This is a genomic window from Bacillus sp. MMSF_3353, from assembly GCF_030733445.1.
GTDB classification, from domain to species: Bacteria; Bacillota; Bacilli; order Bacillales; family Bacillaceae_G; genus Bacillus_A; species Bacillus_A wiedmannii.
On the sequence record NZ_JASHJA010000024.1, the window covers coordinates 1 to 56,091 of the forward strand.

Here is a 56,091-nt window from a genome sequence, read left to right on the forward strand (position 1 = left end):
GGTAAACGTTGATGTAGCAAGAACAGCGCCTGCTATAATAATTTGTTTGAATTTCATTAGTGAGCTCCTTTTAATTAATTTTTTACAAATTAATTACTTATTTCATTAATAAATATAAATATAGCAATTAATATTATATTTATATTTGCAAATTAAATCAATATTTAGTGATAATTGGATATTTAGATAGATTACAAATAAATTTCGATTACTATCCATAACTACTAGGAAAGGCATACTATGTAAGTTTGATTAAATGCAGAAACTTGAATGAAGTCGGTGTCCGAATTGCGAAATAAAGGTCCAGATGTTAACGTTTGATAGCGAGGTTCACAAAGACAATCACAGTCGCATTTTTTACGCTTCTTCCGGTAGCACTTATGTGAACGGTCGTAATAATAGCATGTACTAAAAAGCACGAACCTCCTTTTAATTTATATTTACTAATTTGTTGAATCTAAATTCTGTATTTAAATCAAAGGCACCTGTATAATACACTGTTTCTATGATGAAAGATTGGAATTCACAATTGATGCAAAAATAAATGGCTGGACACAATATAAAGTACATAATAGCAAAGATCAAATATTTTATATTATAGCAAACTCAGAGTTAGTTACTGTCAAGAAAAGAGAAATTCACTTTTATAAGGAAGAACGTTATTGTTTTCAATTCTATTATCTAATTTAATAAATAAAAAGTTATCGTAATCTTTGGTATGTTAAGTATCGAGGTTTTCACAGATAATGCCCCTGAATATATTATTTGAATTTTCTGAAAATATAGGGAGACGTTTGAATTTATATTATTAGTGAGCAAGTCTAAGCAAATTGCAAGAATAAACATAATCTATCTTATAAAGTAGTGAGGCAGTACTAAAAAGATGAGATTTACTTTACTAGTTTTTTTATAGTAAGTAGGTTGGATTCCAAAAGACTTCTTCACTACTTTATAAATTTTAAAGGAAAGGATGATATAAATGGCAGAACATCGTGAAGATGAAATCCGTACTTTGTTACGCGCATTTCAATTAGTAGGAGCGAGGGTTGTATTATTTTTGCCTTCATTTCACGTAGAAGGTCTTATTACTCGAATCGGAGAAACCTTTGTTACACTTCGTCGTGGTAATGGAGAGGGCGTAGAAGTTGAAAGTAATGATAATGGAAATGCACTTGAAAATCCTAACCAAATTAGTGTCAAAATTAGTGATATTTTATCAGTTAGTGATGATCGAGGAGAGTAATTAGCAAGGTGAAAAAATGCACTAGGTATTGTATTCCTAGTGCATTTTTTAATGTTATATAAAATTCAAATAAACAAAAAATGTATCAAGTATGGAATTTGAAATTAATTACATACAAGCCTCTTGATAGGACTCTTATCGTAATTTATAAAAAAAGTTTGAAAAATATAAGTTATATCTATATTTTAGGTAATTGTACTATCACTTTTATACAAGTCATGTTTACAATATAATACAAACCTTTATAGGAGGGGATTATGTGTGTAAGTTCTGTTCAAATCAAGACAATACCAAATCTAAATTCAGATTATTCGATATAAAACCTATTCCGTTTTTTATTCCATCAAAATCTTTTGCATATTCATCAGGACCTCAAGAAACACCTGATATCTCAACACAAACGATTAGACCTCAAGAAACACTTGATACCTCAACACAAACAACTAGACCTCAAGAAACACCTGATACCTCAACACAAACAATCAAATCTCAAGAAACACTTGATACCTCAACACAAACAATCAGATCTCAAGAAACACCTGATACCTCAACACAAACAATCAGACCTCAAGAAACACTTGATACCTCAACACAAACAATCAGATTTCAAGAAACACCTGATATCTCAACACAAACAATTAGACCTCAAGAAACACCTGATACCTCAACACAAACAATCAGATCCAAAAAAAACACTGGTATTTCTGCAAAATCATCAAAAAACCAAAAATCTTCTCGGGTTTTATTAAAATTAAGTGATACTTTTAATACTTCACTAACCTCCAAAAAATTTATACTATCGCAAGATAATTCACAATTATTATTCAATCAAAAAGAATCTTATTACCAAATAGATACATCTAATAATATTGAAAAAATAAAAATTCAAATTAAAAAATTACTATATGATTATCAATTAATTAATTTATACATTGTATTATTTTTAGAAGGTATTCATATCAAAGGCTTTATACTGCATATTAGCGAAGAGCTAGTTACTATTATTGGACCCAACTTAAAAGTAGAAAGTAATTCAGCTGATAACATTATAGAATCACCAAACAGAATTACCATAAAGATTGAAATGATTCAAGCGATTGGTGATGCGGAAACTCCTCTCAAGCTAAGATAAATTTGTATATCAATATGGATAGTAGTTATGTATCCATATTGATATACAGCTATCGTGGTAATATGAAATTAATACTTCTTCTTGAGTTTGCATTGAATGTATAAGTTTTCATTTAAGTTGTTTTTGTATATCTTCTGTAACTGTTGGCTTCGGATTTTTATTTAAATCGTTTAGTATTTCACAAATTCCTGCGAACTATTCCGACATACGTTGTGTACGGTAAGTATACATAAGTTCTGTTTAAAGCGTGAGTTAGTAACGAAAAACCACCGTTCAAAAGTATGGGACTTTATATTTTTATGAATTTAGCATGTCGATAAGTGAGTTGCCATCAATTAATTCAATGTTCTTATTTGCTGCATATTGTCTTGCGTTCTTATTGAAATGACTTAGTGTTACGAAATATCCTCCAACAGCATCAGCATCCACAATTGCGCTATGAAGCTTCTGAATAAAGGGTCTTCCAATGGAGTTTTTCGTATAGCGTTTTACCTCGACGAATTTCATTTTATTCTCTTAATAAAGAATGATGTCTTTGCCGCCATCGTTAGAGCCAGAAGTTACTTGAACTTTATAACCAAGAGAACGAAAGACATCAGCTACAAAATATTCAAATTCCCTCGGATCCATTACTTCTAAATTGCTACGAGTTGCACTTCTTTTGATTCGCTCGGTTCTAATTTCTTCAGGTGTTACGTGCGGACTTTTTGTTATTGCACCAATTAGAAAAACAATTACAAGCAATGCTATTGCCCAAATCATGCAATTCACCTCAGTATGAGTATGTCCAAATGATGATTATTCTATTTCTTCATCTTCAATCCAAATTTCTTCTAATTTCATTTCCAATACACGTGCAATGCGATAGGCGACAGGTAAGGTTGGAAGTCCACCTTTTATTAAATTAGTCATTGTGGATGTTGCAATCCCAACTTTTTTAGCAATAAAACTGTATTTAATTCCACGTGCATCCAAAATTTCTTTCAAACGACTTTCCATATCATCACCCTTTTTTAGTTGTCCTACGAATTTTTTCTCGAAGGACAGGCAAAATCCTCCTTTCTAGGTCATATACCTTTATCAAGACCATGAGGAATACCAAGTGGAATCAAGGACATCAAGAAGGGAGAGGACGCATATGCGTTGGCAATTCTCACATTTAAACGAAACGCCTTACCTATATCCATCGAAAGAGTTGAGAAATATGTATTGGGGTTCTAATGGCAAGAAAGAAACAAACGCAATTGTGGATCACATGGAAAGACATGAGGTTTTTAACAATCGTGAATATAAAGGCTATTACCGTTTATCGAACGATATTATGGATGATTTATATGAAGATAAGGATGAAGTGCTTGATTGGGGAGACGTCATTAATGAGTATCAACCGGTTATGATAGCGAAGGGATTACAACTCATTCGAAAAGAGGGATTCAAATGACAATCGTTGGTGAAGCGGTAGTAGTATGGACTGCAACAGGCTTGTCAGTGATTACGATGAAGGTTGCAGAAAAAATGGGGCAGAGTGTTCCACGTTGGCTTCCACGAATGACCATGTACACAACGCTCACAGGCTCGTTCTTGTATCTTCTACGTTATGTTCTTTTCGCGTTTCTATAGGGGAATACCAACGTGGAATTTCAGGACATTTACTGGTCGTTGGCATAAAGCGTGTACGGGAGTATTCCGAAAATAAGGGATATATACCCTAATAAAGGGTATATGGGGAGTGGAGAAAATGATTGAATTATTACTCGTTCCAGCTGCAGGTATAACAGTGGCATTATTCGGTGAAAAGTTCAAAAGTAAAAATGATGATAAGCGAAAAATACAGGTGTTTTTTGAAGTAGCTGGTATTGCGATTAAAAGAAATAATGAAGAAAAATTGCAATATCCAAAGTTCCAAAAACAAATTGATGATGATCGTAGTACGACTTATGTTTACACTTTACCGCTTGGCATGCCCAGTAAAATTATTCAGAAGGTAGAGGATGTGGTAAGCGAGGGACTAAATAAACCAGTACGGATCCAGTACGATAATTATAAATTGAATATTCGTGTATTCCACAGAGAAATACCGAAGAACTGGTCATGGTCAATGGATTTAGTAACGAAAGGAAAATGGCGTATTCCAGTTGGCCAGAGTTTAGAAACAATTGTTTATCACGATTTTGATGAGAGGCCGCATATGGCTATAGGTGGATTAATTCGCATGGGGAAAACTGTCTTTCTTAAAAACATGTTTGCTTCCTTATCGTTAGCGAATCCAAATCATGCTCATTTTTATTTAATTGATTTAAAAGAAGAAGGACTCGAATTTAGCGAATATAAAAAGCTAAAACAAGTTGAAAAAATCGCAGAAACATCAGAGTAAGCACATGGTATGCTGCTAAAAGTAATGGAGAAAATGCATGAGCGTGGGAAGTACATGAAAGAACGTGGCATCAAGAATATTGTTCATACGATAGAAAAAGACCGGTATTTCATTGTAGTAGATGAAGGGGCGGTACTCGCGCCTGCAAAAGGATTACCGAGGGCTCATAATAAAATGCTGGAAGAGTGTCAATACATGCTTAGTCACATTGCGCGTGTTGGAGGAGCACTAGGGTTTCGTATTGTCTTCTGTACGCAATATCCGACAGGAGATACATTGCCAAGGGTAGTAAAACAAATGGCGAATGCGAAACTTGGTTTCCGTTTACCGACTCGTACTGCATCAGAATTTGTTATTGATCAGCCCGGATTAGAACAACTACCATCTATTCCAGGAAGAGCTATATATATGAAGGAAAACTTCACCGTATTGCAAGTGCCGTATATCGATGACAAGGTCATGTGGGAACATCTAAAAGAATATGAGGTGGAAAAACATGAATATCCAGAGTCACATGAAAATCAACCGTCAGATTTGCAATACTTGCGACGATTAGAAAGCTTCAGTTTGCAACAAGGAGACATTTGATGAGTGTGCATGATATGGGCGGTATTCGAAATGCAAACCGTATTATGTGAGATTTAAAACCATACGTAAGTAAAACAATACAAAGGAAGGAATACGTATATTATTTGAACAAAGAAGGGCATGCCATGTTCGGTGATGATGGGAAAGTTGTGTCGAGAGGAAAACTAGCTCATGCACTATTATGGAATGCAGCATGGTTGCATTTATTTTGTCCGGACGATTGGCAGATTGAAACGGATATACGTTATATAAAGAACAAAAAGAAAAAGAAAATAGTTCCTGATGTGAAGTTTCGTGATGAAGAAAGTATACTTCATGCAGTTGAGCTAGATCGTTCGCATGATGATGGTGTAACATGTCTACAATTAATGTTAAATATGAATTATGAGAAAATAAAACAATATGGATCAAGTACAAGTAGGTCATTTGTTCCATTATCGCAGTCTTCCATTTGTCTTGCTGATTGTATTTGCATAACTGGATTTGTATTTGGATTACTAGGTGCAATTACATTAGGGGGATTAGTTTTATCTGTATGTTCAATTACATAAAGGTTGTTATTTGCAAGAAGGGCACTGACATAAGGTGTTCTTTTTTAGTTTTATTGTAAAAGTTAAATACATTACATCATTCTTATCGAAACAAAGGAGTTCAGTCCCTAACGGTGCGCGTCAAGGGGCTGAAATTTGAGAATCCTTCTTTAATAGATAAATATGATTATCAATCTCTCGCATTATAACACTAGGTTAATTAAATTTGAAACTTTTTATCTATCTTCAACGCTATTCTATTTCATTTGAATTAAAGTAGCAGCAGGTATACCAATTCCTTCTAAATGATGATTTTTAGATACAAGCCAATTGTTTTCATCCAATAGGATTGGATTTACATCGTCTGAAGGTGGATTGTTTTATAATTTAGATTTTTGTTATTCCCCACATACTGAATTCATAATGATATTCCGTTCTTTCGATACATACGCCGTATTCTAAATCATCACCAACTAATATAAAATCAGCATACCCAGTTAGAAATCTTGATATGGTTGATAATTCTTCTAAATTATCAAATACTTCAGCAATGTTTAGCTTAACTGCTTCAAATTTACCACCCTTAGAGAAAAAGAGTCTCCCTTGATTAACTGGAAATTGAATAGTTTTAGCTGTTTCTTTTAACAGCGCTATTGATAGTCTTCTGTTTTCTTCATAATCAGTGCTACCAAAATTTTTTATGTTTGAATTTTGTTCTAGCGTATTAAATAATTCTTTACAAAATAAATCATTAGATTCTGCATCCATAAATGAGTCCATAGAAATCGTAACAATATTAGTAAGTTCGTCTATCAGTTCTTTTCTACTAGCTTTTCTTTTTGCTTTCATTTTTAGAATTTCGATTCGGCTTTTATTCATATTATTCAAAATTTTTCACACCTTTAGTTTCTTAATGTTTTCCTTTTTTCCAGTGGTCTTCCTTTTTCATCATCTGCAGTATGGAAATGGGAACCCCTTCCCATTTTATCTTCTCTATACTCAATTATATATACTTTTTCATTCTTAATATTAGAGCCCACCTATGTTCACTAGTTCCATCAAAGATTTGTGTAGGTTTGTGGTATGAAGTAGAGTTTGGGATTCCAGCGTTTCGTCTAGCTTTACGATAGCCATTACTAGTTAATAATTTTTCCTGTCTCTCAAGATGAGCTTTATAATTTTCAGTAGCTCTAGCTGTGAAGTGAAAAATAAAGCCATTCTATGGATGGATTTTCTAATGTATACTTACTAATTTGATAAATGTTTAAAAAAGTGTCAGCCAGAAGAGCCAATTTAAAATGATTGGCTTTCTATTTACGGATCTGATTGATTCCGTACATTAGTTGAAGAGCAAATTACATGGTTAGATATTATCGCTGAAAAAGTGACAGAGTCTGACCGCAAGCGAATGAAACAGCATTTTATTATTAGTAGTCAATATGAATATTCATTTTGGGAGATGGTTTATGCCTTAGAAAAATGACTAGTGGATACAGAAGTAAAAGATATAATAGGTTAAAGAAAAGAGGTATTGCTATACTTATGTATGGTCAATACCTCTTTTTATACTCTTTTGTAAAATTATTGTAAATCATAAATACAATACTTAATATATATTGTATAATTCTAACGTAATGCATTTATGATTTATAAGGGGGCTATGTATGATAATTTCTTTTAACTTTTATAAGAGTCATTTCATTAATACGTTAATCGAATAAGTAGTATTTGTTGTTCTTTTAAATAAATAGATTATGTGATAATACTTTAGTTTTTTGTGATCAAGAAAAATGAAGAAAGGAAGTAATCATTTTATGGAAAAATTAAAGTTGTTAACATTTGAAAATATAGTAGAACCTCTTTTAAGCGAAAGCGTATCATTTATATATTTTCCTATTGAATGGCTCGATATTGTAGAGATACATTATAAGACATTTTTATTAACGAGTAAGTTGAAACGATTGAATGAAAGATTATATGATATGTTTTCTGATATATTGTTTATTCAGCATAATCCATATGTATTAAATGAAAATACACCATGGATTGTATCCAAAGAACCTATTAGAAAAGAACAACTTGATTATATTTTCCAAAGTTGGTATGAGGTGATTCATGATTGGAAACCTAATAAATTAATAGAATTGCCAAAATATGAATGGCATTACGATTTAATTTCTAATTTAACAGTACTACATGATAATGAAATATATTCTAAGTGGGTGCCCGCTTTAATTTCACATATTTTTTGTGAACAACCTGTACGATTAGAGAATATCAACGAAGAAGATATATATTTTTCTCCTCTTAGATCACAAAATATTTGTGAGGCAATGTCAGAGCCTATTAAAGATGAAAAAACTCAAGATTATTTCGCCTATGTATATCGGTTTGAATGTATCACGCGCGGAGGCGAAAATATTCCGTTATTAAATGTTTCAATAGGAATTCGGAGGTTTTATCAAGAATATAAGATGTTAGGTCAAACAAACCTTGATATAATAGCGTTTGTTTGACTTATTTTTATAAAATGCAAACATTTTGCAAACATAAGTTATCCAAAGATGCTTTTACCGAAGTTTTTAACAGCTTCTTCTTGCATATTCGGTAAAATATGCGAATACACACTTAATGTCATTGAAATGTCTGTATGACCTAATCGCTCACTGATAATTTTAGGGTTAACTCCTTGTTTCAATAGTATAGTAGCGTGTGTATGTCTTAAATCATGGAATTTAATTTCTTTTATACCCGCTTTGTGTGTATCTCTAATGAAACTTTTTCTGAAATGCGCTTTTTTTATAATTCTTCCAAACTCATTACAATTAATTAAATCTTGATCTTGATAAGCGGAGCCAAACCTTAATTTCTCTTTATTAATTAAGATCTTATGTCTTTTTAAAGATTCTATAGTTTCTTTAGGTACAGGAATGGTACGCTTTGATGAATTTGTTTTTGCTGTTTTTTTGATTTTATTGTCATGGCCAGATGTTTGGTTAATTGTAACGGTGTGTTTTTCAAAATCAACGTCCTGCCATCGTAAGCCTAGAACTTCTCCCATACGCATACCTGTAGTTATTGCAAGTAGATACCCAATGTGATATCGTGATTCTTGTGAATGCAAAAGAAATTTCTTTACTTCTTCCTCTGTCCAAGTCTGGATAGAGGTTCTTTCTTTTTTCGGTATCTCAGCAAAAGCAGCTGGATTTCGAGGAATAATATTTTGTTTTACAGCTAGATTTAAAGCGCTCTTTAATATTCTATGCATAAGCAGAATAGAATTATTTGCAATACCTTTATCTATCGCAGTTTTATAGCATTTTTGAATGTGCATAACATTTAATTTATGGAGTGCAACCATTCCTATACTAGGTATAACATGTTGGTTTATAAATGCTCTATAGCCGACAAAGGTGCTTCTTTCTATACTCATACTTTTAATTTCTAACCAATGATTTAGATATTCCTTTAACGTAACTTTAGACGGTTCTATAAAAGTTCCTTCATTTAATTCTGTAATCTTCTTCGCAACATCAGCCTGTGCTTCTTTTTTTGTCTTATATCCAGAAAACCACTTCTGCCTTCTTTTTCCTGTCTCTGGATCAGGTCCAATGTCGACTACAATACAATACTTATTTCCTCTTTTTCGAATATGTCCTTTCACTTAAAACACTCCTTCATTTTGTTTTGAATCATGTTGTATAAGTCTAGTTGTAATTTTGCTGCTATGAAAATTACAAAGTTGGACATATCAGCGATGGATACATTTTACCATATATGAACAAACTCGATTATTTAAAATGTTGGTTGTCTTTTGCAAAAGTTAATTTTATAAAAGAAATTTGTATACTTAAAGCGATATTTTTATTTCAAAAATTTTATTTGGAATAGTACATCTTATATATATCATATTTTGTACAATTGATGTTTTCTTCATTTACAAATGATTTTTATTTGGAGTGACAAATATGGAGAAGAAAAAGAAATGGGAAGGATTAAAAGCTAACAATCTATCTAGTAGTTCACTGGATTCGAGTTTAATAGGACCCACATTACCACCGATTCCATCATTTACTCTACCAACGGGGGGAACAGGTTCGACAGGCCCAACGGGAGCAAGTGGAATAACAGGTCCGACAGGCCCAATGGGAGCAAGTGGAATAACAGGTCCGACAGGCCCAACGGGAGCAAGTGGAGCAACAGGTCCGACAGGCCCAACGGGAGTAACCGGAGTAACGGGTCCTTCAGGAGGCCCGGCAGGCCCAACAGGTCCAACAGGTCCTTCAGGAGGTCCAATAGGTCCAACGGGAGCAACCGGAATAACAGGCCTAACAGGTCCAACGGGAGCAACCGGAATAACAGGCCCGACAGGTCCAACAGGAGTAACCGGAATAACAGGTTCGACAGGTCCAACAGGAGTAACCGGAATAACAGGCCCAACAGGTCCAACAGGATTTGAATCTGCATTCAGAGCTTTCAAATCTACTGATCAGTCCGTTACAGCTAATACACTGTCTTTAGTAACATTTGAAACTACACAATTCGATTTAAACGGTGAATATGATGGTGTATCAACATTTATACCGCAACAAGATGGAATCTATTTAATTATTACTACTATAATTTTTAGTCCTACTGATGATACTCTAAATTATGTGACGGAAGTATTTATAACAGTTAACAGTACTTTAATAGCAGGAGATGATAGCTTTTTTGGTGGAAATACTGGGCTTTTAAATGCGGTAACAGTTTCTACGATTGTACAATTGAATGCAGGGGATATGGTGCAAGTTCAAGCCGGTAGTACCATAGATGGCGCTATTGCATCTCCGCTTCTTACAAATTTTCAAGCTGCGAGGTTTCCATCACCAGTTCCAAATGCACTTTTCTTATTAAATAATTTATCTGCAGATTTGAGTAAAAGGCCATTTAGTAGAAAATCATAATTATGTTCATTTTTAAAATACCCTAAAGAAAATGGTGAATTTAGATTGAGTTTGTCTATTAAGAATAAGAAAAGCCACTTAGATGAGTGGCTTTTCTTATTCTTAAATTATGGCATATACAGTTAAAACTAAATGATTACATAATTGGAGATAGTTAAACTTATACAATTGTGGTTCAGGATAGTAGTTTTAATATAAAATCTCAATAGATATTTGTTAACTTTACATCTCTAAAAGAATAATTGAATTTTTGCGATCACTATAGTTACATATAAACTGATTATCAAATGCAATATTGCATATTTTTAACTGTCAAAAAACTAGGCGTATATTAATTGCATAAACTTTCTCAAGTATTTTCAGAATATGAGAGAATGGATGTTTGGGTTAATTGTGATAGAATATTCTTAATAATATAATTTAACGGAACGAAAAAGACCCATAGCGTGTGTAAATGTGCTGGGAACACGTTTACACCGTTTAACCCTAATTGAAGTAGGGAAAACATTTGCCATGAGCCTTTCGGTTACGAGTTTTCGTAACGTATACGGCTAGTATAACACAGCTTTTGGATGTAATTCAGCATTAAGGTGTGTGTTCATGATAGGGAAGTGTGTCTTGTTCCAATAAGGGGGACAAAGCATGTGGAAAGCTCTAGGTCAAATTGAAAAAGAATTATGTGTAGCTGGTATAAGAAAAAATAAACTAGCAGATCATTGGGGTGTTAAGCCAAGTACTGTTACAAAAGTATTTAAAGGTAACACAGATATTAGTTTTGGTTTTCTTTCTAAAACAATTATTCTATTAAATAAAGGCATACAGGTACAAGGGAATATATTAAAGAATTATATTGATGTCACAAATCCGAAATCAGAGAATTTACGTGAAGCGATGGAGGACTTAGCTTTAAGAGGTAAGTTCAATCTTTTGATTGAAGTAATAAATAGTGAGTTACAGTCTAAGGTGTCTGAAAATAAAGAATTTGCTAGTGTGTATCTGATTATTTATAAACGATATACCGGTGAGTTGAATGCCAAACTATATTATAAAGCGTTGCATGTAGCAAGTAAATCAGTGAAAACAATTGAGATGGAATTGTTAACTGAAATTTTATTATGTCAAGCGCAATATCAAACAGGAAATTATACGGCTTTAAATGAGCGTCTGAAATCAATAGAAACTAAAATTGATAAAATTAGTAATAAATATCTTCGTGAGTGCTTCAAATTACGTTACAGAGAAGCTATTGCTGTTACTTCATTGCAAGGAGGAGAAGTAGATGAAGCAAGAAACGTTTGTATTAAATTAATAGATGATCTTGAGTGGGATAACTATTTTTCTTTTCCAAAAGTAAATGCGTACTTAAAGCTAGGTGAATCGTATGTTTTCTCAGTAGGTGAATATGAGAACTCAAAATATTACCTAGAGAAAACATTACAAGTGATTGGTGATAGAAAGGTTGAAGCTGTAGAGAAGAAGAAAGAAATGGTGCAACATACATTATCATTTTTAAAGATTCACCATGGCAAAGAAATTAGTGATACAGATGTTATACATCCAAGTGAGCTGGCATATTTAATGATTAAACAAGGTAATACAACAGGAGCGAGGGAGATGTTAAATCAAATAAAAAGTTCTACAGGTGAATTAACAGACATACAGACCGCTTATTTAGCTTTAACATATGAGGGAGCTAAAAGAGAAGAGTTAATGAAACAATCTCTTCTAATGTGTCAAAAATCAGGAAATATATTTTATTCGAATTTACCGAAAATTCACTTGGGTTTAATTTGAATATTTGGTATAATTAGCATCGGAAAGAGGGGATTAGATGAAAAAAATAATTACAATTATTCCTGTACTATTATTAGCAACTACACTAGTTGTTAACACTGATTCTGAGAAAGAAAAGCCTAGTGCAAATGATTCAAAACCAGTAGTTCAGCAAATGATGGTTGACCCTGGTGGCGGTTGGTAAGATCCAAAATATAGGTTTACATATATAAATTTAAAATGACATCGTCTTAATTGACGGTGTCATTTGTAGTTTTAAGGGAGATTTCCTTTTTAGGCTTATGAACAAAAAAGAAATTTATGTAAAAAAATAACAAAAATAATAAAGGGGATAAGAGAAGATGAAGAGTAAAGATGGGGAAGTTAATTTGATAAAAAAAGCGCTTTTACTTCTGCAAGAAGAAGATAATCCAAAAGAAACATTATTATCTATTTGTTTAAGTGAACATGAAAGTGAAAAAGCAATGTAAAAAAGACTATCTAATTTTTTTCGGATAGTCTTTTTTTATTAAATATTCCCTTTAGCTTTTTCGTAATTCACAAACATTTCTAGTTGTTCTAATGCTTTTTTTCGTTGTTCTTCAGGTAGATCATTTATGATTTGAAGAATTTCTTGAGCCTCTTCTGTAAGTTGTAGATCTTGATCTGCTGTTAAATCTGGTGAATCAGATAATCCTAACAGGTAATCAGTAGTAACTTTTAAAAAATTTGCTATCTTTTGTAGTGTACGTATACCTGGTTTCTTTTTTCCCTCAACATAGTTATAAACAGAAACATGACTAACACCAATCGCATCAGCTAATTGTTGTTGGGAAATCCCTCTTTTATCAATTAGTGATTTTAGCCTCTCATGATTAAACATAATAAAAACACCCCAAGTTTATTTTCTCTATTTTATATGAAATTATTTCTTCTTTATTACTGTGATAGTGTCACAGTGCTACACTGTCATTATATATTAACTATCAGTTAAGTGGAAAGATAAAATTTTTTAAAAGAAATTTAATAAAACACTTGAACTTAACCTTTGGTTAAGTTATTATGAGTGTAACAACAAAAACGGAAGAGAGGAGTTGCATATGAAAACTCTAAAACAGCTACGTGTAGAACAAGGATATACATGTAAGGAAGTAGCTGAAGCCATTGGTATTACCGAGGTATATTATTGGTACATTGAAAATGGCAAACGCCGTCCTTATTATGACCTAATTGTTAAAATTGCTGAGTTTCTAAAAGTAAAACTAGATGCAATTAAAATTTTTTGTTCGTAACTTAACTAATAGTTAAGTTGGAGTTGGTTAAGTTAAATAGAAGGGAGCAAAACAAAATGGGATTAGATCAAATTATTAAAGAATCAATTCGTGAAGTGATTCGTGAAGAAATCAGATCAGCATTAGTTGATTTACATCAACAATCACAACCAAACAAGGTGTTGCGAGTGAAAGAAGCAGCTGCTTATCTCAACATCGCAGTTTGCAGAGTGTATGAACTTGCAAACCATCCGCAGTTTCCGGTTATTCGAGAAGGGCGCAAATTACTCTTCTTACAAAAAGATTTGGAAGCATGGCTAGAAGCCCAAAAGGGGGAACCAAACGTTGATTGAAAGTACATTCAGCCTTTTAATCACAGGGGTGGTTATCGTGTCAGTCGTGGGTGGCGTAGCGCTATTTGATACATTTGCAAAACTTATCAACGAGAATGATCAGCTGAAGCAAGAAAATAAGCAATTAAGGAAGGTGAAAAAAATATGAGCATTACAGCACCGGTTTTACAAAAGGACATGCAAAAGAAACAGGTGTTAGATGAGTTCTTAAATTATTGTAATCAAATGCAAATCCAAGCATTAAGAACACGTGATGAAAAGTTATTGCGTGAGTGGGTAAAGGAAGCGCGTCTGGCAAGAAGAGAACTTGCAGCACTGTATCGAGCGAAAGAAAAACATGATGCAGAACGTGAAAGAGATTGTAAAAACATCTTAGGGATTATTAGGCGGTTAAGAAGCCAGGGAGTAAACGCGGACGTGGTGGAAAGAGCTCATTACATTACTCTTTCAGAGGAGGTGAGTTGAATGTTAGAAAATCCAATTGTATTAGGCAATCAACAAGATTCATGCAAAAAAAACTTCGAACACTATTGTAGCGATTGTGAAGGTGAATTGTATTTTGGAATGACCTATTACGAATTTGAAGGAAGTTTAATTTGTGAAGAATGTGCCGAAAAGTTTTTAGAGCGGCACGCAACGAGGTTTGTTGCAGGGGAATAAACAAGAACCCACGGCAATGGGTTCCCTTTGAAAAATAAATCAGAGCTAGTATATCACAGGAAGCGAGTGAATAGAACATGCAAGCAAAAGTATTGGTTAATACACTCAATATGGACCATGATCAATGGTTGCAAGCACGTACACAAGGTATTGGTGGCTCAGATGTTTCTGCAATTGCAGGTTTAAATAAATGGAAATCAGCGGTTCAAGTGTTCCTTGAAAAAACACAAGCGATTGAAAAAGAAGATATACAAAGTGAAGCGGCATACTTCGGTAATGTTCTGGAAGAAGTAGTCGCAAAAGAATTTTCCAAGCGTACTGATTTAAAAGTTCAACGTAGAAATGCAATCCTTCAACACCCTGAATATCCGTGGATGTTAGCAAATGTTGACCGATTAATTGTCGGTGAAAAGATTGGTTTGGAATGTAAAACAGCGTCGGAATATTTAAAAAAAGAGTGGGAAGATGAAGAAGTTCCAGCGGCTTATCTCTTACAGTGTCAACATTATATGGCCGTAACTGGCTATGAAGCATGGTGGATTGCTGTATTGATTGGTGGTAACAAATTTGTTCATAAAAAAATCGAACGCGATGAGGAATTGATTCAGTACCTTATCGATATTGAAAAAGACTTCTGGCTCAACAATGTTGAGAAGAACGAGCCGCCAATGTTTGATGGTTCGGATGCATCAACTGAATTATTAAAACATCTATATCCAGAATCCATTACAGATAGCTTTGTAAGTTTAGGTAAACAAGAAGAACTTCTCATTGAAGCTCGTGACCAAGTAGACCGAGAAATTAAAGTTCTGCAAGAACAAAAGGCAGAGTACGAAAACAAAATCAAAGCAAAACTCGGTACCAATGAAGTTGGTGGAACGGAGAACTACAAAATTTATTGGAAGTCATATACAACAAATCGTTTTGAAAGCAAGCGATTTAAAGCGGAACACCCTGATTTATTTGAACAGTATGTTAAGGAATCTAAATCAAGAAAATTTACGGTTAAATAAGGGAGGAAATAAATAATGGCAACTAACGATCAAATTAAAAATCAATTAGCAAATCGTAAGGCAAGCGCACCTGCAACACCGGATAAATTGGTTGAAGGTTATATGAAGAAAATGGCTCCACGTTTTGCGGAAGTTTTACCAAAGCACATGAGTATGGAGCGTATGAGTCGTATTGCACTCACGACAATCCGTACGAATCCAAAGTTATTAGAATGTGAAGTTCCTTCTCTTATGGGGGCTGTAATGCAAGCGGTGCAATTAGGATTAGAGCCAGGTTTACTCGGGCATTGCTACCTTTTACCGTTCAAAAATAAAAAGCAAAACAAAATGGAAGTCCAATTCATTATCGGCTACAAAGGGATGATTGATTTAGCTAGACGTTCTGGTCATATTCAAAGCATTTACGCACATGCAGTATATGAAAATGATGAGTTCGAGTATGAGCTTGGTTTACATCCTCAGTTAAAGCATAAGCCATCATTTGGTGAACGTGGCGAATTTATCGGAGCGTATGCAGTTGCGCATTTCAAAGATGGTGGCCATCAAATGGAATTTATGCCGAAGAGTGAAATTGAAAAGCGCCGTCAACGTTCTGCAGCGGCGAATTCAAGTTGTAGCCCATGGGCAAGTGACTATGATGAAATGGCGAAGAAAACAGTGGTCCGTTACATGTTTAAATACTTACCAATCAGCATCGAAGTTCAGTCACAAGCGCAGCAGGACGAAGTGGTTCGTAAAGATATCACGGAAGAACCAGAATTTATTGAAGCTGATCCAATTGAAGTGGAACAGTCAGCTGAAGGAGACGGACAAGGTGATTTCGTGATTGAAGGTGAGTAACATGTCCAAAGTGCTACTCTCTCGCAAATTGTGGGAGAGAGCACAGTCAAAAGATGATTTGAAGCAGTCGATTGCACGTTATATACAAACTGGTTATCCAGGTTATCGAATAGAGAAAGTCATTAAGGAAAATGAGTCTTACATCGCGATTTGCACAAGGGGGTAGACGGCATGAGCAATGCTGTATCTGAAATTGGAGGTTTGAACCTAAAAGGAAATGTGGTAGATCATGAATGGTTTACTCGTATCACTTTCAGTAATGGGAAACCACATATTGTAGCCATTATGGTTTTAAGCGAAATAGTTTACTGGTATAGACCCACAGTTATACGTGATGAAATAAACGGAAAAGTCACTTATAAGAAAAAATTCAAGGCTGATAAATTACAAAAGAATTATCAACAGTTGGCTGATACTTTTGGATTTACAAAGCTACAAGTAAAAAGAGCATGTGATTTACTAACGGATATGTTTCTTATAAAAATTGAATTTCGTACTATCCATGTAGATGGAAAGGTTTTAAATAATGTGATGTTTGTTGAACCAGTAGCATCAGAAATTAAAAAGATATCTACCATGTATCAACAAGTAAATGAAGACCCTGGTTACTTAGAAGTCACCACCCTCCTTACTTCAAAGTCACCACCCTCCTTACTTCAAAGTAATGACCCTCCTAACTTAGAAGTAAGGACAAATACAGAGATTACTACAGAGATTACTACAAATATAGATGATGATAACCAGCATCCATTAATTGATCCACAGTTTAAAAATAGCTTAGAACACTTAATGAAAAGTAACATTCCATTAAGCGTAATCGCAGAGCAGGAGTTAGGAGAGTTTTGTGATTCGTTTGGTAGTGAATTAGTAAATAGAGCGGTTGATAAAGCTATCGATGAAAATGCTCCAAGGTGGGCGTACATTCGAAAGATTTTAATGAACTGGCAAAAAAGCAACGTAAAAACAATGGCAGATGTAATCAAGCTAGATGAGGATTATAAAAACCAAAGAGGTGGTGTAGACAATGCAACACGTAGGGCACACACTGGCAGAGGTTATGGTACGAGCAGAAGCTATGAGGAAGAAAATGCAAACAGAGAGCGTAACATGCCAAGTTTCATTAAACGAGTATAGATGTTTAAAATGTCAGGATTCGGAAGTGGTTTTCTACGAAGAAGTAAATCAGTTTGGTATGAGGGTTTCAATGCAAAAGGATTGTGAATGTAAAGCGCAACGAGTACTGGAGCGTAGATTGAAAAACGCGATGATTCCAGAAGAATTTACAGATGCTCGGTTCGATTCATACAAACGAGAAACAGAGGAACAAAAGCTTCTGTATAGCACGATGGGTAAATATCTGCAGAGTTTTAAAGAGATCAAGGAATCAAAACAAAATAGCTTGGGATTCATTGCAACATTTGGTGAGCTGCGAATTAAGCAATTGGAGCCAGCAAAGCGAGCGCAAGCCAAGAGAGAACATAACAGTTTTGGACTTGGTAAAACACATCTTCAAGTAGCTGCAGCAAAGTATCTAATGAAGCGAGGGTATAGCGTACTGCTTATATCAGACGGAACTTTCATGGATGATCTTATTGCAGCCAAGATGATGAACGATGATAAGAAAGAATTTAACCGATTGTTAAACCATGCAAAACAAGTAGAGGTCCTCATCTGGGATGACTTAGGGAAGTCAAAATGGTCAGAAGCGAAAGAGAACCTCTACTATCAAATTATTGATTATCGGTATCGCCATAATTTGCCGATTTTATACAGCTCGAATGAAGATGATGAAACATTACCTGAAAAGATTGGTTATGCAGCAAAGAGCCGTTTGTTCGGCATGAGTAAACATTATTTAATCGCTGTAGAAGGCGATGATTATCGTGAGAAGGAGTGAAGAAAATGTGCATGACATGCAGTAACACTGGTGTAGTTCATAAAGAAATTTATCCTGGGATGATAACGATTGAAGGTTGTACTTGTGAGGTAGCAAAGCAGCAAGAAGCCATGCAAAAAGAAAATTGGGATGCTTGGATACAAAAATTTGAAGGATGGAAAAGGGGGTTACTGCATGAGCAACGTGTCGGTTGAGAAAAAGCTTGAGTTTATGGAATTTCTTCTAAGACACATTTTAAAAAAAGGAGAAGAAGGTTTTAAGCTGATCTACACATTTAAAAAGCATCTAAGGTTTTCAGACAGAATTCAATTTGTTGAAAACGCAAAGAAATACCCGTATGGCATTGAGATTTCAGCAGCATTTTCAGAAGGCAACACGTTTGCATTTTATAAACCGAATCTAACTGGTACGGAAGGAATAGCTGCATATAACCATTTTAATGCAAACGATGCTCCGATTTATATTCAAATCAATTTCAAAGGTAAGTACAAAGAGCCGTTATACATGGAAGTGCTTGAAGATGATGAATGCTCCATTGAAACGCATATTGACGGGGAAGATCATGATGAAATTGATCAGTTAATTAAATATAACCTCATCGACCATGCACTGGAAACAAGAAACGAAGAACTTTTCCGTAAGTTGATTGCAAATTAAGGGGGAGATGAAGGAATGGCGGTTCTTTACAAATATAAATTAAAAACCATTTTCGAACATTGGCCAAACGAAGAATTTGTAGTAGCGGAAACCGAGGGAAAGGCAAGATTCTTGTATTGGCAAAAGTTTAGAACAAGATTTCTAACAATGCCAATCGTTGAATTCATGAAGTTTGTAAAGTGCGAGAACGAAGGCGTTTTTGACATCAAGCGCATGTACAGCGCAGAGAAAGCTTTCAAGAAGATGCAGAATTACCGCAACCTACATTTCGCTTACATGGGGATGCGTGTAAACGTAGCTGGCATGTGGGGTACGATCGTTGGGAACTGGAAAACTCATTTGTTCGTTTTGTTCGATGGGGAAATTGAGAAGCACAACTGTCATCCTTTTTGGGAAATTGCTTACTACGATGATGAGGGCGAATTGGTTCGAAGCTACCAGAAGGGGGAATATGCGATATAAAAAAGGACTAGCGGTTGCACCCGCTGTCCTTTAATAGGAGAAAGAGTATTCTTGTTTAGAACTACGCATAAACAGAAAATCTGCTTGTAATTAGTTTTACCCTAAATGTACGTGTCTATACAAAAAAGGGATAAGTAAAAAATACTTATCCCCAGGAAGGGAAATCCCAAGCACCAAAATGGCTCGTATTGGTCTACAGGTTCAAAAGTAGTATATGTAGAACGAAAAAATCTCATACAAAAAGCAGATAAGTGAAGAACCTATCTGCCTCTGCTGTAACAAAAGAAAGAAGTATTAGCCGTGGATACGGCGGCTTGAAAATAGTATGTATTTTTTATTTAAAAAATATTCAAGGGGTGAAGACACATGGAATGTGCACAAAATGCTGTATATGAAATCACTCAGTTAATTAGTGAAGTGAAAGGGGAAAAACGATAATGAACATCGCAAAATTACGGGGATTACAAAAGATACTTGATAATCGGATTATTAAACAACATGGTTTGGAAGGTCAAAACTTAGTTAGTAATTTAATCTTAGCGCTACAGGTTGAAATTGCTGAATTAGCAAACGAAACACGTTGTTTTAAACATTGGAGTAATAAAGGCCCAAGTGAAAGAAAAGCCATTCTGACAGAGTTTGTGGATGGACTGCATTTTATTTTAAGTATCAGCAATCAGTTGGATGTCACAATAGAGTTTCGTTGCGAGGATGAAACAGAAAAAACAATCGTTGGAACATTCAACAAGCTATTTTATTACGTAGGAGAAATGTGGGATACAGCACATAATTATCCAGAAAGTAAACTGCAATTAGCAGATGATGTTGAAATAATTTTTAACTTGTTTATGGAATTAGGAACAAAGCACCTCGGATTTACTCATGAGGAAATTGAAGCAGCATACCTGGAAAAGAACAAAGTAAATCATCAACGTCAGGATGATGGATATTGAGTAAGTACAATAACAAGAAAATTAAAATAGACGGCCATGTTTTCGATAGTAAGACCGAATCGGATTATTACACGGGTTTAAAAGTTCGCAAAGCTGCAGGTGAAATTTTAAATTTTGAATTACAACCGAGATTCACTCTGCAGCCAGCGTTTATAAAAAGCGGCAAAAAATATCAAGCAATTACATATAAGGCAGACTTCATGGTTTATTTGCCAAATGGTGATGTGGAAGTTGTTGATATAAAGGGTATGGTAACAGAAACGTTCGCGGTAAAGCGAAAAATGTTTGAGTATAAATACCCACATTTACAACTCATCTTGCTAAAACATGTGAGGAAATACGGTGGATTTATCACACTCGATGAATACAACAAATTAAAACGAGAAGAGAAAAAACTAAAACAAGCGAAATAAGGGAGCGGATCATATGTCATATATCGAATTCAAACCAACTTTAAAGAAAGTAAATCTTAAACCTGATGGTAAGAAAGAAATCGTTTTGGAAGTAACGGATTCATCATTGCGCGGTAAGTTGGATGTACTTTCCGAAATGATCGATACAAAAGTATTTATCTCGCTGGAATCCATGCAGGTTAATTTCAACGTTACTGTTAACGCAAAAACGAACGAACCAGTAACGCAGTATGAAGTTGATGACAAAGGGTTTGTGAAAGAAGTAAAGGCATCATTTGAACAGTTAGAAGCTGATTTCGATATTCCAGAAGAGAAAATTCCAACTCGTGAAGAGAAAGAGCAAGCGGATCGTGAAATTGTAGATGCGTTTATTATCAGCGGACTTGCTCCAGGTTTAGATGATTTACCGCATGATTTTGCTTACATCGTAAAACGAAAACTCGAAGGAGAGTCATATCTAAAGTTAGCAAATGAGCTGAAAATTTCTAACGTGAAGCTGATTGAAATGATAGATGATTACCGCGCTCGTATCGCACCAATGGCAATTAAATGGAACGAATGGAAAGAGAACCAGCCTGATGTAACAGAGCAGCTAAAGACAGAAGAGAAACCGAAGGAAGAAACAGATACAGAAGAAACGATTGCAACGGAAGAAGAGCAGGTGCAAGAACAAGAATCGCAATCTTCTGAAGAAAATAAAGCTGCCGATGAGGATAAGCCATTTGATGAAAAATTAGAAGACTAATAAATACAGGTTGGTAGTATAACAAATTCGTTGTACTACCTGCTTTTCAATCTCATATGGGGTGATGGATTGAACAAAACGGAAAAACGTCAAATCCGACTTAGGATTTTAAATATACAAGATGATCAGTGTAAAGGTTGCAAGAAGGTTCCGAGGTACAGTGCTACATGTAAAAATCATAAAACTTCTTGGTGTACAGAGAATTGTGAAGTTGGCAAAAAACTAAAAAGACTAGGTGAAAGCCTACTCGAGGGGAGAACGGAACATATGGCTGAACAAAAAAATTGGGATCAAATTTGTGCCACTGCTGAAAAGTTACGTAAGGCAGATGTGAAGAAATGGACTTGGGGAAATATCGCTGAACACTTGGGGGTAAACGAAAAGACTTTATATCATCACATTTCAAAAAGACGCGAAGAAAAAGAAGTGCCTAATAAGCGCGTAGGAGCATCGAAGAAATCCCAGGATACAAAACCGTCACCACAACCTCAAAACGTTGAGAAAACGAAAATTGCATTGTCAGAATTTAAATCTGTAGCTGCTGATTATATCGAGAAAACAGAAACGTTAGATGTTTTTTGGAAAGGTCAATTAAATACAATCCTTGATGAAAAAGATGAACTTCAAAAAGAGTTAAGTGAAGTATCGAAAATGTATGAGGGGTTGAAAGAGCTAAAAGAAAAACTAGCAAATGATTTCATCGCAGAAACGCAAGCTCGACTGGAAGCGGAAGATGCATTTGAAAGCATGAAGCAACAATTACAAGCTCGTGAGGAAGATTACAGCACATTATTAAACGAATTTAATGCAGTTACTGAAAAGAATCATGAATTAGAGCATGACCTTAGAAAAATGCATATCAACGTACGTGCTGCAGAAGAAACGGCTGCGAAAGAACGTGAGTATCGTTTAGAACTTCAAGGTAGAGCGCAGGCGCTTGGTATGGCGCTCAAAGTAGTCTTGTAGGTGAGCTATATGAAACTTACTAAAGAAGAACGAAAAGAGATCACATACAAAGTTGGTGACATTATCGAACAGAAATGCAGACGTTGTTATTATAATCGCTCATCCAACGAAAGTTTTAGTGTTAATGAATGTAAAGCATGCCCGACTGGTGATGAATTACGTCGGTTGGGCAGATATTTGGATACACAGCCTAAAAAGAATGGTGGACCTAGAAGGGAAACACCGAGTGTTTTAACACCTGAGGTCGTCAGGAATTTAAACATGCAAGGTATACCGGATAAAGATATTGGTATTATGTATGATCTTAGCCCCTCGTATGTTGGGAAAAGAAAAAACATTGGCAACGAGTGGGTATTTGGAAAGGTCCGACAGATATGAGAGAAATCAAAAGGGGTGGAGCGAATGCCGGAAATAGTTGATGTGAAAACCTTGACGGATAATGAGTTTTTAAAAAAATATAAAAAGCTAGTTTATAAGTTTGTATGGGAAAAGTACGGATCGAATTTGGAGTCTATCAAAAGTAATACAGGTTTAGAAATAGAGGATCTAATTCAATGCGGCATGATCGGATTACTTAAGGCAAGAAAAGATTTTGATCCTGCATATGGGTGCAAGTTCTCCACTTTAGCGATTCCTAAAATGCATGGGGAAACTACTAGAGCGATTATAAATAATCAAAAAGTTAAAGTGACGCGAGAAATATTCTACTTAAAAGGCAGAATTATTAGAGAAAAATTAGCGGAAGAAAAACCAGAGGTCATTAGTCAGTTATTAGGCGTAACTGTTGAGGATGTAGAAGAAGTTTTGCGATATCAGCAAATTCCAAGTTCTTTACATGACGTAACATTTTTATCAGGAAGTGGAGATACTGATTTAACCCTAGAGCAAATGCTTGTCGATGAAAGCTCAACACGTAAAACAGAAGAAATCGATGAAAAGATAGTAATGCGTTCTTTTATAAATACGCTACCAGATAGAGAGTTAATGATCTGGGATATGTATTCAAATCATATGTCACAAGAAAGTATTGGTGAACGTGTAGGGGTTACTCAGACTCAAGTGAGCCGCATATTAAAACGAATCAACGAAAGAGCTGCAGCCTTCGGTAAGGAACAGGGGGTGGCGAAGTAGTACCAATTTTGAATTTTATTAGAAAATTGGACTAAAAGCATCATCACTGAAATAAAAAAGCTCTGCACACAGGGCATCTAAAAGATACCTTAGCAATAACGACGATTAGGGGGACGTATTAGCTAAGGTATCTGGATGGATGGCTGCATACTAAGTATGCAATCAAGAGCATTGTTGAATGTATTGGGATATTCAACAGGTTTAGAATAACACGAAATTTCTGTTAACTCACCCGGTAAATTTATCCTGAAAATATTCGGTAGGATTTTTAGGTCTAAAATATGTTCATAAATTATAACAAAAGCGTTATTTTGTTGAAACGTAATGCGGAGATAAATAAGGCCGTTCCTTTTATCGGAACGGCCTTACAAATAACCTGTGCTGGAGATTGCATCAAATGGCATAAGATGTTTTCTCTAAGCAGTATAGACAAGGATTTTTGCGATTATACGTAAAAACGGCAGGTAATTGACTAAGTTACCCGCCATGCACTAAACGATACGGAGTAAAGACCTCCGATCTGAAAGAGAGTAGCTGTGGGAAGCTGACCTGCAGATAGTATGTGTAATGTAAAAAAGATTATTCGTAAATGAGAATGAAAAATTATTTTATAAGGACTGGCATTCTTTTAGTTTCAAATCTTTCAAAGTCTATAGGACAATATGCAAACGTCTCGATAGGTTCTGAAGTTTCATTCATTAAAAAAGTATGGTTAATTACTTGGCCAGAAGAAGAATAAAATGTAATTTTGGTTTTTGATAAAGGAGGAAGCGTTATAACTAGCGGATTACTTGAAATATTAATCGCCTCCTAAATTATTTGATGCTATAAGAACTTAAAATGTATTTAATAAATATGTATGAACTCATGTTATAAAGTTAGTACTTTATGAATTGAGAAATTCAATAAAATAGTTAATTTATAAAAAGCAGTTAGCTTTCGCTAACTGCTCCACTCCCAACTGGAGTTCTAGTTATGTAATTTAGATGATAATACTACCTACTAGGATTAAGGCTCCTAGCAAAATTAGAGAATCAACTAAAATCAAGAACTGGTTTTTCTGTGGCTTTTTCAATTCTTTTATTAAGCTGAAAATTGCACTTAATCCGAAACAAATGTATAACAAAATCATTATCGTTCCTGGCATAATTAACACCCCTAATATATCGATACTTTAATTATATAACGAAAAATATATACATGTAAGTTTTTAATCAAATTCTTATTGTACGACCAAAAATAAAAGAACCCGTTTGTTATAAACGGATTCTTCTCTCAAGGTCTGCAAGAAATTCAAGGTAACTTGACCAGAGTAACCTGTGGAATTCCTTGTGATAATACTGTATGCAAAGGAACCAATAAGGTTAATGAATTTCAAACAAAATCGTTATTTTAAATAAAAGAAGCCCCGTTTGTCTGGGGGGCTCCTAAGGGTAATCGTCAAGTAATGACGTACTCGACTAATTAACAATATCATGAATTTTTTGGCAAAAATACTGGTAAATGTGTCCAAATGAACGGGCTTCATTTTAAACCAAAACGCTATTTTATAAAAAAAAGAACCCGCTAACTGCAACGAGTTCTAAAAAAGAGTTTAACTCTCTGTGAGTGTTTCTTTTCTATAATTGTACAGGCCAGATATTGATCCCAAAAGAAGTGAGATGGAGATTATCATGATGAGATACTGTCTGAAATAGATAGTATTTGTAGGCATCCACAGAATAAAGATGGCTAATAAGACAAGTAGTGAAGTACACATTGTATAAGATATTTGGAACTTGATTCTAAGCCTTTCTGTGTCGTTGGTACCTATTTTCTTAAATGTTATAGAGAATAAGATGACAGACGCTAGAGTAAGAAAGGTTGTTATACCTACAAATAAATTAAAATGAAGAATGTCACTAGATAACCAGGATTCTAACCATTGAAAAATAACCATTTTATCATCCTTTCTTAAATGTCTAAATGATAAATGTTGTTAATCTATGTATATATTAACATATTGTGGGTTTTGAGAGGGAGTATAACAAAAACTTCATTTTAGAAGAAAAGAGGAATGAAAAATGAACTTAAAGGAGTACGTCGTTTATAAAGGTGAAACATTCGTATGTATTGGAACTGCAAAGGAATGTGCTCAACATATGGGCGTACTTCCTGCAACAGTTCGTTATTATACAACGCCAGCTTATCAGAGGAAGTTAGGGAAGCGGAAGAGAGCAAGAAACTATTTAATTGTTACAAAACTTGAGGAGGATGAGGAATGAACAAAGTAACTATTAAATTAGGGCAAGGTGATAGTGCTTGGAAAGAAAAGAATGCAGTTGTCGAGTTCTTAGGTAAGCGAGGGTATGACATGCAGCCGTATGAAGAGATTGGAGTCATTCATTTAACAAAAGGGATTACTGAAGAACCAGTAGAATTTGCTGATAATGTTTTTGATCATCGTCCGAATTTAGAAAATCTAAAAGCCATTGGTAAAGATAATGATTTCATGTTCCAAGCACTAGCATACATGGGAAATGCATCACATTTTATGAGCTGGGCTAATACGGTGTTAGAACTTGTTGATGAAGTTCCAGAAGAGTTAAAGGAAGACATTAAGAAAGTTCATTCCGGTATCTGGGTAATGCAAGAACGATTCATGTTTATAACACAGAAGGCAATGTGATGGAATTACTTTCAACTAAAGAACGGGTTCAAGAGGCTATCGATTATTTAAAAGAATGCCAAAAAGAAATGAAGTAATGTTCTAAAGAGTAAGCAGATCGAACGGAGGGGAACCGTATCGTATGAATCAACCTTATAGACATGTAAACGAAAAGGAAATACGGCCTTTCGTGATAGAGGTGTTACGTGATTATCGTGTACTAAAAGTGAAATTCCAAAACATACAGGAACGGACGGAATTTGGAGCGGAACTATTATTTCCGGAACTTAGGAAAAGTACAGATGATGAAATTAGATATAGACAATTAAAACGTGCATTTGAAGAAGCTTTGGATGAGGACGAGCAACAGATACTAGAAATGAAGTATATGAATCACAAAGAGTTAAATGATGAATACATTTATACAGTGCTTGGAATGAAGAAAGGGAAATTCTATAGAAAAAAGAAAACGGCTGTAAGGAATGTAGCGAAAGCTTTGGGGATGATCTAGCTCTACTTTGTAGAGCTTTTTATTTTTATAATCATTATTGGGTAAAAGTGGTAAAATTATCGTAGGGTTAATACATAGAAGGAGATGGAGTTATGTTTAAATATCCGTTTAACAAGCAAACGATTGAACCATTCGTTATTTCAGATTTATCTAATGATAAAATTGAAAATTCATTAAGTGATGATTATGAACAAACTTATTCAACGGAACTATTGTTTGAGGGAGAACATTGGTGGGGTAATTTACATATTTACTTTTTAGCTAAGGGATTTGCCGATGGAAAAGATAAAGGGTATATCGATGTATTGTTTAAGCCTGGAGCATTTGGATATCGTGATAATAGCAAATCAGATGATTTAGAGTTTGTGGATGATGCTAAAGCTATGCAATTGATATTTAGTGCTTTTTCAGAAGAAGTCCAGGACAGTGTTGATGAAGGATTAGAAGCTTTATATGATTATATCGAAGAAGGGAAATTTGTAGATTATGATATTGAGTACAATAAACCTAAGAAGTTGTATCAAGAAAAAATAACAGATATTTATGTTACACAGACATTAACAGAAGATGGTGTAGTTGAACTGATTTATGATGAAAATGGTTGTACAATCAAAGCTAATACATATAAAAGTATAAGTGAATGTGAGTTTAATGATAAAGTTATGAAATTTGAGTATAATGGTCAAAAGTTTGTATTGGAGTCCTATGTAAATGCAATTTTTCATGGGAAAGAAGAATACCATTTCGAAGATGAAGAACGAAATAGAGAATCATTAAAGTTAATATAGAGACAAAAAAGGCACTAAATCGGGTACCTTTTTATATTGGAATCGGCGATATGATATTCCTACAGTTAATTGTTCTTTGAAAAGAGCATAACGTGGGGATAACGTATCTATGCGCTCATAATCAATGATCATAGCCCCTTTATCAAAACGTTACTCGGTCGGAATGGACGGAGAATGAAAAGGCGAAAAGACCAATTATATGTATATATTCAGCCGCGATGCATGAGTGTCGTGGCTTTTTGTAAATATTATAATCGGATGGTAAATTTCAATATCTTAATTAGAGGATGTCTCGTCTTTTTGTCGAAATTAGTAGACGAAAGGTGGAGAGATTTTTGCTAAAATTTATAAAGCGTAATAGTAAAGAAATTGGCATTATCTTAGCGGTTGCAGTATTTACTCCAATTATTTTAGGGTTAGTTCTCAATATCCCTACAGGGCATTTAACCATTGGCGATGAAAATTCATGGGTTGGATTTTTTGGAAGTTATACTGGAGGGATTATTGGAGGGATAGTTGCACTAATTATTGCAAGTTCTCAAGTAATAAATGATAGAAAAAAGAACAAAGAAAGCCAACGTTCTTTTTTGTCAGCAACTACTACAATATGCGATTTTTCTAAAGGGGGTACCTGGCGAAAAAAAGAAGGTCGTACTGTGATAACAAAGGGTGCTTTGGATTTAAACCTGGATTGGGAAGAACACGAAACCACTTATTATTCAGTTATAAGGTATGGTGGGCCTGATATTATAGTAAATTGTAACTTCCAAATAATTATTGGGAAAGATAAGATTTTTAGTGAGGAAGAGATTATAGAAGTATGGCTTGATTATTTTGGGAAAGATGAAGAGATTCTTATACCATTGTGTACGAAAAAATTTACTGGAGTTGCAAGGTATCAACCGGCAGTTAAAGAAATTCAAGTGGTTTATGGCACATTAGCGGGAGAAAAAATAAAATTTCAACAAACAGAGAAAGAAATGAAAAGAATTCATTGGCTAATAGGGGATAAAGAAGAGGAAATTCTTGCCCATGATATTCGATATACTGCTTTTAAACAAAAACAATAGTAAACTTGCGCCTTTATTGTTAGGGCGCTTTTTATATTGTATAAATAATGGTATTAAATAATAGAAAATCATTATGTTATGATATCTTATGGTTATAGATACAGTAGAGAGGATGAATACCATTGCAAACTAGTTTTTGGCCAGCGGTGATCACTGGTGGAGCCGCTATAATAGTAGCGTTCATATCTGGTTACATTACGTTAAGAATTACATGGATTAATAATAAAAGACAAGATGATAGATGGCGTGCGGATTTTTTCTTAAAAATGAAGTTTGAAGCTTTAACTGATTTCCGTCAAAAATCAGCAGTAGCAATGAAAAGTATGGAATATTTTTGTTCTGAAAAAGGAAATTTTGAATTGCTGAAAACTTTAAATTTGAAAGAAAAAGACCTACATCATCAACCACCAAAAAGAGATTACACTACAGTGTATGTAACTGAGGAGTCAAAACAAAAATTTATTAAATTAACCAATGAAAAAGCGAGAATATTAGAAGAAGATTTTTTAGAATTAGATAAATCTTATAAGGTAATCGCAATATATTTAACTAAAGAAGAAAAAGAAATATTAGAGAAATTTATCGAAGAAATGAGGAGATATGAACATTTTATATCAGGGAATATAAAGAACTATGGAAATGGTGAAGATATTCGTTTGTTGGAGAACTTTATTCATTATTCAGCTACTATATATAAAGAAGGCTATCAGAAGTTAAGGGTATATGAAAATGAAGCAGATAATATTCTAATTAAACATTTATTCCCTGGAAAAGTGAGGAGATTAGTAAATTAATAATCAAAAAGCACCCATTCGGGTGCTTTTATCTTCTTCTTTTCTTTGAATTACCTGATTGAGTCCAAAGCCATATAAAAGCAAATAAGGCTCCACCTAGTAAAAGGATTACAGAAAGAAGAACAATGCCCAAAGCGAACAATGTGATTCCTGGCAAGAAAAGTGCGATAGCGAATAAATATATTACTATAAACAACCATGTCTCAATTTCTTCTTTTTCTGTATTAGCTAAATGAAATTGTGAGCCGGCTAGCATTAGTAAAATAGCCCCGCTAATAAAGCACTCAATAATTCCTGAAATGTGGGCATCGGGATGTGTGAAATAATATAAGAATAAATCTCCAAATTCATCTGGCATTGCACCAAGGTCTAAAAGACTTCTTCTTGCAAAAAAGATACCGACAATCAATAACGGAATAAAAACATAAAACTTTCTTATGTATATAAATGCATCAAGGAAACCGTTCCAAATTCGATAAAACATAGTATCACCTCCTTTAGTATAAAATTCGAAAACAAACTTACGTTCTCTAATTATATTTTAATATCCAAAATATAAGATGTAAAGAGGTGTGGTGTTCTACCTTGTGGATTTATCTTACATTTTTAATATGAATGGAGGTAGGTGAAATGTAGATGGCGAGACAGCGTAGTCCAGACTAGTGATAAAGCACTTGGTTTAGTTACACACAATATAAGATATGGATAAGTGAAGAAACGGCATAAAAAAGAAGCGTAGTTCGTCAAATGGACGTAGCGCCCCATTACCATCAAGTTAAGAAATTCATTGTTTCCGATTAATAGTATCCGTTTTTATGCGATTGTTATTGATTTAAAAAAATAAAAAATCGCCTTATTAAAGGCGATTCATAATTTATTCATTTTGCATTTTTTTGATAAATAAATATCTTTTAAAATTAAATGCAATGTTCTACATTAACGTCTTTCTGGTTCTGTGTCTTTTTTTCTAAGACCGAATAAACCGACTAGTCCTAATAAACCAAGCCAAGCCCAATTATTATTTTTATTACGATTAGCATTTAAATCATTTGTCGTATTTACATTTCGAGTTCTCACATCATTATTAACTCTATTCATGTGATAGTCATTAACTCTATTCGTGTTATAGTCATTAACTCGAGTTGTAATATTGTTATTGTTAACTCTATTCGTATTATATCCATCGTATTCAGCATGGACGCTTGTACCAAAAACCATAATAGTTAGTAATAGGGCACTTAAAATAGATGAAAGTTTTTTCTTCATGGTTTTCCCTCCTTTCGTATTTAGTAATGTCTCCAGTTCCTTTAGGCAATATTCGGTTGAAAATATATAAAACCATTTGAATTGAAATTAGGATAAGCATCTTTAATTTTTATTATTAAAAGTACTTAATAATAATGGATTAAGTTAATTGAAATGTATTTATTCTTTATAAGAATAAATTTTTGGTAACGGTACATTCTATGAGAGGTAATTACTATATTTAGGTAAGGTGTTCCTTATGAGTTATAAGAACTTATTTTCTTTAATCCAGAACATGGTTGGGAAAATTTTTTCTATAGTAAATATTGTTGCTAAAAGTCTAATTTCTTTAAGGAGGAATCTTTTTATGGGTATTTTAAGTGGAAATCCACAAAATGAACCAATGCACTACGGAGAAGTCTTTGGGATTTGGAGTTATCTTGCAGCGGCACAAGGCGCAATTGCTGGATATCAAGTTCTTATTAACCACACAGGAGACGAGGATTTAAAGAAATTTTTAGAGAACCTTGTAGAGAATGATATCCAATCAGAAGTTGAAGAATTAAAAAATTTATTGAAATCGAATGGTGTTGCATTACCACCAGCACCTCCAGAAAGACCAGTTGCATCTATTGAAACGATTCCTCCTGGTGCTCGTATTAATGATGCAGAAATTGCTGCAAAAGTTTCTATGGATCTTGCTGCTGGGCTAGTAGCATGTAGTCAAGCTATGGGACAATCTCTTCGAGAAGATGTTGGAATGATGTTTGGTCAATTTCATATGAAAAAAGCACAAGCTGGAGCTATATTGCTTCGTCTGAATAAGAAAAAAGGTTGGATTATTCCACCTCCATTACATGTTCTACAATCAGATCAAGCATAATTACTAAAAGAAAATTCGATCTATTTTTCGTGGCTGTTGCAGTGAAGTAGTCTAGGAAAATGAAGATTATTAGCGAATTAAAATAAGTGGCAGAGTCATGACCGCTTTTTGGCAGTAAATGTGCCGGTTGTTTTGGAATTAGCATGTTATATTTGTATTGTGAGTAGTGGCGGAAAACATCGCTCATAAAATTCTTTATAACTTGAAAATGGATCGTCATAACCGGTGGCGATGGTTTCAGATTGGATGAACAGTTGTTTCTTGAGTTCACATTCAATTGCAATTCACTATGTATACGGAGAAGGGCTTTTGCTCTTCTTCCAGCTACTTAATAAAGTATGTAGTACAGATAGATTTAATAATATTAGGTATCTGGAAGAAGAATAAAACTTAGCGACGTTTTTATTTTGATTAAAACAATATTAATGATTGTAGGCGCAACCTTTACCTGGTTAGCGTCTTATTTGTTGTTAAGTAAAGATAGGTAGAAAATATGGACAAGTAAACAAGCTGTATTTGACTTTTAAACATATAATATGATGAATTTTATTTTTAAGAGGAGGTAATCAGATTTATGGGATGTAATGGTAATTTCAGGGGTTTTCGAAATTGTAATAGATTTTGGGATGATTTAATGTTCTGTAGACACAGACGTAGAGATTTTGATGATTGTCGTTGTAGACGTGACCGCGACTGCGATTGTGATGAATGTCGTCGCAGACGTAATCAGCATCATGACTGTGATCGTGATAAGCGTCGAGATTGGTAAATTCCTTTGGAAGAGTGCTTTGAAGAAAAGCGCTCTTTTTTTTGTTCAAGAATTTTCTGTTCTTATTTGTTAAGGGATGATAAGGGGTGAAAACAAATGAAACTGACTAAACAAGAGTAATCAGTTGTTATCGGTACATTCATTTCAATGTTAGGACAGGACCGTGTAAATGAACGTATCGATAAACAGAAATTAGAAAGTGCAATTCCGATCTTTAATGAGCTGGAAGATAACACAACACCAAAGCAAAAGAGAGAAGCGATGATTAGTTTGCTTGGTAAGGCGATGGATGAATTTTTAAAACAATAGCCATAAAAAAGGAAAAGCAACTCACATGGGGGCGAATTACTTTTCCAGATGGCAATGTTAATTTTATTATATCAACTGGGACATATTTGTAAAATGTTTATTTGAATTTTCTGCAAAATAATCCAGGAATTACCGCGGGGTGGTGGTTATGGCTAGACAACGTAGCCCAGACAGAGATAAAGCGTTCCAAATATATAAAGCAAGCAATGGTGAGAAGCCGCTTGTTGAGATTGCGAAGGAATTAAACTTAAAGCCATCTCAAATCAGAAAGTGGAAATCACAAGACAAATGGGATGAACAATTAAAAGGTAACGTTACTATTGCGAAAAGGAGCGTTACTAATGTTAAAAATCCCAAGACAAAAGCCAAGTTAAAAAAGATGCTAGATGATGAAGAGCTGACGGAACAAGAACGGCTCTTTTGTTTGTATTATGTGAAGTATTTCAATGGTACGCAAGCTGCATTGAAAGCCGGTTATGCGAAGAGTAGCGCGCATGTTACGAGTAGCCGGTTGTTGAGAAGAGAACGTGTAGCATCGTACATTCGTGAGATTAAAGGCGAAATGGTTGAAAACATATTTGTAGAAGCGATGGATGTATTGAATGGGTACATCAAAATTGCTTTTGCAGATATTACGAATTACGTAACCTTTGGCCAGAAAGATGTAGAAGTGATGGGCCGGTTTGGACCTGTAAAAGATGAAGACGGAAAACCAGTCATGAGAACCATTAGTTATGTTAATTTTAATGAATCTGACATGGTTGATGGCTCTATCATTGCGGAAGTGAAAAAGGGCAAAGAAGGTGTGTCTATCAAGCTTGCTGATAAGATGAGAGCACTTGATAAACTGGCGATATACTTCGATTTAGTGCCTGATAACTTCAAACGAAAAATTGAAGAAGAGCGTCACAAAATGCATATGGAAGTACAGAAAGCGAACATAAAGAAAGCTAATGCTGAAATTGCAAATTTAACTGGTGATGAAGATGATGATAATGCAGAAGCGATCCAAGACTTCTTGCAAGCAACTGCTCCTGATCCAGAAAAGATGAAAGAAGTATTTGGTGATGCAGATGGCGAGGATTAAAAAACGGAAAACCAAATCCTTTAAGTTCCAGTCGTTTTCAAATAAACAATTACAATTATTGTGGTGGTGGCGTGATGGTTCGCCATATGAGAATCATGACATTGTGATTGCAGATGGAGCGATTCGTTCCGGTAAAACAATATCCATGATTTGTAGCTTCTTACACTGGTCACAGGAAAAATTTAAGGGTGAGTCATTTATCATTGCTGGTAAATCAATTGGTTCATTAAAACGTAACGTAATCAACCCTATGATACAAATACTTACCGCATGGGGTTGGCGATATGATTACAACCGTTCTGAAAACTATCTGCAAATTGGGTGGAATACGTACTACTTGTTTGGAGCTAATAAAGAAAACTCCCAAGATACATTACAAGGTTTAACCGCTGCTGGCTCATTAGCTGATGAAGCTGCTCTATTTCCTAAATCATTTATAGATCAAATGATTGGGCGTTGTTCTGTTGATGGCGCAAAGATATTTATGAACTGTAACCCTGGTTCGTCATATCACTTTGTAAAAACAGAGCTTATCGATAAGAAAAAAGAGAAGTTAGTTTGTCATTTAAAATTCACAATGGACGATAACTTATCTCTTTCTGAGAAAGTGAAAGACCGCTTTAAACGTATGTTTAGCGGTGTGTTCTATCAACGCTATATCTTGGGCTTATGGGTAATGGCGGAAGGTTTAATATACAGTATGTTTAATGAAGATGAACATGTTGTACCATCACATCCAAGGAAATATGAGCAGTATTATATCTCCTGCGATTACGGTACCCAAAACCCGATGGCATTTGGCTTATGGGGCTTATCTGGTGGCATTTGGTACAAGGTGAAGGAATACCATCATGACGCTCGCAAGAAGAATTTACAAAAGTCAGATGAACAATATTATGAGGATTTAGTTGAGTTTGCAAATGGTCTAACCAAGCGTATTATCGTAGACCCGTCCGCAAGCTCATTTATTATTTTACTGAAACAAAAAGGCTGGAAAGTGAAAAAGGCAAAGAACGATGTATTAGATGGAATACGTAATGTAGCAACTGCATTGACAACTGAATTAATTAAATTCTGCGATTGTTGTAAAGAAACGCTGCGTGAGTTCTCTTCTTATGTATGGGATGAGAAAGCAATGGAGCGTGGTGAAGACAAACCGATTAAGCAGAATGACCATCAAATGGATGCTGATCGCTATTTTGTAAATACCGTAATTATGTCTAATAACAAAGCAAGAGCTGTTAAATCAATCTATTAAGGAGGTGAGACGATGTTTGAACACTACATTCCGTTACTGGATGAAAACAATGGGGAGCCTACACCCAAGCTGCTCAAAAAGATTATTGATGAATTTGAACCGTTAAAAAAACGAATGATTAATAGGTATGAACGATACAAAGCAAGTGAAAAAGGCGTACCTATCTTTACTCGTGAGTTTAAAGGTGATGGAAATAAGGATAAGGTAAATAATAAGCTAAACAATGACTTCTTTTCTGAAATTATCGATACGAAGATTGGTTATATGTTTGGATTACCTATTTCATATAGCTTAGATCATGAAGATGAAGAAGTGTTAAAACGAATCCAGGACTTCTTAAAAGCGAATCATACTGAAGATGCTGATGCAGAAACAGGTAAATTTGCTTCTATCTGTGGATACGGGGCAAGGCTACTTTACCATGATAAAGATGGTGAAGAAAAGGTTATGAATATCAAACCTTATGAAGCTATTTTCCTTACTAATTCAAGCATCGCAGAACCCAAATACGCTATCCGCTGCTACCCAATCAAAGTAATTGATGGTGACGATTTTAAAGATGGATACAAGGTGGAGTTTTATAACGAAACTCATATCATTGAGTACACTGGTGAAGATCTAGATAAGCTGCAAGAAACAAATCGAATCCCTAACTTATACAAAGGTGTGCCACTTATCGGATTTCCTAACAATGAGGAATTACAAGGTGATGTAGATAAAGCCATCGCGCTAATCGAAGGGTACGACAGAGCTTTTTCGGATGTTAATAGCGAAATAGAACAGTTTCGTTTGGCTTATATGATTTTTAAAGGTGTTGATATAGATGATGACACTATCGAGAAACTAAAGCAAACTGGCGCGCTTGATGTAGGTGAAAATGGTGAAGCTTCTTTCTTGACTAAGGAACTCAACGACAACATATTAGAACATCATCTCGACAGATTAGAGAAGAACATTTGCCGTTTTACAAAGCATGTTAATCTTACTGATGAATCATTCAGTTCTAACCTTACTGGTGTTGCTATTCGTTATAAGCTATTAGCTTTAGAAACGAAATCAGGGACACTGGAAGTAAAGTTCACCAAGTCGCTGCGCCAACAATTTAAACTGTTATTTGATGCCTGGAATTTACGCTCAAATAAAGAAAAGTTAGACTATCTTTGCATGACGTTCCAGTTCACGCGAAACCTTCCTGTTAATTTATCTGATGAAGCAGATGTACAGGGAAAATTACAAGGTTTAATAAGTGAAGAGACACGTTTATCTTTATTCTCTGCTGTTCATGACCCAAAGGCAGAATTACAAAAGATGAAAGAAGAAGAGGTTGATTCTATTGATTTAGACACCGTACATAGAGGCGGTGAAGATGATGGAGTGGAACAAGAAACAGAAACACCTCCAAAAGATAGAGGACGAACTGGAAAAGGCGATTCTCTACCTGTATAAAGATGCTTTAGAAGAAGTCAGAGGAATACTGGCTTTTTATTATGCCAAATATGCGGTAAATGAGCGGCTAAACATTCAGGAAATGCGCCGATTTAATCGATATAAGAACCTGCAAAGCGAACTGCAACAAGTTATTAATGAAATAACATATGAAAAAAAGAAAACTCTCAACGAAAAACTCTCCACTCAGTATGGGGAGTCTTTTTATTACACGAGTTACTTTGTTGAACAAGAAGTTGGTGTATCCCTTTCATACGGTCTTCTAGACCCGAATGTTATTAAACGTGCTGTGCAAATGCCAATCGATAAAATGACACTCAATCAAAGGTTAAGTACACATCGAGTACAGATAATTAGACGAATACGTAAAGAATTATCCATCGGCCTTAGAAAAGGTGAAGGATATGCTGTAATGGCCAATCGTATTAAACCGATACTTGATGGTGATGCAAAGAAAGCACAAATGGTTGCTTGGACAGAAAGTGCTAGAGTACAAAACTTAGGTACTTATGACAGTGCCTCTCATGCTTTTGATGAAGGTGTAGCGATGGAGAAGATTTGGATTTCTACATTAGATAAACGTACACGACCTACTCACCAAGCAGCAGATCATCAGAAAGTACCGTTTAAAGGGTTGTTTAAAGTAGGTGGTTATAGCTGTGAATATCCGCATGACAGTAATTTACCTGCTAAAGAAGTCGTTCGTTGCCGCTGCACATTCATTACTGCAGTAGCGGATGTCAGTCCATTCATTGAGAGAAGGGCTAGAAACCCGACAACAGGCAGGAATGAAGTGATTGGTGCAGTTAGTTACGAAGAGTGGAAAGACTCTCTTGAATAATAAAAACACTTGAGGGCTTATAGATTACGAACTATATAGGGCGTATTCATAGGAACTCAAAGGAGGAATAATAATGAAACAATATTTAGTTAAAGATTTACCAGTAAAGTTTGTTAAAGAAACAATACAAGCGCCATTACGATTGAAAGGTATGCAATTCTTCTCTGATTCTAATACACCACCAGCAGAAGATACACCACCGACTGAACAAACGCCACCTGCAGATGATAAAGAGGAGGCGCCAATTGATGGACAGAAAGAGCCGAAATTAGATGATGCAACAAAAACATTTATCGAGAAAATGGTGCAATCAGCAGAAGATAGAGTTCGTTCAAAATATTCGAAAGAACTTAATGCAACCAAGAAGGAACTAGAAAACTACAAAACCGCTTCTATGACCGCTCAAGAAAAAGCTGAGTATGAGATGAAGCAACTTCAGGAACAGCTAGAAGAGCGAGAAAGAATACTTCATCAGAAAGAAATGCAAAGTGCGGCAGCAGATGGATTATCAGCGATTGGATTAGACCTTAAATTTGTAGATTTTGTTATTGGTTCAGATGTAGAGGATACAAAATCTAGAGTATCAAAGTTTAATGATTTGTTCTCTTCTGCGTTAGAAGCAAAAGTAGTCGAAAGATTTAAAGCAGCGGGTCGAGAAATTCATGTTAGTGGTGGAACTGGGACTGGATTTACAAGAGAACAAGTAAATTCAATGAGTCAGGATGAGATTAATGCGAACTGGGCACAAATTCAGAAGGATATGCGCAGTTGGGGTAAGTAGTAATAGAAAAATTAAGTAGTATGGTTAAAAAAATATAAAACGAACAAAAGAGATTGCTATTTTAGCGGTCTCTTTTGTTATGGAAAAACATTAAGGAGGAATTAATATATGTCAGTAGCAACTTTTATTCCAACAATTTGGGAAGCTCGATTAATGGCGAATTTCCACAAGCGTTCTATCGCGGATTTAATCACAACAAAACCAGCAAAAATTGAAGGTAACAAAATTATTTTTAACCGTGTCGGTGCAGTAAATGTAAAAGACTATTCTGGTTCTGTTGAATGGGATGACACAAACCCTTCTAAAGTAGAAATCAATATGGATCAGAAAAAGTATTTTGCGTTCAAAGTAGATGATGTAGATGCTGTTCAAGCTGCTGGAGACTTAATTGATCCACATACACAAGAGGCAGGTTCAGTACTTCAAGAAACTGTTGATACATTTACATTAGGACTTTACACGGGTGCTCATAAAGATAATGTAATCGGTACAGATTCCGCAGCAATTGAATTATCACCTAAGAATGCATACGACTACATTGTTGATCTCAATACAAAGTTAAACGTGAAAAAGGTACCTAAAACTGAACGTTTCACAACCATCAATTCTCAAGTTCTCGGATTACTATCTAAAGATGACCGTTTTACAAAGCAACCTGTCATTTTAGAAAACGGCGTTGTAGAAGGACAAATAATCAATGGTTCACAAATCGTTGTATCAGAAGAGATTCACAATACATCCGGTAAATATAAAATTCTTGCTCTTCATAAGTCAGGTATCGGTCATGGTAAACAGTTAAACGAAACAGAAGCGCAACGCCTTCAAAATTCATTTGCAGATGGCGTTCGTGGTCTTATGGTTTATGGGGCTGGTGTGCTTCGCCCAGAAGCGTTAGCAGTACTTACAGCTACAATCGCACCAACTACACCACCAGCAGGAGGAGGGGCTTAAGCCTTTCCTCTTTCTTCTTGAAAGGAGAGATAATATGCCTTGGTTTTTAAATACAGACACAGATGTCACATGGGAAGTAACGGATGCAGATCATGTAAAACGTTGTAAGAATGACCCTGTATATGAAGAAGTAGACGAACCGAAACAAGAAACGGTTAAGAAGAAAAGACAAACATCTGCAAAGTCGAGTGAGTAAATGGATATGAAAGCAGAAATTCTAAAACGTGTAAAACTGCAAGTGCCTATTATAAGTGATGAAAACTTGTTAATAAGCATCGAAGATACAATATTAATGGTTGCTGAGTACACGAATAGAACTATTCCACAATTCCCTCCTGCTTATCCTGGTATCATCGCAAAGATGGTAGTTTATGAGTATAAGGAGCAGGAAAGAGAAGGGAAGAAAAGCGAGTCATTAGGAAACTACTCTGTTACTTATGATGACGTGGGAGATTATCCAGCAAGCATTACGAAGGGGCTGAAAGTGAGGTTACGTGTTCGATGATTCAGTCAATGATACGTAAGTTTGGAAAAGATGCCACAGTACTTCGCAATGTTGGTTCTGATGATGGACCATATCCAGCAGAAGAATGGAAAGAAATTAACACTGTAAAAGGTGTATTAGATGCTATACAAGGTACAAAGGATGCTCGTAATAAGAAAGTGGAAGAGAAAAGCACACACTTCTTTTACTGCTTACCATTTGGTGTGACTATTCAGGATAGATTAGTTATCGATAAAAAGGTATACGACGTTACTTATCCCGGCGATCCAATGAATGCAGGTAGATTTTTTCAAATAGAATTGGAGATGTTGCCTTATGAGCATGAAATTCCAATCAAATAGAGCTGCTGTTATGGCAAGGCATTTGGTCGCTAAGAAAGCGGCTCATTCTGCTGTTGGTCAATTTGTTACTTCTAAAGCTAAATTATTAGCGCCTGTAGATACAGGAAACTTAAGAAGAAGTATTAGTTCCAAAGCAGAGCAAGAAAAGGTTGTTATTGGTACCTCTGCAGATCATGGTATTTATGTTGAAAAGGGAACTGGTATTTATGCTGTTGATGGTGACGGGAGAAAGACTCCTTGGATGTACCGTGATCCGAAAACAGGGAAGATGGTTAAAACTCAAGGGCAACATGCACAGCCTTTCCTTAGACCAGCAGCAGAGAATAATAAACCTATGATTACGCAAGTTGGAACGCGAACATATTCGTCATTAATGAGGTAGATACCATGAATGACTTTATAAATATATTGCACAGTGAATTGAAACGGATTCATAAAGAATCGTACTATGAAATCGCTAAAACAACCGCTGAAATGCCTTATCTGGTGTATACGGTAAATGATGATAAAGAACCATGGGGAAGAAAGAATATCATGCTTACAATTGATATTTACGGTACTTCTGCTCATCTTGCTAAAATAGATGAACTTATTAAAAAACTAGAAAACAATCTTCATAGAAAAAGATTAAACAGCACTGAATTTGGTGCTGCTATTTCTTATCTTTCGAGTCAGAAAGTACCGGATCCAGACCCGAATATTAGACGTAAAGAAGTACGCTTCATTTTACGAACTTATTTTAAACAATAGAAAGGATTGAGTATATGGCAGCTCCACAACCAAAACCAGAAAATGTCCTCTTCGGAGATTGGGGTGCATTCTTCTTTAATTATGGAGAAAAAGACGAACTTCCTGTAGGCGCTACGCAAGGTGGCGGTTCTTTTAAGTATGAACCAGAGTTTAAAGAAATTGAGTATGATGGTTCTCCTGGTGACACTATGGGGATGAAGCGTATCACTAAATCAAAAACTCAAATCAGTTTTAAGACACTTGAATTTTTGGATAAAGAAAAAATCAAAAATTTTATTGCAGGATTAAAAGTTTCAGAAGAAACCGTTACAAAAGACGGAAAAGCTATCAAATACGATGTAATTGAAGCGACGGAACGCCTTACGAAAGAAAGCTACCTTAAAAATGTAGCGTGGGTTGGTGAAACGTTAGGTGGCGATATCGCTGAGATTATCGTATATAACGCGTTATCTGATGGTTCTTTAGAAATGGGATTTGAAAATGAAAGTGAAGTAGTTCCAGAGGTTACATTCACTGGACACCGTGACCCAGAAAACATACGAAAAGTACCATGGAAGATGCGTATTTTAACAGCAACAGAAGCAGCTAAATTAATACCAGCAGGTTAAAGAGTAGGGATAATCCCTGCTCTTTTTATTTTAAGGAGGAATCAATGTGACTATCGCTATTCAAGAAAAAGAATACAAAGTGAGACAAATTAATGGTGGAGATTTATTTTCCGTAGTTCGTATTTTGAAGAAATCAAAATTCAAGGTCGATATTAACTTACTTAAAGATTTAATGATGGGCGTGCGAAATAAAGAAGGTGCAACACAAGCTGACGTATTAGCTGCACAAGAGACTTTCGGGTATGACATTATCATGAAGTTTATCTTCGGATTAGAAGAAGCTGAACAGGAATTTTTCGAATTTGTAGCCGGACTTTTAGTTCATGAAGATGAAGGTGGCAAAAAAACATCACCAGGTTGGGAAACGATTCGAACTTTAAATCTAGAAGAGTTGGTTCGATTATTTATTGCAATTAAAGATTCAGAAGTTGGGCTGGTTAAGCTTTTTTCCAATGCGGTGAAATTGATGAAATAGATTTTATCGATACGATAGCTTCTCGCTATCCAAGCATGAATTACATAAAAAGTTTGGATGCAGAGATAGTTATCAACCTGTATCTCACCGCAAAGAAAAAAGAAATGGACCGTATGTTATGGGAGGAATGGTGTGCTTTACAGCCATATTGTGATGAAACATTCCCTCAATTTAAACATAAACGCGAGAATCCAACTCAAGAACAAGTACAACAATACAACAATTCTATCGAACAAACACCAAAACAAAAATTAACAAAAGAAGAAGTGTTTGCTCATGTTGCGAAAATCCGCGGAAAGGCGGGTGAATAAATGGAATTATTTAAGATGTTTGGGTCAATCTTCTTAAAGGATGATCAGTTACAAAGAGGATTGGCTAACGCTGAAAGAAGTGGACAACGAACAACTGGTATTTTAGGTCGTGGATTCGGACAAGTCGGGCAAGCAGCAGTAGGATTAGGTTCTTCTGTTGGCGGTGCTGCTATAGCTATGGGCGGATTAGTTGGCGTTGCTGTCGGTGTTGGTGCGGCAATTGCTGGTGTAGTTAAGGTCGGGTCTGAATATACTCAGCAGATGTCAAAAGTAGAGGCCCTTTCAGGCTCTAACGCTTTGCAAATGGCTGAATTAGGAGCGAACGCACGTAAATTAGGTGCTGAAACACGTTGGAGCGCTACGAATGTAGCACAAGCCTATGAGTAAAATAATGCTCGGTTGCTAGGAAACTAGCTTCAAAAACCATCGGGTGAATTCACGGGAAACCTAAGGATAATTATCTATGGCAACCATGAGCCAAGCCTTTCAGGGATGAAAGGAAGGTGCAACGACTAATCGCATACCTCTAGGACAGAGATGAAGCGGACACGAGCGCCCGACACCTTAAATGGTGAAGAGATAGTCTGAACTTATAGGAAACTATAAGAGGTGAGGATAAAGAGTCTCACGATAACAATTTGATATGGCTTTAGCTGGTTGGGACTCCAACCAAATGATTGCAGCGTCTAAACCATTACTAGACTTAGCAACTGCTGGTGCGTTAGACCTTGCAAAAGCTTCCGATATTGTAACAGATACAATGACTCCATTCGGCATGAAAGCTTCAGAAGCAGGGCGAGCAGCTGACGTATTCGCATTAGCTCAGGCAACCGCCAACTTAAACGTTGAGCAGTTGGGTGAGACAATGAAATACGCTGCTCCAGTCGCTGCTACATTTGGTTTGAACATTGAAGAAACTGCCGCAATTGCTCAGATTTTCGCAAATAACGGTATTAAAGCTTCAATGGCTGGTACGGCATTACGTGCTGGTTTATCTCGATTAGCCGCACCGCCAAAAGAAGCTGCTAAATCACTATCTGCATTAAATGTAACTGTTAAAGATTCCGAAGGTAACATGAAACCAATGAATGAGATCATTGGACAGTTACACGATGGGTTTGGAAAATTATCAGAGTCTCAACAAATCGCTGCTGCAAAAGCAATCTTCGGTGAAGAAGCCTATGCAGGTTGGATTCAGGTTATTAAGGGTGGTAAACCTGCATTTGATGACATGGTAAACACTTTAGAAACCTCTGAAGGCTCTGCAAAAGTAATGGCTGAAACAATGGCTAACAACTTATCTGGTGCAGTTGACGGTGTTAAATCACGATTAGAAAATCTAGGTCTTGTTGTTTTCTCTCATGTCGAACCAGCACTTGTCGCAATGACAAATGGAACAAATAGTGCTGTTAAATCTCTTACTGACTGGCTCGATCCATCAGGTAGGGCAGTAGAAGCAGCTAAATTGATGCAACAAAGTGACCAACAATTAGCTCAATCTAAAGCTGTTCTTGATATGAATCTCAAAAAAGGGAAAATAACGCAAGAAGAGTACAACGAAAAGTTAGATAAAGCGAAGAAACACGCTGAAGATATGATGAATGCTGATGGTATGTTAGCTCAGAAAAAAGAAGAGCTGAAAATGAAGGTTGAAGAAGGGAAAATGACTCAGGAAGAAGCTAATAAAATTCTTGATGAGTCTGAGGTTGAATATCAAAAACTTCAACAAGGTATCGAACAAACCCGCCAACGACAAGAGGCCATGAATAAAGTGTTCGAACCACTTCGCAATGCTATCGGTATCATTCAACAAGTCGGTGCTGCTATAGAGCAATTTTGGATTGCTGCAACTGGCGATAGAAATGCTTTAGTTGAGGGATACGATATCCTTACAAAACTAGGGTTTTCAGCTAATGCAATTCAGTTTATACAAGAAACTACAGCGGCAGTGCAATATGGTGTAGAAACTATGAAAGCCCTCGTATCTGGTGATTGGGGAGCTGCAAGTAATTTCTTGGATAAGTTAGGCTTTTCTCCAGAACAAAAAGCGAATATTATCATGTTCGTTCAGGATGTTCATGCCCAATTAAGTAGTTTTATAGAAAATGTACAATCTCTAATATCAGCTGCAGCTCCGATAATTATGGGAATAATCGGGGCTACTTGGGATTTTATTAAAGGTGTATTCAATACAATAGCTCCTTATTTAATGCCTTTACTGACAGACATAATGTCGTTTGTAAACGGGATTATATCCCAAATCACTTCGTTTTGGAAAGAAAACGGAGATCAGATTGTTCAAGCTGTAAAAAATGCCTTTTCAATCATTCAATCTATTATAGCTTTTGTAATGCCAGCTGTAATGATGATTGTAAAAAGTGCATGGGATGCTATTAAAGATATTATCCAAGGTGGAGTTAACATCATCATGGGTATTATTAAATTTTTTGCTGCACTACTGACAGGTGATTTTCGTGGTATGTGGGATGCGGCGAAACAAATTTTCAGTGGAGCTATCCAATTAATTTGGGGACTTATTAATTTCTCGTTCGTTAAACAAATTTTCGGTGCAGTGAAAGGGCTTGCATCTTCTTTCGGATCTACGATTAGTAGCATGTGGTCTACTGTTGTGGGATATTTCAAGACATTTATCAAGGAACCAATCGCTTCTGTAGTTCGTATGGCATTTGATATTGGCGAAGCTGCTATGAAAATTAAAGATAAACTGATTAATCCTATTAAAGAGGCTTGGAGTGGGATTATGGGATGGATTGATAAAATTAAAAGTGGTGTAGCGAATATGTTCAGTGGCGTTCACATTCCTGTCCCTAAGATTAGTGTAAAAGGTTCGTTAAACCCTGTTAATTGGGCGAGTGAAGGTCTGCCATCATTCGATGTTAAATGGGCTGCGAACGGAGCTTTAATTAAACCCGGTAATCCTACATTAATTGGGGTTAAATCTAGCCCGGTTGTCGAGAAATCGGCAGCATAAAATATCGTGTGAATTCGGGGAAACCTAAGTTTTATCAACAATTTCAAGTATGGTATAATATAGGAGAGAGATAGATTTGGATTAGTTACCTGAATTGAAAGAATGTTCCGACACCTTTTTCTCGTTTAAAAATTAAATAATCGGATAAAAACTCTGTCGGAGGGGTATTTGTTATGTCTAAAAGAGTCAGATGTTTAGAAGATGCTATTTCTTTCGTTAACGAGAATAGTGATTGTACATTGATTTCAGATGAATATGTTGGTAATCGCGAAAAAATGAAGTTCAAATGTGTCTGCGGAGATGAATTTATAACCACTTTCAATCAATTTAGGAAAGGGAAACGTAAATGTAATAAGTGCGGTTTCAAAAGATGCAATCAAGATAAGATATTCACTTATAGCGAGATAAAAGCCTTTATTGATCTCGAAAGCGACAGTGGTTGCACTTTAATTAGCAACGAATACACAAATTGTAAAACACCTATTAAACTTAAATGTAGGTGCGGAAACGAATTTGTTACCACATTCGACTCTTTTAAAAATAGCGGAAAAAGAAGATGTAATTTTTGCTCCAATAAGAACACAGGGAAAACAGCAGCTTTATTGGCAAAGAGAAGACCTAAATCTGAAGGGCCATATAATAAATCTAATCACAATGAATTTGTAACAAGAATGTACAAGCTATTAAAAGACGAGTATTCTGTACTTGGTCAATACACAACAGCGAGAGACAAGATTCTCGTAAAACATAACGATTGTGGTCATGAATATTATGTAGCGCCGGATAAGATTTTAAACCAAAATAGACGTTGCCCTAATTGTAGCGACTTTCGTTCATCCAAAGCTAGTAAAGAAATTGAAAGCTGGTTAACTGAACATGATGTTCTATTTGAAAAAGAATACAAATTCCCTGATTGTAAACACCAAAGGAGCTTAGCCTTCGATTTCGCTGTTTTAGATTCAGATGAACATGTTAAATGTTTAATTGAATATGACGGGGAACAACACTTCAGACCCTTTCAATATATTAGGGATGAAGATACAAGAAATACTAAATTTCGAGATTCTAAGAAAAGGGATGCAATAAAAAATGCATATTGCAAACGAAACAATATCCCATTGATTAGAATTTCTTACCTAGAGCAAGATATATTAAAACCAATACTTGAATTGAAGGTAAGCACTCTATTATGAGTGCTTTTTTTGTTGATAAAATATGGCAATCCCGAGCCAAGCCTGTACGGAAACGACAGGAAGGTGTAGAGACTAGGTAAAGTAGCCTAAGCTAAAAGTATGGCGAAATATCCAAGAGCGCACGACACCCGATGAATGGGTGATGATATAGTCCGATACTCCAGTGAAAACCGGAGAGTTAAGGATAAAGAGCCTTAACATAACAATTGTGGTGACGCAAGAGGATATGACGAAACAGTTTTACCTCTTCGAAAACAAACCTTCGATGCGATTGCCAATGGAATAATGGGGTCATTACCATTAGCACAACAAGTAGGAGCACAACAATATACGGCACAAGGTCCAACTATTTTGCAAATTAATTTAAATGGGCGAGAAATAGCAAGGGAAATATACACAGATGTTAATGAGTTTCAAGAACAAGAAAAAGAAAGACGTAAAGTATTTTAGGTAGGTGATGGTATGACTGGAATTAGTTTCTTTAGCTTTAACGGGAAAAGGAATCCAAATGTAATTCCATTGCGGGGTAAAAAGCGCCCTGCATGGGCTCCTTTGGAGCGTACATTCCTTGAAGTTCCTCACTATCCAGGGGGCCGTTTGATAAGAACGCAAACGAAAATGAGAAAAATAATTGTACCAGTTTCCTTGTTATATGAATCTATGGAAGAAGCAGAAAAATTAAAAGAAGAGATAGCTGATTGGCTTATTACGAATCAACCTCAGGAACTTGTTTTTGATGACGAAAAAGATCGTACGTACTTAGCTGTTATTGATGAAGCATTTGACCCAGAACAATTAGTAAATTTAGGAGAAGGAGTACTTACTTTCATTTGTCCGATGCCTTATAAATTGGGAAAAGTACAAACTTATCCATTTGTACAAGATTGGTCTACTGAAATTACTTCTTATTTCACGAATAAGGGAAGCGTAGAAGCTCTACCAATAATTGAAATGACTGTAAAAAAACCAAGTACCTTTTTAGATGTATGGTTTGGAGAGTATCCGCATAATCGTGATTATTTTAGAATCGGCTATCCTCTGACTGTGGAAGAAACTATGGTACAAGAACGAGAAAGAGTCATGTGGGATGAAATGGCTACTCCTATAGGATGGACACCTGTTACTGGACAATTCGAGGAGATGAAAGGAACAGGTAGTTTTAAATCAAGAGATGGTCATGCACTATATTGTGAAGATTACGGAAAAGAGATAGGATTCTACGGTGCTATAGCTATGAAAAACATTCCGGGCGGTCCATTACAAGATTTTGAAATGGAGACATGGATGACTTTAAAGTCCAAAAATATTGGTGAAATGGGACGTGTTGAAGTTCTTCTTTTAGATGAGACGGGTAATCTGGTAACCCGCATCAATATGAATGATCTATATGCGACTGCTGAAATTACAAGGGCGCATATGAAAATTGGAAATAGCGGAACACCAAATAGTTTTCGAAAATTAGTTGATACAAGTGGGTTTTATTCGACTACATTTAATCAATTTCGAGGGCGTTTGCGTATTGCTAGAAGAGGAAAACAATGGTCTGTTTATGTCGCTAAATTTATAGATGGCACAGAGACAGATGGTGCTTCATTGGTTGAACGTTGGATTGATGAAACAGGAAATCCAATGACAGAACGTAAAATTGCACAAGTTATGATTGCGATTTGTAAGTGGGATAATCACCAGCCCATTAACGAAATACAAATTGATGATTTGAAGATTTGGAAAGTAAACAAAGTTCCGTCTAATACCCAACCATATATCTTCGATACTGGAGATAAAATTGTTATCGATACTGAGAAAAGTCTTGTCACAATCAACGGGAAGAATGCAATCAATATAAAAGAAATATTTAGTAATTTCCCTATCATAATACGTGGTGAAAATCGTATCGATATAATGCCACCTGATGTTAATGCAACAATCAGTTATAGGGAGAGATATAGATGAGAACACCAAGTGGGATTTTACATGTTGTAGATTTTAAAACAGACCAAATTATTGCAGCCATCCAGCCGCAAGACTATTGGGATGACAAACGGCATTGGGAACTTAAAAATAATGTTGATATGTTGGATTTCACCGCTTTTGACGGAACAGATTATTCAGCTACGTTACAACAACAAAATCTCGTTTTAAAAGAAGTTCGCGACGGAAGGATTGTCCCATATGTAATTAACAATGAGGTTGAAAGAGATTCTAATGATAAGTCGATTACAGTCAACGCTTCCGGAGCTTGGGTACAAATAGCGAAAGATGGCTATATTATGCCGCGACGGATAGAAAGTAAAACGGTTAACGAATTTATTGACATGGCTCTTGTTGGTACGAAATGGAAGCGTGGCACAACTGAATATGCTGGGTTTCACACAATGACAATCGACGAAATCATAGATCCTCTTACATTCTTAAAGAAAATCGCTTCATTATTCGATTTAGAAATTCAGTATCGTGTAGAAGCAGTAGGCTCTCAAATTACTGGTTGGTACGTTGACATGATAAAGAAACGTGGTAGGGAAACCGGTAAGGAAGTTGTTTTGGGTAAAGATTTAGTTGGTGTAAGGCGTATCGAACATTCAAGGAATATTTGTACAGCCCTAGTAGGTTTCGTAAAAGGTGAAGGCGATAACATTATTACGGTAGAGAAAATTAATAACGGTCTTCCTTATATTACAGATAGCGATGCATTCCAGCGCTGGAATGAACATGGAAAACATAAATTTGGTTTTTATACACCAGAAACAGAAGAGCAAAATATGTCTCCAGAGCGTCTTATGACACTTATGAAAACTGAATTTAAAAAACGTGTTGATACTTCCGTTTCTTATGAAGTTGAAGCACAATCAATCGGCCGTGTGTTTGGGATGTCCCATGAATTAATCAATGAGGGCGATACGATTCGAATTAAAGATACTGGATTTACACCAAAGTTGTATTTAGAAGCCCGTGTTATTGCTGGCGATGAATCTTTTACTGATCCTACACAAGATAAGTATATGTTCGGAAATTATCGAGAGATAGTTAATCAAAACGAAGAATTACGAAAAATTTACAATCGGATACTTAGTAAATTCGGTGAGAAACAAGAGATTCTGGACCAGTTAGATAAATTAGTTCAAGAAGCGAATGAAACCGCTAGTAATGCAAAGAAGGAGTCAGAAGCAGCAAAAACACTAGCTGAAAAAGTACAGGAGAATATTAAAAATAATACCGTTGAAATTATAGAAGCAAAGAATCCGCCAACAACAGGACTTATAGACAGAAAAACATTATGGTTAGATATTTCAAATGGTAAGCCTGGTATTTTAAAACTCTGGAAAGATAGTATTTGGGATCCTGTTGTACCTGATATTGAATCAGTAAAACATGAGGTTTCTGGTCAATTTAACGAAGTGAACGAAACTCTTCAAGGTTTTTCACGTACCATTGTTGATTTGAAAAACGATCAGGGTACTATTGATAAAAAAGTTACAGCAATAGAACAAACAGCAAGCGGGTTGTCTTCTACGGTTAGTAATTTAAACAATAGTATAGATGCACAGGGTAAAAAGATTACTGAGGCAAACACAAAACTTGAACAGCAGGCAACGGCAATTGGAGCAAAAGTTGAGCTTAAACAAGTAGAGGATTATGTTGCTGGGTTTAAGATACCTGAGTTGAAACAAACAGTTGATAAAAATAAACAAGATTTATTGGGCGAATTAGCTAATAAGCTTGCAACTGAGCAATTTAATCAAAAAATGACTTTAATCGATAACCGCTTTACTATTAACGAACAGGGTATCAATGCAGCAGCAAAAAAGACAGAAGTATATACGAAAACGCAAGCAGATGGGCAATTTGCTACAGACTCTTATGTAAGAGATATGGAGTCGCGCCTTCAGCTAACAGAAAAGGGCGTTAGTATATCTGTAAAAGAAAATGATGTAATAGCAGCCATTAACATGAGTAAAGAAAACATTAAGTTAAATGCTGCACGAATAGATTTAATTGGTAAAGTTAATGCTGAATGGATTAAAGCTGGATTGCTAAGCGGTTGCCAAATTAGAACATCAAACACCAATAACTACGTTAGTTTAGACGACCAATTTATACGACTATATGAAAATGGAGTAGCTAGATCATTTCTAGGACATTACAGAAGAACAGACGGTTCAGTACAACCAACTTTTATCTTAGGATCAGATGAAAAGACTAGCGCTCCAGCAGGCGCTTTATTTATGTCTCAAGCAGGTGCAGGATGGTCTGGTGCTTATGCAAACATTGGTATTGGCGATGGCATAGAAAATGGTGAAATCAAAAAATCCGTGTATTGGGAATTGCAAAGAAACGGGCTAAGTGTTCTAAACGCTAATGATTACCATGTTTTTTATGCTGGGAATGGGAGTTGGTATTTTAGACGAGGAAAAACTGGGTTATATCAAACTTCGTTAGTCCTTGAAGATAATGGTGCAGATTCTGATTTAAGATTACCTAATATCACTTTACGTAATAGCCGTGCAGCAGGATATACAGGTATCATTCAAGTCAAGTCACCTGTTACTCAGAATGGATGGGGGTCTGTTCAAGGTAATTTCATGAGCCCTTCATTACGGGAATATAAATCTAACATTCGTGATGTTTCTTTTTCAGCCTTAGAAAAAATCAGGAATGTACGAGTAAGACAATTTAACTATAAGAATGCGGTAAACGAGCTTTACAAAATGAGAGCAGAGAAAGATCCTAATGATTCACCATTGACAACAGAAGATATTAAAACATACTACGGAGCAATTGTAGATGAATGTGATGAAGCATTTGTGGATGAAAGTGGGAAAGGAATTCACTTGTATTCATACGCATCTATTGCAATTAAAGCTTTACAGGAAGTTGATACAACAGTACAGGAACAGGAGATTGAAATTACAAATCTAAAATCACAAGTAGCTAGTCAGGAAGATCGGATAGCCCGATTAGAAGAATTATTACTACAACAATTAATAAATAAGAAACCAGAGCAGCCATAAGCTGTTTTTTATTTTGCACAAAATACGGCTTTTATAGGCACTCGAAGGAATGCTTTTCTTTTATCTATTGTATTTTATATCTAATCTAGTAGATTCTTTATGGGAAATGGTAATTAAAGGAGGAAGATATAGTGATTTATAACAAGTAGATGACAGGATTTCTTTTTTTGTTAAATGTTTTAAAATTATTTAATCATAATATAAAGTAACAGTGATATAATAGTTAGTGTTATGTATCCAATTTAATATCACATTTAGGAGGTATATTATGAAAAAGAAGTTTATGTTAATGATGCTTCTGTTTGCATTGATGGTAGGATTAAATCCTAATTCAATGACAAAAGCAGAAACCACAAGTACACAAGGTGAACAATTCGAACAAGGAAAGTATGATCTGCAAGCTGAATTTCCATTTGGACAGAACTGGAACAAGAACTCACCTTATGTTGGACCAGAAACAGGTAAAGTGAAATGGGAATACAAGCTTTATAAAGATAGTGCTGTCCCAAATAAAACTTTTGAGTATCAACCAGCAATTGGGAGTGATGGGACGATTTATATTGGAAACTCCACTAGAAAATTGTATGCGTTTAATAAAGATGGTTCAATTAAATGGATTAAAGATGGTGTAGCAAATTCATCTAGTACACCGGTTATAGCAGAAGATGGAACTATTTATGTTACAAGCGAGAAACTAACAGCTTTAAATCCTGATGGTTCAATTAAATGGCAAGTCAAAGACGCAAGTACTTCTAGCAGTCCTATTATAGACAGTGAAGGTACAGTTTATGTACATAATTCAAAATCAATAACTGCGTATAATTCGAATGGATCAAAAAAATGGGAATCAAGTCAGATGTTTAAAGGAGCTACTAGTAGTAAGAATTCTATGCTCATGTCAAAAGATGGAACACTTTATACTTTACTTTCAAGTGGCGAAAACTATTTTCTCTATGCCCATGATAAAAATGGTAAGGAATTATGGAATAAAAGGGTTCGGGGGAATGACGGTAACCCCGGTTTTTCTTTAGGATTAAATAATGAATTATTTATAAATGGTGGATCTGTTTTTTATGTTTTTGATAAAGATGGAAATCTAATAAAGCAGTGGAAGCAAAGTGAGATAGCCGCGAGATATGCTCCTACAATCTCTTCGAAGGATGGGACAATTTATATAGCTACAAGTGGCGGGGTAACTGCGTATAATCGAGACTACACATTAAAGTGGGAATACTCGACGGGTCAAGGGGTTGAGCACTCACCTGTAATAGATAAAAATGGTGTAGTCTATGTTAAGGCAAGACAAGCATTATTCGCAGTAAACCCAGATGGAACACAAAAATGGAAGATGCCATTTTCAGCATTTCATAAGGGTTCTTCAAATAATTCTATAAGCATTGATAAAGATGGAACTTTATATCTTGCAGGATATGTGCCAAACACAAATAACAACGGTCCTAGTGGAACGTATTATTCATTAGTCGCTATTGGTGACTCTTATACAGACACTGTATGTACTAAAGAGAGTACATACATGGAAGTGCTTAAATCGCTGGAAGCAAAAAGTAAGAATGCTAAATTAACAGATGAGGAGAAGTCGGAAGCACGTGATATTTTAAAGAAGTTATCGGATGATCTTGATAAAACAGATAAATAAAATTAATTGGGTTAATGCAATTAAATGGTTTTTGAGAAAAGAGGGACACGCGTCTCTCTTTTTTATTATAAATAAGGAGATGGAAAGATGGATCGTATTGATGTATTAATAAAGGCATTTATCGCTACATTTGGTGGCCTCTGTGGATACTTTTTAGGAGGGTGGGATACAACATTGAAAGTTCTCGTTATTATGGCAGCCATCGATTATATCACTGGAGTATTCGCAGCAGGATTTAATGGGGAGTTGAAAAGTAAAGTGGGATTCAAAGGCATCGCCAAAAAGGTGGTGCTTTTTCTTTTGGTTGCAGCTGCTACCCAAGCGGATGCAATTATGGGAACAAACAGTGCAATACGTGAAGCGACGATTTTCTTTTTTATCGGAAATGAATTACTTTCATTGTTAGAAAATGCAGGACGTATTGGAATTCCTTTACCTTCAGCTTTAACTAATGCCGTGGAAATTTTAGGTGATAAACAAAAACAAGAAGAGAAAAAAGGGGATGTTCAATAATGGGACAAATCGTAGACATTTCAAAATGGAACGGTAATATTAACTGGCCTGTAGCAAAGCAGTATCTGGATTTTGTAATTGCCCGTGTGCAGGATGGCTCAAACTATGTAGATCCATTATATAAAGGATATGTACAAAGCATGAAGCAGCATGACATTCCTTTTGGTAACTATGCATTTTGTCGATTTGTTTCCATTGCTGATGCAAAGAAAGAAGCACAAGATTTCTGGAATCGCGGTGATAAGAGCGCAACCGTTTGGGTGGCTGATGTAGAAGTAAAAACAATGAATGATATGAGAGCAGGTACACAGGCGTTTATCGATGAGTTATACCGTTTAGGTGCTAAGAAAGTCGGTTTATATGTCGGCCATCATATGTACGCACCGTTTAGAATGGCGAATGTGAAATGTGACTTTGTATGGATTCCACGTTATGGCGGTAATAAGCCAGCATATCCATGTGATATTTGGCAGTACACGGAAACAGGAAATGTACCTGGTATTGGTAAGTGTGATCTGAATTCGCTTGTTGGGAGCAAATCATTGTCTTGGTTTACTGGAGCAGTGCAAGAGCAAGTTCAAACAACTAAACTAAATATCATCCAATCAGGAGCATTTTCAAGAGAGTATATTGAAGATGTTATGGGAGCGTTGACATCGTTAAAAATGACAGCTAAGTTCATTTTACAACCTGATGGATTAGCATATTTTATTTCTGATCCAACTTCAGATGCTCAATTAAATGCGATGAAGGAGTACCTTGATCGTAGAGATTGGTGGTATGAGTATTTGAAGTGAAACAAAAGGATAGCTTAATCAAAAATAACAGCCGACTCGATAAAAATGAGTCGGCTATTATTTTTTAACTATGACAACAATTCCTCCACTCCGACACCATCTATTAACAATGCTTTTAATGAAGGAGCTATTTTAATTGCTTCTTCAATATCTAAATCTCCAAAATCCACTGTATATAATCCGAATCCTTCTTTTCCATCTACATATAATAATGCTTTTCCGCCTTCATCATCACCGATTGCCAGTGAATTTGGTATATATTTTTGAATATCATGTGCTTCATTCATCTCTATGCAATCAGTAGGGCCCCAAATACGTATGTAAAGTTCATTTTGCACATTAAACTCTGCATTTGTACAATTTTGGATTACTTCTAAATAATCTAATGGTACATCTATTGATGAGAACTTTTGTAATTCTTGAATGGCCTCTTTACTCGCTGGTGATTCCTGAGCTTCTAATGTGAAGGAATCATTTAATTTTTCTAGAATATTCATTAATAATCAATCCTTTCATACTTTACCTTTAATTTATCAAGCATTTTATATTGCTGTTCTAAAGTTTCTGAAATGTTTTCTTTAGAGAATCCGGCGTGTTCAAAATCAGATACTAGATTTTTTAATTCATCTTGTAAAGTAGAGCTCCATTTTCCATTGCCTGAACTTAAACGCTCATCACGCCTTAGATTCTGTGCATTAGAAATAATGGTGTGAGGTAATCCTTTTCCGGTTTCAATAGTAACTGTTGGTGCGAGCTTTGGGTCATATCCATACTTACCTAAATTTTCTTTTGCCCATTGTTGCTGTAAGCCATGATGAGATTGTAAATTACCGCCATTTGGTCCTCGACCCTTAGGTTTAGGCATTGAATCACGATGTGTTTTATTAAATAATACAAAATTTGGTTTTGCGCTGGTTACAGCTTTAGTAGCCTCAACGGCCTCAGTGGTCATTTTTAACCCTTTACCCACTTTAGCAAGTTTCCCGACTGGTGTAAGACCAGCTACTGCCATTCCACCCGCAAAGATTCTATCCCAGGTTGATAGTTTTTCACCAGTAGATGGATCAACACCATCCCACGCTCTTTTAATATCATACTCACCACTTATTTCACCAGCTATATCTCGAGCAAGTTTACCGCCATCAAAACCTTTTTCTCCAGAGGAAGGTTTACCACACATTGCACCTTCTTCCATTGTAACATCTTGATTATCTGCATTGCGGAATTTTTCAGCAATTCGTTTCAAATCCTCTTCCACTTGTATAATTGAATTGATAGATGTAAAAGCTTTTGGTCTCGCATCATTGAACATTTGAACGAATTGTTGATTAGAGGCACCAATCCATTGAAAACACAATTGATCTATTTCGTTACATAAATTATTATGTATAGATTCTAATGCGATTCTGGTATTATTTGCACGATTAGCCACTTCTTCTAGCATTTCAGGTGTTACTTTGATTTGAACCATTTTTTTCCTCCCTTTCCCAATTTAAATTATGAGATAAAAAGAAAAAAATGTAAATACAGAAACTTTAGATTAGTATAATAATATTATGTGAAATAGAATCTGCTTAATTGTAAATGAAGCCTATATATGTTAAATATTCCCT

66 protein-coding genes and 7 pseudogenes are annotated in these 56,091 nt (G+C 35.5%); 63 read left to right on the plus strand and 10 right to left on the minus strand.

The annotated features are described in order from the left end of the window. Positions 1-979: 979 nt before the first annotated feature. Entirely contained in the window at positions 980-1,243 is a 264-nt protein-coding gene (locus tag RBB48_RS25715) for a hypothetical protein (protein WP_000807636.1), read from the plus strand. A 259-nt stretch (positions 1,244-1,502) separates the two neighbouring features. Continuing rightward, on the plus strand, positions 1,503-2,375 hold the full coding sequence (locus tag RBB48_RS25720; protein WP_306008288.1) for a hypothetical protein: 873 nt from the start codon (positions 1,503-1,505) through the stop codon (positions 2,373-2,375). A gap of 297 nt (positions 2,376-2,672) precedes the next feature. Here the strand turns inward: RBB48_RS25720 and RBB48_RS25730 are convergent. Both RBB48_RS25730 and RBB48_RS25735 read right to left on the minus strand, forming a co-directional pair. Further along, positions 2,673-3,137: pseudogene (locus RBB48_RS25730) on the minus strand (restriction endonuclease). Between the two features lie 36 nt (positions 3,138-3,173). Then, positions 3,174-3,374, minus strand: coding sequence for a helix-turn-helix domain-containing protein (locus RBB48_RS25735; RefSeq protein WP_000445877.1), 201 nt, complete (start codon positions 3,372-3,374; stop codon positions 3,174-3,176). 139 nt (positions 3,375-3,513) lie between these two features. On the opposite strand from RBB48_RS25735, the gene RBB48_RS25740 reads away from it, so the two are divergent. The 4 genes and pseudogenes from RBB48_RS25740 to RBB48_RS25755 all read left to right on the plus strand — a co-directional run. Continuing rightward, positions 3,514-3,816, plus strand: a complete 303-nt coding sequence (locus RBB48_RS25740) for a hypothetical protein (protein WP_088122225.1) — start codon at positions 3,514-3,516, stop codon at positions 3,814-3,816. Beyond that, positions 3,813-3,995: a hypothetical protein gene (locus RBB48_RS25745; protein ID WP_061674231.1), complete on the plus strand. Its 183-nt coding sequence runs from the start codon at positions 3,813-3,815 to the stop codon at positions 3,993-3,995. Before RBB48_RS25740 ends, RBB48_RS25745 begins: the two co-directional genes overlap by 4 nt. A 118-nt stretch (positions 3,996-4,113) precedes the next feature. After that, a pseudogene (locus tag RBB48_RS31750) lies at positions 4,114-5,305 on the plus strand (FtsK/SpoIIIE domain-containing protein). Positions 5,306-5,414: 109 nt separating this feature from the next. Further along, positions 5,415-5,753 (plus strand): annotated as a pseudogene (locus tag RBB48_RS25755) (replication-relaxation family protein); the annotation flags it as partial. A 501-nt stretch (positions 5,754-6,254) separates the two neighbouring features. Here RBB48_RS25755 and RBB48_RS25760 read toward each other — a convergent pair. Continuing rightward, positions 6,255-6,755 carry a YxiF family protein gene (locus tag RBB48_RS25760; RefSeq protein ID WP_306008289.1) on the minus strand — a complete coding sequence of 167 codons (501 nt, stop codon included), beginning with the start codon at positions 6,753-6,755 and terminating at the stop codon, positions 6,255-6,257. Between the two features lie 376 nt (positions 6,756-7,131). Between RBB48_RS25760 and RBB48_RS25770 the strand changes: the two are divergent. Together RBB48_RS25770 and RBB48_RS25775 are read left to right on the plus strand one after the other, a co-directional pair. Next, positions 7,132-7,350, plus strand: a pseudogene (locus RBB48_RS25770) (thiaminase II/PqqC family protein); the annotation flags it as partial. A gap of 331 nt (positions 7,351-7,681) precedes the next feature. Then, the gene (locus RBB48_RS25775; RefSeq protein ID WP_306008290.1) at positions 7,682-8,383 is read left to right on the plus strand and encodes a pPIWI_RE module domain-containing protein; all 702 of its coding nucleotides are present in this window, start codon (positions 7,682-7,684) and stop codon (positions 8,381-8,383) included. 38 nt (positions 8,384-8,421) lie between these two features. On the opposite strand, the gene RBB48_RS25780 is transcribed toward RBB48_RS25775, so the two are convergent. Then, positions 8,422-9,531, minus strand: a complete 1,110-nt coding sequence (locus RBB48_RS25780; protein WP_306008291.1) for a site-specific integrase — start codon at positions 9,529-9,531, stop codon at positions 8,422-8,424. A 304-nt stretch (positions 9,532-9,835) separates the two neighbouring features. On the opposite strand from RBB48_RS25780, the gene RBB48_RS25785 reads away from it, so the two are divergent. The 4 genes from RBB48_RS25785 to RBB48_RS25800 all read left to right on the plus strand — a co-directional run bounded on the left by RBB48_RS25785 (position 9,836) and on the right by RBB48_RS25800 (position 13,077). Next, positions 9,836-10,813 carry an exosporium leader peptide-containing protein gene (locus RBB48_RS25785; protein WP_306008292.1) on the plus strand — a complete coding sequence of 326 codons (978 nt, stop codon included), beginning with the start codon at positions 9,836-9,838 and terminating at the stop codon, positions 10,811-10,813. A gap of 642 nt (positions 10,814-11,455) precedes the next feature. Then, a complete protein-coding gene (locus tag RBB48_RS25790; RefSeq protein ID WP_306008293.1) occupies positions 11,456-12,607 on the plus strand; it encodes an AimR family lysis-lysogeny pheromone receptor in 1,152 nt (383 codons plus the stop codon). Between the two features lie 37 nt (positions 12,608-12,644). After that, on the plus strand, positions 12,645-12,791 hold the full coding sequence (locus RBB48_RS25795; RefSeq protein ID WP_306008294.1) for a complement C1q protein: 147 nt from the start codon (positions 12,645-12,647) through the stop codon (positions 12,789-12,791). 157 nt (positions 12,792-12,948) lie between these two features. Then, positions 12,949-13,077: a hypothetical protein gene (locus tag RBB48_RS25800; RefSeq protein ID WP_255288538.1), complete on the plus strand. Its 129-nt coding sequence runs from the start codon at positions 12,949-12,951 to the stop codon at positions 13,075-13,077. 38 nt (positions 13,078-13,115) lie between these two features. On the opposite strand, the gene RBB48_RS25805 is transcribed toward RBB48_RS25800, so the two are convergent. After that, positions 13,116-13,469 carry a helix-turn-helix domain-containing protein gene (locus tag RBB48_RS25805; RefSeq protein ID WP_098364234.1) on the minus strand — a complete coding sequence of 118 codons (354 nt, stop codon included), beginning with the start codon at positions 13,467-13,469 and terminating at the stop codon, positions 13,116-13,118. Positions 13,470-13,686: 217 nt separating this feature from the next. Between RBB48_RS25805 and RBB48_RS25810 the strand changes: the two genes are divergently transcribed. The 19 genes and pseudogenes from RBB48_RS25810 to RBB48_RS25900 all read left to right on the plus strand — a co-directional run bounded on the left by RBB48_RS25810 (position 13,687) and on the right by RBB48_RS25900 (position 23,947). Further along, positions 13,687-13,878: a helix-turn-helix domain-containing protein gene (locus RBB48_RS25810; RefSeq protein ID WP_306008295.1), complete on the plus strand. Its 192-nt coding sequence runs from the start codon at positions 13,687-13,689 to the stop codon at positions 13,876-13,878. 56 nt (positions 13,879-13,934) lie between these two features. Further along, the gene (locus RBB48_RS25815) at positions 13,935-14,210 is read left to right on the plus strand and encodes a helix-turn-helix domain-containing protein (RefSeq protein ID WP_098289238.1); all 276 of its coding nucleotides are present in this window, start codon (positions 13,935-13,937) and stop codon (positions 14,208-14,210) included. A gap of 144 nt (positions 14,211-14,354) precedes the next feature. Further along, entirely contained in the window at positions 14,355-14,675 is a 321-nt protein-coding gene (locus RBB48_RS25820) for a hypothetical protein (protein ID WP_306008296.1), read from the plus strand. Next, on the plus strand, positions 14,676-14,870 hold the full coding sequence (locus RBB48_RS25825; RefSeq protein ID WP_088060329.1) for a hypothetical protein: 195 nt from the start codon (positions 14,676-14,678) through the stop codon (positions 14,868-14,870). 77 nt (positions 14,871-14,947) lie between these two features. Then, positions 14,948-15,883 carry a YqaJ viral recombinase family nuclease gene (locus tag RBB48_RS25830; RefSeq protein WP_306008297.1) on the plus strand — a complete coding sequence of 312 codons (936 nt, stop codon included), beginning with the start codon at positions 14,948-14,950 and terminating at the stop codon, positions 15,881-15,883. Between the two features lie 15 nt (positions 15,884-15,898). Then, complete coding sequence (recT, locus tag RBB48_RS25835; RefSeq protein ID WP_306008298.1) at positions 15,899-16,723, plus strand: recombination protein RecT; 825 nt, start codon at positions 15,899-15,901, stop codon at positions 16,721-16,723. A gap of 1 nt (position 16,724) precedes the next feature. Next, a complete protein-coding gene (locus RBB48_RS25840; protein ID WP_306008299.1) occupies positions 16,725-16,889 on the plus strand; it encodes a hypothetical protein in 165 nt (54 codons plus the stop codon). A 5-nt stretch (positions 16,890-16,894) separates the two neighbouring features. Further along, a complete protein-coding gene (locus tag RBB48_RS25845) occupies positions 16,895-17,857 on the plus strand; it encodes a DnaD domain-containing protein (protein WP_306008300.1) in 963 nt (320 codons plus the stop codon). A gap of 70 nt (positions 17,858-17,927) precedes the next feature. After that, the gene (locus RBB48_RS25850) at positions 17,928-18,620 is read left to right on the plus strand and encodes an ATP-binding protein (protein WP_306008301.1); all 693 of its coding nucleotides are present in this window, start codon (positions 17,928-17,930) and stop codon (positions 18,618-18,620) included. A gap of 5 nt (positions 18,621-18,625) precedes the next feature. Beyond that, positions 18,626-18,814 (plus strand): hypothetical protein, encoded by a 189-nt coding sequence (locus tag RBB48_RS25855; RefSeq protein ID WP_306008302.1) that lies wholly within the window; start codon positions 18,626-18,628, stop codon positions 18,812-18,814. Further along, on the plus strand, positions 18,795-19,277 hold the full coding sequence (locus RBB48_RS25860; RefSeq protein ID WP_306008303.1) for a YpiB family protein: 483 nt from the start codon (positions 18,795-18,797) through the stop codon (positions 19,275-19,277). The genes RBB48_RS25855 and RBB48_RS25860 overlap by 20 nt, the downstream gene beginning before the upstream one ends. Before the next feature lie 15 nt (positions 19,278-19,292). After that, the gene (locus tag RBB48_RS25865) at positions 19,293-19,739 is read left to right on the plus strand and encodes an MFS transporter (RefSeq protein WP_306008304.1); all 447 of its coding nucleotides are present in this window, start codon (positions 19,293-19,295) and stop codon (positions 19,737-19,739) included. Between the two features lie 437 nt (positions 19,740-20,176). Beyond that, entirely contained in the window at positions 20,177-20,692 is a 516-nt protein-coding gene (locus tag RBB48_RS25870; RefSeq protein WP_306008305.1) for a dUTP diphosphatase, read from the plus strand. Further along, positions 20,689-21,105, plus strand: coding sequence for a DUF1064 domain-containing protein (locus tag RBB48_RS25875; RefSeq protein ID WP_306008306.1), 417 nt, complete (start codon positions 20,689-20,691; stop codon positions 21,103-21,105). Before RBB48_RS25870 ends, RBB48_RS25875 begins: the two co-directional genes overlap by 4 nt. A gap of 13 nt (positions 21,106-21,118) precedes the next feature. Next, positions 21,119-21,850: a 2-methylcitrate dehydratase gene (locus RBB48_RS25880; RefSeq protein ID WP_306008307.1), complete on the plus strand. Its 732-nt coding sequence runs from the start codon at positions 21,119-21,121 to the stop codon at positions 21,848-21,850. A 69-nt stretch (positions 21,851-21,919) separates the two neighbouring features. Continuing rightward, positions 21,920-22,084 (plus strand): annotated as a pseudogene (locus tag RBB48_RS25885) (hypothetical protein); the annotation flags it as partial. A 33-nt stretch (positions 22,085-22,117) separates the two neighbouring features. Beyond that, positions 22,118-22,816, plus strand: coding sequence for a hypothetical protein (locus RBB48_RS25890; protein WP_306008339.1), 699 nt, complete (start codon positions 22,118-22,120; stop codon positions 22,814-22,816). Positions 22,817-22,825: 9 nt separating this feature from the next. Beyond that, positions 22,826-23,235: pseudogene (locus RBB48_RS25895) on the plus strand (hypothetical protein). Continuing rightward, positions 23,219-23,947, plus strand: a complete 729-nt coding sequence (locus tag RBB48_RS25900) for a sigma-70 family RNA polymerase sigma factor (protein WP_306008308.1) — start codon at positions 23,219-23,221, stop codon at positions 23,945-23,947. Before RBB48_RS25895 ends, RBB48_RS25900 begins: the two are co-directional and overlap by 17 nt. A 982-nt stretch (positions 23,948-24,929) precedes the next feature. On the opposite strand, the gene RBB48_RS25905 is transcribed toward RBB48_RS25900, so the two are convergent. Further along, a complete protein-coding gene (locus tag RBB48_RS25905) occupies positions 24,930-25,094 on the minus strand; it encodes a hypothetical protein (RefSeq protein ID WP_306008309.1) in 165 nt (54 codons plus the stop codon). A gap of 916 nt (positions 25,095-26,010) precedes the next feature. Between RBB48_RS25905 and RBB48_RS25910 the strand changes: the two genes are divergently transcribed. The 6 genes from RBB48_RS25910 (at position 26,011) to RBB48_RS25935 (ending at position 29,757) form a co-directional block, all read left to right on the plus strand. Continuing rightward, complete coding sequence (locus RBB48_RS25910; RefSeq protein ID WP_306008310.1) at positions 26,011-26,211, plus strand: hypothetical protein; 201 nt, start codon at positions 26,011-26,013, stop codon at positions 26,209-26,211. Next, positions 26,208-26,615: a DUF8088 domain-containing protein gene (locus RBB48_RS25915; protein WP_306008311.1), complete on the plus strand. Its 408-nt coding sequence runs from the start codon at positions 26,208-26,210 to the stop codon at positions 26,613-26,615. The genes RBB48_RS25910 and RBB48_RS25915 overlap by 4 nt, the downstream gene beginning before the upstream one ends. Before the next feature lie 121 nt (positions 26,616-26,736). Further along, on the plus strand, positions 26,737-27,105 hold the full coding sequence (locus RBB48_RS25920; protein WP_306008312.1) for an ArpU family phage packaging/lysis transcriptional regulator: 369 nt from the start codon (positions 26,737-26,739) through the stop codon (positions 27,103-27,105). Between the two features lie 92 nt (positions 27,106-27,197). Next, positions 27,198-27,893: a hypothetical protein gene (locus RBB48_RS25925; RefSeq protein ID WP_306008313.1), complete on the plus strand. Its 696-nt coding sequence runs from the start codon at positions 27,198-27,200 to the stop codon at positions 27,891-27,893. Positions 27,894-28,228: 335 nt separating this feature from the next. Continuing rightward, on the plus strand, positions 28,229-28,963 hold the full coding sequence (locus RBB48_RS25930; protein ID WP_306008314.1) for a hypothetical protein: 735 nt from the start codon (positions 28,229-28,231) through the stop codon (positions 28,961-28,963). Positions 28,964-29,085: 122 nt separating this feature from the next. Next, positions 29,086-29,757 (plus strand): hypothetical protein, encoded by a 672-nt coding sequence (locus RBB48_RS25935; RefSeq protein WP_306008315.1) that lies wholly within the window; start codon positions 29,086-29,088, stop codon positions 29,755-29,757. 28 nt (positions 29,758-29,785) lie between these two features. Here the strand turns inward: RBB48_RS25935 and RBB48_RS25940 are convergent, their stop codons facing one another. Both RBB48_RS25940 and RBB48_RS25945 read right to left on the minus strand, forming a co-directional pair. Then, positions 29,786-30,241, minus strand: coding sequence for a hypothetical protein (locus RBB48_RS25940; protein WP_306008316.1), 456 nt, complete (start codon positions 30,239-30,241; stop codon positions 29,786-29,788). A 452-nt stretch (positions 30,242-30,693) separates the two neighbouring features. Then, entirely contained in the window at positions 30,694-31,023 is a 330-nt protein-coding gene (locus RBB48_RS25945) for a WGxxGxxG family protein (protein WP_306008317.1), read from the minus strand. A gap of 346 nt (positions 31,024-31,369) precedes the next feature. On the opposite strand from RBB48_RS25945, the gene RBB48_RS25950 reads away from it, so the two are divergent. The 26 genes and pseudogenes from RBB48_RS25950 (at position 31,370) to RBB48_RS26075 (ending at position 54,478) form a co-directional block, all read left to right on the plus strand. Next, positions 31,370-31,885: a DUF3231 family protein gene (locus RBB48_RS25950; protein WP_120459884.1), complete on the plus strand. Its 516-nt coding sequence runs from the start codon at positions 31,370-31,372 to the stop codon at positions 31,883-31,885. Between the two features lie 574 nt (positions 31,886-32,459). Continuing rightward, positions 32,460-32,654, plus strand: coding sequence for a hypothetical protein (locus RBB48_RS25955; RefSeq protein ID WP_087967456.1), 195 nt, complete (start codon positions 32,460-32,462; stop codon positions 32,652-32,654). Positions 32,655-32,801: 147 nt separating this feature from the next. Further along, the gene (locus tag RBB48_RS25960; protein ID WP_306008318.1) at positions 32,802-32,963 is read left to right on the plus strand and encodes a hypothetical protein; all 162 of its coding nucleotides are present in this window, start codon (positions 32,802-32,804) and stop codon (positions 32,961-32,963) included. Positions 32,964-33,111: 148 nt separating this feature from the next. Beyond that, positions 33,112-34,050: a terminase small subunit gene (locus RBB48_RS25965; protein ID WP_306008319.1), complete on the plus strand. Its 939-nt coding sequence runs from the start codon at positions 33,112-33,114 to the stop codon at positions 34,048-34,050. Continuing rightward, positions 34,037-35,308: a PBSX family phage terminase large subunit gene (locus RBB48_RS25970; protein ID WP_306008320.1), complete on the plus strand. Its 1,272-nt coding sequence runs from the start codon at positions 34,037-34,039 to the stop codon at positions 35,306-35,308. The genes RBB48_RS25965 and RBB48_RS25970 overlap by 14 nt, the downstream gene beginning before the upstream one ends. Before the next feature lie 12 nt (positions 35,309-35,320). After that, complete coding sequence (locus RBB48_RS25975) at positions 35,321-36,754, plus strand: phage portal protein (protein ID WP_306008321.1); 1,434 nt, start codon at positions 35,321-35,323, stop codon at positions 36,752-36,754. 73 nt (positions 36,755-36,827) lie between these two features. After that, on the plus strand, positions 36,828-37,595 hold the full coding sequence (locus RBB48_RS25980; protein ID WP_306008340.1) for a phage minor head protein: 768 nt from the start codon (positions 36,828-36,830) through the stop codon (positions 37,593-37,595). A gap of 73 nt (positions 37,596-37,668) precedes the next feature. Beyond that, positions 37,669-38,376 carry a DUF4355 domain-containing protein gene (locus RBB48_RS25985; RefSeq protein ID WP_306008322.1) on the plus strand — a complete coding sequence of 236 codons (708 nt, stop codon included), beginning with the start codon at positions 37,669-37,671 and terminating at the stop codon, positions 38,374-38,376. Between the two features lie 108 nt (positions 38,377-38,484). Next, positions 38,485-39,327: a phage major capsid protein gene (locus tag RBB48_RS25990; protein ID WP_306008323.1), complete on the plus strand. Its 843-nt coding sequence runs from the start codon at positions 38,485-38,487 to the stop codon at positions 39,325-39,327. A 34-nt stretch (positions 39,328-39,361) separates the two neighbouring features. Next, positions 39,362-39,523 carry a hypothetical protein gene (locus RBB48_RS25995; protein WP_306008324.1) on the plus strand — a complete coding sequence of 54 codons (162 nt, stop codon included), beginning with the start codon at positions 39,362-39,364 and terminating at the stop codon, positions 39,521-39,523. Beyond that, complete coding sequence (locus RBB48_RS26000) at positions 39,524-39,832, plus strand: head-tail connector protein (RefSeq protein WP_306008325.1); 309 nt, start codon at positions 39,524-39,526, stop codon at positions 39,830-39,832. Further along, entirely contained in the window at positions 39,829-40,173 is a 345-nt protein-coding gene (locus RBB48_RS26005; RefSeq protein WP_306008326.1) for a head-tail adaptor protein, read from the plus strand. The genes RBB48_RS26000 and RBB48_RS26005 overlap by 4 nt, the downstream gene beginning before the upstream one ends. After that, entirely contained in the window at positions 40,148-40,555 is a 408-nt protein-coding gene (locus tag RBB48_RS26010; RefSeq protein WP_306008327.1) for an HK97-gp10 family putative phage morphogenesis protein, read from the plus strand. Before RBB48_RS26005 ends, RBB48_RS26010 begins: the two co-directional genes overlap by 26 nt. Positions 40,556-40,560: 5 nt before the next feature. Beyond that, positions 40,561-40,923, plus strand: a complete 363-nt coding sequence (locus tag RBB48_RS26015; RefSeq protein ID WP_306008328.1) for a hypothetical protein — start codon at positions 40,561-40,563, stop codon at positions 40,921-40,923. Between the two features lie 14 nt (positions 40,924-40,937). Then, positions 40,938-41,531 (plus strand): hypothetical protein, encoded by a 594-nt coding sequence (locus RBB48_RS26020; RefSeq protein WP_071730458.1) that lies wholly within the window; start codon positions 40,938-40,940, stop codon positions 41,529-41,531. Positions 41,532-41,577: 46 nt separating this feature from the next. Continuing rightward, a complete protein-coding gene (locus RBB48_RS26025) occupies positions 41,578-42,006 on the plus strand; it encodes a hypothetical protein (RefSeq protein ID WP_306008329.1) in 429 nt (142 codons plus the stop codon). A gap of 104 nt (positions 42,007-42,110) precedes the next feature. Continuing rightward, positions 42,111-42,317 (plus strand): hypothetical protein, encoded by a 207-nt coding sequence (locus RBB48_RS26030; RefSeq protein ID WP_306008330.1) that lies wholly within the window; start codon positions 42,111-42,113, stop codon positions 42,315-42,317. Continuing rightward, complete coding sequence (locus tag RBB48_RS26035; protein ID WP_306008331.1) at positions 42,318-42,704, plus strand: phage tail tape measure protein; 387 nt, start codon at positions 42,318-42,320, stop codon at positions 42,702-42,704. A 256-nt stretch (positions 42,705-42,960) separates the two neighbouring features. Beyond that, entirely contained in the window at positions 42,961-45,309 is a 2,349-nt protein-coding gene (locus tag RBB48_RS26040; RefSeq protein WP_306008332.1) for a phage tail tape measure protein, read from the plus strand. A 173-nt stretch (positions 45,310-45,482) separates the two neighbouring features. Beyond that, the gene (locus RBB48_RS26045) at positions 45,483-46,502 is read left to right on the plus strand and encodes a DUF2726 domain-containing protein (protein ID WP_193673463.1); all 1,020 of its coding nucleotides are present in this window, start codon (positions 45,483-45,485) and stop codon (positions 46,500-46,502) included. Between the two features lie 210 nt (positions 46,503-46,712). Next, positions 46,713-46,952: pseudogene (locus RBB48_RS26050) on the plus strand (hypothetical protein); the annotation flags it as partial. Between the two features lie 21 nt (positions 46,953-46,973). Then, the gene (locus tag RBB48_RS26055) at positions 46,974-48,455 is read left to right on the plus strand and encodes a distal tail protein Dit (protein ID WP_371878396.1); all 1,482 of its coding nucleotides are present in this window, start codon (positions 46,974-46,976) and stop codon (positions 48,453-48,455) included. Further along, a complete protein-coding gene (locus tag RBB48_RS26060; protein WP_306008334.1) occupies positions 48,452-51,511 on the plus strand; it encodes a phage tail spike protein in 3,060 nt (1,019 codons plus the stop codon). Before RBB48_RS26055 ends, RBB48_RS26060 begins: the two co-directional genes overlap by 4 nt. Before the next feature lie 268 nt (positions 51,512-51,779). Continuing rightward, positions 51,780-53,168: an outer membrane protein assembly factor BamB family protein gene (locus RBB48_RS26065; protein WP_306008335.1), complete on the plus strand. Its 1,389-nt coding sequence runs from the start codon at positions 51,780-51,782 to the stop codon at positions 53,166-53,168. Positions 53,169-53,255: 87 nt separating this feature from the next. Further along, positions 53,256-53,681, plus strand: a complete 426-nt coding sequence (locus RBB48_RS26070) for a phage holin family protein (protein WP_306008336.1) — start codon at positions 53,256-53,258, stop codon at positions 53,679-53,681. After that, complete coding sequence (locus RBB48_RS26075) at positions 53,681-54,478, plus strand: GH25 family lysozyme (RefSeq protein ID WP_306008337.1); 798 nt, start codon at positions 53,681-53,683, stop codon at positions 54,476-54,478. Before RBB48_RS26070 ends, RBB48_RS26075 begins: the two co-directional genes overlap by 1 nt. A gap of 68 nt (positions 54,479-54,546) precedes the next feature. On the opposite strand, the gene RBB48_RS26080 is transcribed toward RBB48_RS26075, so the two are convergent. Both RBB48_RS26080 and RBB48_RS26085 read right to left on the minus strand, forming a co-directional pair. Then, entirely contained in the window at positions 54,547-54,975 is a 429-nt protein-coding gene (locus tag RBB48_RS26080) for an SMI1/KNR4 family protein (RefSeq protein WP_098299035.1), read from the minus strand. After that, entirely contained in the window at positions 54,975-55,949 is a 975-nt protein-coding gene (locus RBB48_RS26085; protein WP_306008338.1) for a WXG100 family type VII secretion target, read from the minus strand. The genes RBB48_RS26080 and RBB48_RS26085 overlap by 1 nt, the downstream gene beginning before the upstream one ends. Positions 55,950-56,091: the final 142 nt, after the last annotated feature.

Bases quoted from the DNA above. Each gene is read 5' to 3' on its own strand.
- RBB48_RS25715 (WP_000807636.1), top strand. From the start codon at position 980: ATGGCAGAACATCGTGAAGATGAAATCCGTACTTTGTTACGCGCATTT.
- RBB48_RS25735 (WP_000445877.1), bottom strand. From the start codon at position 3,374: ATGGAAAGTCGTTTGAAAGAAATTTTGGATGCACGTGGAATTAAATAC.
- RBB48_RS25740 (WP_088122225.1), top strand. From the start codon at position 3,514: ATGCGTTGGCAATTCTCACATTTAAACGAAACGCCTTACCTATATCCA.
- RBB48_RS25745 (WP_061674231.1), top strand. From the start codon at position 3,813: ATGACAATCGTTGGTGAAGCGGTAGTAGTATGGACTGCAACAGGCTTG.
- RBB48_RS25775 (WP_306008290.1), top strand. From the start codon at position 7,682: ATGGAAAAATTAAAGTTGTTAACATTTGAAAATATAGTAGAACCTCTT.
- RBB48_RS25785 (WP_306008292.1), top strand. From the start codon at position 9,836: ATGGAGAAGAAAAAGAAATGGGAAGGATTAAAAGCTAACAATCTATCT.
- RBB48_RS25790 (WP_306008293.1), top strand. From the start codon at position 11,456: ATGTGGAAAGCTCTAGGTCAAATTGAAAAAGAATTATGTGTAGCTGGT.
- RBB48_RS25795 (WP_306008294.1), top strand. From the start codon at position 12,645: ATGAAAAAAATAATTACAATTATTCCTGTACTATTATTAGCAACTACA.
- RBB48_RS25800 (WP_255288538.1), top strand. From the start codon at position 12,949: ATGAAGAGTAAAGATGGGGAAGTTAATTTGATAAAAAAAGCGCTTTTA.
- RBB48_RS25805 (WP_098364234.1), bottom strand. From the start codon at position 13,469: ATGTTTAATCATGAGAGGCTAAAATCACTAATTGATAAAAGAGGGATT.
- RBB48_RS25810 (WP_306008295.1), top strand. From the start codon at position 13,687: ATGAAAACTCTAAAACAGCTACGTGTAGAACAAGGATATACATGTAAG.
- RBB48_RS25815 (WP_098289238.1), top strand. From the start codon at position 13,935: ATGGGATTAGATCAAATTATTAAAGAATCAATTCGTGAAGTGATTCGT.
- RBB48_RS25820 (WP_306008296.1), top strand. From the start codon at position 14,355: ATGAGCATTACAGCACCGGTTTTACAAAAGGACATGCAAAAGAAACAG.
- RBB48_RS25825 (WP_088060329.1), top strand. From the start codon at position 14,676: ATGTTAGAAAATCCAATTGTATTAGGCAATCAACAAGATTCATGCAAA.
- RBB48_RS25830 (WP_306008297.1), top strand. From the start codon at position 14,948: ATGCAAGCAAAAGTATTGGTTAATACACTCAATATGGACCATGATCAA.
- recT (WP_306008298.1), top strand. From the start codon at position 15,899: ATGGCAACTAACGATCAAATTAAAAATCAATTAGCAAATCGTAAGGCA.
- RBB48_RS25840 (WP_306008299.1), top strand. From the start codon at position 16,725: ATGTCCAAAGTGCTACTCTCTCGCAAATTGTGGGAGAGAGCACAGTCA.
- RBB48_RS25845 (WP_306008300.1), top strand. From the start codon at position 16,895: ATGAGCAATGCTGTATCTGAAATTGGAGGTTTGAACCTAAAAGGAAAT.
- RBB48_RS25850 (WP_306008301.1), top strand. From the start codon at position 17,928: ATGCAAAAGGATTGTGAATGTAAAGCGCAACGAGTACTGGAGCGTAGA.
- RBB48_RS25855 (WP_306008302.1), top strand. From the start codon at position 18,626: ATGTGCATGACATGCAGTAACACTGGTGTAGTTCATAAAGAAATTTAT.
- RBB48_RS25860 (WP_306008303.1), top strand. From the start codon at position 18,795: ATGAGCAACGTGTCGGTTGAGAAAAAGCTTGAGTTTATGGAATTTCTT.
- RBB48_RS25865 (WP_306008304.1), top strand. From the start codon at position 19,293: ATGGCGGTTCTTTACAAATATAAATTAAAAACCATTTTCGAACATTGG.
- RBB48_RS25870 (WP_306008305.1), top strand. From the start codon at position 20,177: ATGAACATCGCAAAATTACGGGGATTACAAAAGATACTTGATAATCGG.
- RBB48_RS25880 (WP_306008307.1), top strand. From the start codon at position 21,119: ATGTCATATATCGAATTCAAACCAACTTTAAAGAAAGTAAATCTTAAA.
- RBB48_RS25890 (WP_306008339.1), top strand. From the start codon at position 22,118: ATGGCTGAACAAAAAAATTGGGATCAAATTTGTGCCACTGCTGAAAAG.
- RBB48_RS25900 (WP_306008308.1), top strand. From the start codon at position 23,219: ATGCCGGAAATAGTTGATGTGAAAACCTTGACGGATAATGAGTTTTTA.
- RBB48_RS25905 (WP_306008309.1), bottom strand. From the start codon at position 25,094: ATGCCAGGAACGATAATGATTTTGTTATACATTTGTTTCGGATTAAGT.
- RBB48_RS25910 (WP_306008310.1), top strand. From the start codon at position 26,011: ATGAACTTAAAGGAGTACGTCGTTTATAAAGGTGAAACATTCGTATGT.
- RBB48_RS25915 (WP_306008311.1), top strand. From the start codon at position 26,208: ATGAACAAAGTAACTATTAAATTAGGGCAAGGTGATAGTGCTTGGAAA.
- RBB48_RS25920 (WP_306008312.1), top strand. From the start codon at position 26,737: ATGAATCAACCTTATAGACATGTAAACGAAAAGGAAATACGGCCTTTC.
- RBB48_RS25925 (WP_306008313.1), top strand. From the start codon at position 27,198: ATGTTTAAATATCCGTTTAACAAGCAAACGATTGAACCATTCGTTATT.
- RBB48_RS25940 (WP_306008316.1), bottom strand. From the start codon at position 30,241: ATGTTTTATCGAATTTGGAACGGTTTCCTTGATGCATTTATATACATA.
- RBB48_RS25945 (WP_306008317.1), bottom strand. From the start codon at position 31,023: ATGAAGAAAAAACTTTCATCTATTTTAAGTGCCCTATTACTAACTATT.
- RBB48_RS25950 (WP_120459884.1), top strand. From the start codon at position 31,370: ATGGGTATTTTAAGTGGAAATCCACAAAATGAACCAATGCACTACGGA.
- RBB48_RS25955 (WP_087967456.1), top strand. From the start codon at position 32,460: ATGGGATGTAATGGTAATTTCAGGGGTTTTCGAAATTGTAATAGATTT.
- RBB48_RS25960 (WP_306008318.1), top strand. From the start codon at position 32,802: ATGTTAGGACAGGACCGTGTAAATGAACGTATCGATAAACAGAAATTA.
- RBB48_RS25965 (WP_306008319.1), top strand. From the start codon at position 33,112: ATGGCTAGACAACGTAGCCCAGACAGAGATAAAGCGTTCCAAATATAT.
- RBB48_RS25970 (WP_306008320.1), top strand. From the start codon at position 34,037: ATGGCGAGGATTAAAAAACGGAAAACCAAATCCTTTAAGTTCCAGTCG.
- RBB48_RS25975 (WP_306008321.1), top strand. From the start codon at position 35,321: ATGTTTGAACACTACATTCCGTTACTGGATGAAAACAATGGGGAGCCT.
- RBB48_RS25985 (WP_306008322.1), top strand. From the start codon at position 37,669: ATGAAACAATATTTAGTTAAAGATTTACCAGTAAAGTTTGTTAAAGAA.
- RBB48_RS25990 (WP_306008323.1), top strand. From the start codon at position 38,485: ATGTCAGTAGCAACTTTTATTCCAACAATTTGGGAAGCTCGATTAATG.
- RBB48_RS25995 (WP_306008324.1), top strand. From the start codon at position 39,362: ATGCCTTGGTTTTTAAATACAGACACAGATGTCACATGGGAAGTAACG.
- RBB48_RS26000 (WP_306008325.1), top strand. From the start codon at position 39,524: ATGGATATGAAAGCAGAAATTCTAAAACGTGTAAAACTGCAAGTGCCT.
- RBB48_RS26005 (WP_306008326.1), top strand. From the start codon at position 39,829: ATGATTCAGTCAATGATACGTAAGTTTGGAAAAGATGCCACAGTACTT.
- RBB48_RS26010 (WP_306008327.1), top strand. From the start codon at position 40,148: ATGAGCATGAAATTCCAATCAAATAGAGCTGCTGTTATGGCAAGGCAT.
- RBB48_RS26015 (WP_306008328.1), top strand. From the start codon at position 40,561: ATGAATGACTTTATAAATATATTGCACAGTGAATTGAAACGGATTCAT.
- RBB48_RS26020 (WP_071730458.1), top strand. From the start codon at position 40,938: ATGGCAGCTCCACAACCAAAACCAGAAAATGTCCTCTTCGGAGATTGG.
- RBB48_RS26030 (WP_306008330.1), top strand. From the start codon at position 42,111: ATGGACCGTATGTTATGGGAGGAATGGTGTGCTTTACAGCCATATTGT.
- RBB48_RS26035 (WP_306008331.1), top strand. From the start codon at position 42,318: ATGGAATTATTTAAGATGTTTGGGTCAATCTTCTTAAAGGATGATCAG.
- RBB48_RS26040 (WP_306008332.1), top strand. From the start codon at position 42,961: ATGGCTTTAGCTGGTTGGGACTCCAACCAAATGATTGCAGCGTCTAAA.
- RBB48_RS26045 (WP_193673463.1), top strand. From the start codon at position 45,483: ATGTCTAAAAGAGTCAGATGTTTAGAAGATGCTATTTCTTTCGTTAAC.
- RBB48_RS26060 (WP_306008334.1), top strand. From the start codon at position 48,452: ATGAGAACACCAAGTGGGATTTTACATGTTGTAGATTTTAAAACAGAC.
- RBB48_RS26065 (WP_306008335.1), top strand. From the start codon at position 51,780: ATGAAAAAGAAGTTTATGTTAATGATGCTTCTGTTTGCATTGATGGTA.
- RBB48_RS26070 (WP_306008336.1), top strand. From the start codon at position 53,256: ATGGATCGTATTGATGTATTAATAAAGGCATTTATCGCTACATTTGGT.
- RBB48_RS26075 (WP_306008337.1), top strand. From the start codon at position 53,681: ATGGGACAAATCGTAGACATTTCAAAATGGAACGGTAATATTAACTGG.
- RBB48_RS26080 (WP_098299035.1), bottom strand. From the start codon at position 54,975: ATGAATATTCTAGAAAAATTAAATGATTCCTTCACATTAGAAGCTCAG.
- RBB48_RS26085 (WP_306008338.1), bottom strand. From the start codon at position 55,949: ATGGTTCAAATCAAAGTAACACCTGAAATGCTAGAAGAAGTGGCTAAT.